Annotated in this window: 52 protein-coding genes (1 of these 52 running past the window's edge); 30 read left to right on the top strand and 22 right to left on the bottom strand. The window is 72.0% G+C overall.

Annotated elements, in window-relative coordinates; translation table 11 throughout:
- Positions 1-253 precede the first annotated feature (253 nt).
- The 5 genes from ACIBP6_RS45880 to coaA form a co-directional block, all read right to left on the bottom strand.
- The gene (locus ACIBP6_RS45880; RefSeq protein WP_132622007.1) at positions 254-1,171 is read right to left on the bottom strand and encodes an ABC transporter ATP-binding protein; all 918 of its coding nucleotides are present in this window, start codon (positions 1,169-1,171) and stop codon (positions 254-256) included.
- Positions 1,168-2,025: an ABC transporter permease gene (locus ACIBP6_RS45875; protein ID WP_397061461.1), complete on the bottom strand. Its 858-nt coding sequence runs from the start codon at positions 2,023-2,025 to the stop codon at positions 1,168-1,170. Before ACIBP6_RS45875 ends, ACIBP6_RS45880 begins: the two co-directional genes overlap by 4 nt.
- Positions 2,018-2,929 (bottom strand): ABC transporter ATP-binding protein, encoded by a 912-nt coding sequence (locus ACIBP6_RS45870; RefSeq protein WP_397061459.1) that lies wholly within the window; start codon positions 2,927-2,929, stop codon positions 2,018-2,020. Before ACIBP6_RS45870 ends, ACIBP6_RS45875 begins: the two co-directional genes overlap by 8 nt.
- 40 nt (positions 2,930-2,969) lie before the next feature.
- Positions 2,970-3,896, bottom strand: coding sequence for a DUF389 domain-containing protein (locus tag ACIBP6_RS45865; RefSeq protein WP_397061457.1), 927 nt, complete (start codon positions 3,894-3,896; stop codon positions 2,970-2,972).
- Positions 3,897-4,065: 169 nt separating this feature from the next.
- Positions 4,066-4,968, bottom strand: coding sequence for a type I pantothenate kinase (coaA, locus tag ACIBP6_RS45860; protein WP_223190878.1), 903 nt, complete (start codon positions 4,966-4,968; stop codon positions 4,066-4,068).
- A 148-nt stretch (positions 4,969-5,116) separates the two neighbouring features.
- Here coaA and ACIBP6_RS45855 point away from each other — a divergent pair, with 148 nt between their 5' ends.
- The 11 genes from ACIBP6_RS45855 to tsaD all read left to right on the top strand — a co-directional run bounded on the left by ACIBP6_RS45855 (position 5,117) and on the right by tsaD (position 14,186).
- Positions 5,117-5,467 carry a holo-ACP synthase gene (locus ACIBP6_RS45855; RefSeq protein ID WP_397061455.1) on the top strand — a complete coding sequence of 117 codons (351 nt, stop codon included), beginning with the start codon at positions 5,117-5,119 and terminating at the stop codon, positions 5,465-5,467.
- A 9-nt stretch (positions 5,468-5,476) separates the two neighbouring features.
- The gene (locus ACIBP6_RS45850; RefSeq protein ID WP_397061453.1) at positions 5,477-6,952 is read left to right on the top strand and encodes an NAD(P)H-hydrate dehydratase; all 1,476 of its coding nucleotides are present in this window, start codon (positions 5,477-5,479) and stop codon (positions 6,950-6,952) included.
- 42 nt (positions 6,953-6,994) lie between these two features.
- Complete coding sequence (gene alr, locus ACIBP6_RS45845; protein ID WP_397061452.1) at positions 6,995-8,140, top strand: alanine racemase; 1,146 nt, start codon at positions 6,995-6,997, stop codon at positions 8,138-8,140.
- 43 nt (positions 8,141-8,183) lie between these two features.
- Positions 8,184-9,236: an alpha/beta fold hydrolase gene (locus tag ACIBP6_RS45840; protein ID WP_397061451.1), complete on the top strand. Its 1,053-nt coding sequence runs from the start codon at positions 8,184-8,186 to the stop codon at positions 9,234-9,236.
- Positions 9,233-9,694: a tRNA (adenosine(37)-N6)-threonylcarbamoyltransferase complex ATPase subunit type 1 TsaE gene (gene tsaE, locus ACIBP6_RS45835; protein ID WP_397061449.1), complete on the top strand. Its 462-nt coding sequence runs from the start codon at positions 9,233-9,235 to the stop codon at positions 9,692-9,694. Before ACIBP6_RS45840 ends, tsaE begins: the two co-directional genes overlap by 4 nt.
- Positions 9,695-9,862: 168 nt before the next feature.
- Complete coding sequence (locus tag ACIBP6_RS45830; RefSeq protein WP_397061447.1) at positions 9,863-10,564, top strand: hypothetical protein; 702 nt, start codon at positions 9,863-9,865, stop codon at positions 10,562-10,564.
- A gap of 3 nt (positions 10,565-10,567) precedes the next feature.
- Positions 10,568-11,107, top strand: a complete 540-nt coding sequence (locus tag ACIBP6_RS45825) for a class F sortase (protein WP_397061445.1) — start codon at positions 10,568-10,570, stop codon at positions 11,105-11,107.
- Between the two features lie 10 nt (positions 11,108-11,117).
- Positions 11,118-12,044, top strand: a complete 927-nt coding sequence (locus ACIBP6_RS45820; RefSeq protein ID WP_397061444.1) for an aminoglycoside phosphotransferase family protein — start codon at positions 11,118-11,120, stop codon at positions 12,042-12,044.
- A gap of 27 nt (positions 12,045-12,071) precedes the next feature.
- Entirely contained in the window at positions 12,072-12,719 is a 648-nt protein-coding gene (tsaB, locus tag ACIBP6_RS45815; RefSeq protein ID WP_397061442.1) for a tRNA (adenosine(37)-N6)-threonylcarbamoyltransferase complex dimerization subunit type 1 TsaB, read from the top strand.
- Between the two features lie 11 nt (positions 12,720-12,730).
- Positions 12,731-13,162, top strand: a complete 432-nt coding sequence (gene rimI, locus ACIBP6_RS45810) for a ribosomal protein S18-alanine N-acetyltransferase (RefSeq protein ID WP_397061500.1) — start codon at positions 12,731-12,733, stop codon at positions 13,160-13,162.
- On the top strand, positions 13,155-14,186 hold the full coding sequence (gene tsaD / locus ACIBP6_RS45805; protein WP_132622560.1) for a tRNA (adenosine(37)-N6)-threonylcarbamoyltransferase complex transferase subunit TsaD: 1,032 nt from the start codon (positions 13,155-13,157) through the stop codon (positions 14,184-14,186). The genes rimI and tsaD overlap by 8 nt, the downstream gene beginning before the upstream one ends.
- Here the strand turns inward: tsaD and ACIBP6_RS45800 are convergent.
- The 5 genes from ACIBP6_RS45800 to ACIBP6_RS45780 form a co-directional block, all read right to left on the bottom strand.
- Entirely contained in the window at positions 14,167-15,489 is a 1,323-nt protein-coding gene (locus tag ACIBP6_RS45800) for an acyltransferase (protein WP_397061440.1), read from the bottom strand. The two genes, tsaD and ACIBP6_RS45800, sit on opposite strands and share 20 nt — an antisense overlap.
- Before the next feature lie 10 nt (positions 15,490-15,499).
- Positions 15,500-16,405 carry an NAD-dependent epimerase/dehydratase family protein gene (locus ACIBP6_RS45795; protein ID WP_397061438.1) on the bottom strand — a complete coding sequence of 302 codons (906 nt, stop codon included), beginning with the start codon at positions 16,403-16,405 and terminating at the stop codon, positions 15,500-15,502.
- The gene (locus ACIBP6_RS45790; RefSeq protein WP_132622049.1) at positions 16,402-16,761 is read right to left on the bottom strand and encodes a hypothetical protein; all 360 of its coding nucleotides are present in this window, start codon (positions 16,759-16,761) and stop codon (positions 16,402-16,404) included. Before ACIBP6_RS45790 ends, ACIBP6_RS45795 begins: the two co-directional genes overlap by 4 nt.
- A gap of 56 nt (positions 16,762-16,817) precedes the next feature.
- On the bottom strand, positions 16,818-18,527 hold the full coding sequence (locus ACIBP6_RS45785) for a hypothetical protein (RefSeq protein ID WP_397061436.1): 1,710 nt from the start codon (positions 18,525-18,527) through the stop codon (positions 16,818-16,820).
- A 165-nt stretch (positions 18,528-18,692) separates the two neighbouring features.
- Positions 18,693-19,901 (bottom strand): class I SAM-dependent methyltransferase, encoded by a 1,209-nt coding sequence (locus ACIBP6_RS45780; RefSeq protein ID WP_397061434.1) that lies wholly within the window; start codon positions 19,899-19,901, stop codon positions 18,693-18,695.
- 299 nt (positions 19,902-20,200) lie between these two features.
- On the opposite strand from ACIBP6_RS45780, the gene groES reads away from it, so the two are divergent.
- The 3 genes from groES (at position 20,201) to ACIBP6_RS45765 (ending at position 23,025) form a co-directional block, all read left to right on the top strand.
- On the top strand, positions 20,201-20,512 hold the full coding sequence (gene groES, locus ACIBP6_RS45775; protein ID WP_043623565.1) for a co-chaperone GroES: 312 nt from the start codon (positions 20,201-20,203) through the stop codon (positions 20,510-20,512).
- 72 nt (positions 20,513-20,584) lie between these two features.
- A complete protein-coding gene (gene groL / locus ACIBP6_RS45770; RefSeq protein ID WP_132622055.1) occupies positions 20,585-22,204 on the top strand; it encodes a chaperonin GroEL in 1,620 nt (539 codons plus the stop codon).
- 227 nt (positions 22,205-22,431) lie between these two features.
- On the top strand, positions 22,432-23,025 hold the full coding sequence (locus ACIBP6_RS45765) for a DUF7711 family protein (RefSeq protein ID WP_397061432.1): 594 nt from the start codon (positions 22,432-22,434) through the stop codon (positions 23,023-23,025).
- A 69-nt stretch (positions 23,026-23,094) separates the two neighbouring features.
- Here ACIBP6_RS45765 and ACIBP6_RS45760 read toward each other — a convergent pair whose 3' ends face one another.
- The 3 genes from ACIBP6_RS45760 to ACIBP6_RS45750 all read right to left on the bottom strand — a co-directional run bounded on the left by ACIBP6_RS45760 (position 23,095) and on the right by ACIBP6_RS45750 (position 24,634).
- Complete coding sequence (locus ACIBP6_RS45760; RefSeq protein WP_397061430.1) at positions 23,095-23,535, bottom strand: iron chaperone; 441 nt, start codon at positions 23,533-23,535, stop codon at positions 23,095-23,097.
- A 60-nt stretch (positions 23,536-23,595) separates the two neighbouring features.
- Positions 23,596-24,207, bottom strand: coding sequence for a glyoxalase (locus tag ACIBP6_RS45755; RefSeq protein ID WP_397061428.1), 612 nt, complete (start codon positions 24,205-24,207; stop codon positions 23,596-23,598).
- Between the two features lie 70 nt (positions 24,208-24,277).
- On the bottom strand, positions 24,278-24,634 hold the full coding sequence (locus ACIBP6_RS45750) for a VOC family protein (protein ID WP_132622063.1): 357 nt from the start codon (positions 24,632-24,634) through the stop codon (positions 24,278-24,280).
- Positions 24,635-24,836: 202 nt separating this feature from the next.
- On the opposite strand from ACIBP6_RS45750, the gene ACIBP6_RS45745 reads away from it, so the two are divergent.
- Both ACIBP6_RS45745 and ACIBP6_RS45740 read left to right on the top strand, forming a co-directional pair.
- Complete coding sequence (locus tag ACIBP6_RS45745; protein ID WP_397061426.1) at positions 24,837-27,632, top strand: ATP-binding protein; 2,796 nt, start codon at positions 24,837-24,839, stop codon at positions 27,630-27,632.
- A 340-nt stretch (positions 27,633-27,972) separates the two neighbouring features.
- A complete protein-coding gene (locus ACIBP6_RS45740; protein WP_132622496.1) occupies positions 27,973-28,608 on the top strand; it encodes a sigma-70 family RNA polymerase sigma factor in 636 nt (211 codons plus the stop codon).
- A 109-nt stretch (positions 28,609-28,717) separates the two neighbouring features.
- Here the strand turns inward: ACIBP6_RS45740 and ACIBP6_RS45735 are convergent, their stop codons facing one another.
- Together ACIBP6_RS45735 and ACIBP6_RS45730 are read right to left on the bottom strand one after the other, a co-directional pair.
- Positions 28,718-29,095 (bottom strand): DUF5319 domain-containing protein, encoded by a 378-nt coding sequence (locus tag ACIBP6_RS45735; protein WP_111184766.1) that lies wholly within the window; start codon positions 29,093-29,095, stop codon positions 28,718-28,720.
- A gap of 39 nt (positions 29,096-29,134) precedes the next feature.
- Positions 29,135-30,145, bottom strand: a complete 1,011-nt coding sequence (locus ACIBP6_RS45730) for a helix-turn-helix transcriptional regulator (protein ID WP_397061424.1) — start codon at positions 30,143-30,145, stop codon at positions 29,135-29,137.
- Between the two features lie 512 nt (positions 30,146-30,657).
- Here ACIBP6_RS45730 and guaB point away from each other — a divergent pair.
- The 6 genes from guaB (at position 30,658) to ACIBP6_RS45700 (ending at position 36,139) form a co-directional block, all read left to right on the top strand.
- Positions 30,658-32,139: an IMP dehydrogenase gene (gene guaB / locus ACIBP6_RS45725; protein WP_132622484.1), complete on the top strand. Its 1,482-nt coding sequence runs from the start codon at positions 30,658-30,660 to the stop codon at positions 32,137-32,139.
- A 4-nt stretch (positions 32,140-32,143) separates the two neighbouring features.
- Complete coding sequence (locus ACIBP6_RS45720) at positions 32,144-33,265, top strand: GuaB3 family IMP dehydrogenase-related protein (RefSeq protein WP_397061422.1); 1,122 nt, start codon at positions 32,144-32,146, stop codon at positions 33,263-33,265.
- A 69-nt stretch (positions 33,266-33,334) separates the two neighbouring features.
- Positions 33,335-33,583 (top strand): hypothetical protein, encoded by a 249-nt coding sequence (locus ACIBP6_RS45715; protein WP_397061420.1) that lies wholly within the window; start codon positions 33,335-33,337, stop codon positions 33,581-33,583.
- 44 nt (positions 33,584-33,627) lie between these two features.
- Complete coding sequence (locus ACIBP6_RS45710; RefSeq protein ID WP_397061418.1) at positions 33,628-34,959, top strand: RNA polymerase sigma factor; 1,332 nt, start codon at positions 33,628-33,630, stop codon at positions 34,957-34,959.
- The gene (locus ACIBP6_RS45705) at positions 34,929-35,708 is read left to right on the top strand and encodes a phosphotransferase family protein (RefSeq protein ID WP_397061416.1); all 780 of its coding nucleotides are present in this window, start codon (positions 34,929-34,931) and stop codon (positions 35,706-35,708) included. Before ACIBP6_RS45710 ends, ACIBP6_RS45705 begins: the two co-directional genes overlap by 31 nt.
- A complete protein-coding gene (locus tag ACIBP6_RS45700) occupies positions 35,705-36,139 on the top strand; it encodes a GNAT family N-acetyltransferase (RefSeq protein ID WP_397061415.1) in 435 nt (144 codons plus the stop codon). The genes ACIBP6_RS45705 and ACIBP6_RS45700 overlap by 4 nt, the downstream gene beginning before the upstream one ends.
- On the opposite strand, the gene ACIBP6_RS45695 is transcribed toward ACIBP6_RS45700, so the two are convergent.
- From ACIBP6_RS45695 to ACIBP6_RS45680, 4 genes are read right to left on the bottom strand one after another with little or no spacing between them, the layout of a single operon-like run.
- Positions 36,129-36,953, bottom strand: coding sequence for a ketose-bisphosphate aldolase (locus ACIBP6_RS45695; protein WP_397061413.1), 825 nt, complete (start codon positions 36,951-36,953; stop codon positions 36,129-36,131). The two genes, ACIBP6_RS45700 and ACIBP6_RS45695, sit on opposite strands and share 11 nt — an antisense overlap.
- A 9-nt stretch (positions 36,954-36,962) precedes the next feature.
- Complete coding sequence (locus tag ACIBP6_RS45690; RefSeq protein WP_397061411.1) at positions 36,963-37,979, bottom strand: 1-phosphofructokinase family hexose kinase; 1,017 nt, start codon at positions 37,977-37,979, stop codon at positions 36,963-36,965.
- Positions 37,979-39,112, bottom strand: a complete 1,134-nt coding sequence (gene nagA, locus ACIBP6_RS45685; protein WP_397061409.1) for an N-acetylglucosamine-6-phosphate deacetylase — start codon at positions 39,110-39,112, stop codon at positions 37,979-37,981. The genes ACIBP6_RS45690 and nagA overlap by 1 nt, the downstream gene beginning before the upstream one ends.
- Entirely contained in the window at positions 39,109-39,981 is an 873-nt protein-coding gene (locus ACIBP6_RS45680; protein ID WP_397061407.1) for an SIS domain-containing protein, read from the bottom strand. The genes nagA and ACIBP6_RS45680 overlap by 4 nt, the downstream gene beginning before the upstream one ends.
- A gap of 128 nt (positions 39,982-40,109) precedes the next feature.
- Between ACIBP6_RS45680 and ACIBP6_RS45675 the strand changes: the two genes are divergently transcribed.
- Both ACIBP6_RS45675 and ACIBP6_RS45670 read left to right on the top strand, forming a co-directional pair.
- The gene (locus ACIBP6_RS45675; protein ID WP_397061405.1) at positions 40,110-40,880 is read left to right on the top strand and encodes a DeoR/GlpR family DNA-binding transcription regulator; all 771 of its coding nucleotides are present in this window, start codon (positions 40,110-40,112) and stop codon (positions 40,878-40,880) included.
- Positions 40,881-40,958: 78 nt separating this feature from the next.
- Positions 40,959-42,695 carry a glycerol-3-phosphate dehydrogenase/oxidase gene (locus ACIBP6_RS45670; protein WP_397061403.1) on the top strand — a complete coding sequence of 579 codons (1,737 nt, stop codon included), beginning with the start codon at positions 40,959-40,961 and terminating at the stop codon, positions 42,693-42,695.
- Between the two features lie 71 nt (positions 42,696-42,766).
- Here ACIBP6_RS45670 and ACIBP6_RS45665 read toward each other — a convergent pair whose 3' ends face one another.
- Together ACIBP6_RS45665 and ACIBP6_RS45660 are read right to left on the bottom strand one after the other, a co-directional pair.
- Positions 42,767-44,017: a S8 family serine peptidase gene (locus ACIBP6_RS45665; RefSeq protein ID WP_397061401.1), complete on the bottom strand. Its 1,251-nt coding sequence runs from the start codon at positions 44,015-44,017 to the stop codon at positions 42,767-42,769.
- 138 nt (positions 44,018-44,155) lie between these two features.
- The gene (locus tag ACIBP6_RS45660) at positions 44,156-46,381 is read right to left on the bottom strand and encodes a beta-propeller domain-containing protein (protein ID WP_397061399.1); all 2,226 of its coding nucleotides are present in this window, start codon (positions 46,379-46,381) and stop codon (positions 44,156-44,158) included.
- 80 nt (positions 46,382-46,461) lie between these two features.
- Here ACIBP6_RS45660 and ACIBP6_RS45655 point away from each other — a divergent pair, with 80 nt between their 5' ends.
- From ACIBP6_RS45655 to ACIBP6_RS45635, 5 genes are all read left to right on the top strand, one after another.
- On the top strand, positions 46,462-48,141 hold the full coding sequence (locus ACIBP6_RS45655) for an FAD-dependent oxidoreductase (RefSeq protein WP_397061397.1): 1,680 nt from the start codon (positions 46,462-46,464) through the stop codon (positions 48,139-48,141).
- Positions 48,142-48,162: 21 nt separating this feature from the next.
- Positions 48,163-48,903, top strand: coding sequence for an MBL fold metallo-hydrolase (locus ACIBP6_RS45650; RefSeq protein WP_397061395.1), 741 nt, complete (start codon positions 48,163-48,165; stop codon positions 48,901-48,903).
- Positions 48,904-48,994: 91 nt separating this feature from the next.
- Positions 48,995-50,284 (top strand): MFS transporter, encoded by a 1,290-nt coding sequence (locus ACIBP6_RS45645; RefSeq protein ID WP_223190579.1) that lies wholly within the window; start codon positions 48,995-48,997, stop codon positions 50,282-50,284.
- Entirely contained in the window at positions 50,281-51,786 is a 1,506-nt protein-coding gene (locus ACIBP6_RS45640) for a sulfatase (RefSeq protein ID WP_397061393.1), read from the top strand. Before ACIBP6_RS45645 ends, ACIBP6_RS45640 begins: the two co-directional genes overlap by 4 nt.
- A 57-nt stretch (positions 51,787-51,843) precedes the next feature.
- Positions 51,844-52,035, top strand: coding sequence for a hypothetical protein (locus tag ACIBP6_RS45635; RefSeq protein WP_397061391.1), 192 nt, complete (start codon positions 51,844-51,846; stop codon positions 52,033-52,035).
- Positions 52,036-52,128: 93 nt separating this feature from the next.
- Here ACIBP6_RS45635 and ACIBP6_RS45630 read toward each other — a convergent pair whose 3' ends face one another.
- Positions 52,129-52,872, bottom strand: a complete 744-nt coding sequence (locus ACIBP6_RS45630; protein ID WP_165969998.1) for an N-acetyltransferase — start codon at positions 52,870-52,872, stop codon at positions 52,129-52,131.
- Between the two features lie 97 nt (positions 52,873-52,969).
- Between ACIBP6_RS45630 and ACIBP6_RS45625 the strand changes: the two genes are divergently transcribed.
- Positions 52,970-53,834, top strand: the 5' portion of a protein-coding gene (locus ACIBP6_RS45625; RefSeq protein ID WP_397061389.1) for a DUF885 family protein. Its footprint extends 629 nt past the window's final position; 865 of the gene's 1,494 nt are visible here — the first part of the coding sequence; its start codon is at positions 52,970-52,972; its stop codon lies beyond the right edge, outside the window.

Raw genomic sequence — 53,834 nt, 5'->3', positions numbered from 1 at the left:
CACTCCGTTCGGCGGCTCGGTCGCTTCGATGCCGTAGCCTTCCTCCGCTGTGGTCGCTGCGCTCCCGCCGCTCCTCCAGGCGACGGCGCTCCCTCGCGTGTTCACTGCCTCACTCCGTTCGGCGGCTCGGTCGCTTCGATGCCGTAGCCTTCCTCCGCTGTGGTCGCTGCGCTCCCGCCGCTCCTCCAGGCGACGGCGCTCCCTCGGGTGTTCACTGCCTCACTCCGTTCGGCGGGCCCGGTCGCGTGCGGGTTCACGAGCCGCTCCGGTTGATCAGGTACGAGAAGACGCTCTCCAGATCCTCGTCGGCGGGGGAGACCTGGTGGAGGCGTACGCCCTCGTCGCGGGCGACCTGGGGCAGCAGCTTGGCGAAGCGGCGGAACTCGGTGGCCTGGACCTCCAGGCCGTCGGGGCGCAGCGTGATGCCGCCGGTCGACGGGTCGCGGACGAGGGCGGCGGCGAGCCGGCGGTCGTCGCTGGAGCGGATCATGAACAGGTGGGGCCTGTCGGTCATCAGCCGGCGGATCTCGCGGAAGTTGCCGGAGGCCGCGTGCCGGCCCGCGACCAGCACCTCGATGTGCTGGGCCACGCGTTCGACCTCCTCCAGGATGTGGGAGCTGAACAGGATCGTCTTGCCGGCGGTGCCCATGGCGCGGATGAGGTCCATCAGGTGCAGGCGCTGGCGCGGGTCCATGCCGTTGAACGGCTCGTCGAGCAGCAGCACCGCCGGGTCGTGGACGAGCGCCGCGGCGACCTTCACGCGCTGGCGCATGCCCTTGGAGTACGTCTCGACCCGCCGGTCTTTCGGCTCCTCCATCTCCACGGTGGCCAGGGCCTTGCGGGCGGCCTCCTCGGGGTTGCCCAGGCCGTGCAGGCGGGCGGCCGAGAGCACGAACTGCCAGCCGGTCAGGAAGCCGTACACGCCTTCCTTCTCCGGAACTAGGCCGATATTTCGGTAAATGCGGTGGTTCTTCCATACCGGGGCGCCGTCCAGCGCGACCGTGCCGCTCGACGGGGCCAGGAAGCCGGCCATCATGTGCAGCAGCGTCGACTTGCCCGCGCCGTTCGGCCCGAGCAGGCCGGTGACGCCGGGGCCGATGGTCATGGTGACGTCGTTGACCGCCACCACGTTGCCGTACCAGCGGGAGACCTGTGACAGCTCGACCTTCACCGCGCGGCCGCCTTCCTGTAGCGCAGCATGAGGGCGCCCAGGCCGATCCCGACCAGCGCCACGAGGAACACCGCCGAGGCCGGGCCGCTGGGGTAGCCGCCCTCGATGGAGTGCGGCGGCGTGCCGAACAACCACGACTGCACGGAGTCGACCAGCCAGAACGGGTTCAGCAGCCAGGCCCACGAGGCCGCCTCGTCGTGGCCGGTCGACTCCAGCGCGCCGTAGACCAGCGGGATGGACGCGAACGACAGCAGGTACACGGTGATCACCGAGGCGACCCCGAGCCCGCGCCGCGGCGTGAACGACGCCAGCGCCAGACCGAACGCCGACAGCAGCAACGCCAGGGCCAGCGCCATGACGACGCTGCCGAAGAACTCCCCGGTGGCCGGCGGCCCCGGCATGTCGACGACCAGCTCGCCCAGGTACATCACCGTCAGCGGCACCGCCACCAGCGCGAACACCGCCACGGTCATCGCCGCCACCTTGGCGCCGACGTACGAGGCGATCGTGACCGGGCGTGACAGGTAGAGCGGCAGCACGCGGTGGCGCAGGTCGGGCGCGACGAGGGTCGGGGCCTGGGAGGCCAGGAAGATCGCCACCACGGCCTGCATGATGACCGCGTAGCCGCTGTACTGGATGACGCGCTGCTGGATGAGGGCCATCGTGGCGACGTTCACGATGGCGGGCAGCAGCATGATGGCGGCCAGCGAGAACGGCGTGAGCTTGCTGCGCGCCGGGCGGCCGAGGCCGAAGACGCCGCGCAGGCTGTGGACGGCCAGCGCCCGGGTGGCGTAGCCGCGGCCGAGCCGGGGACCGTCGTAATGGCGGTAGCCGATGTCGTAGATCTCAGACATGCGCCCTCACCTCGTCGCGGAAGACGTCCTCGATGCGGTGACGGTTCTGCTCCAGGCGGATGAGGCACAGGCCGAGGTCGGCCGCGGCGTCGCGCACGGCGTCGTACGTCTCGGGGCCGAGCACCTTGACCACCAGCATGCGGCCCTGCGGTGAGACGGCCTGCCCCTCGGCGGCCAGCCGGGCGGCCAGCTCGTCGAGGCCCTCGTCGACCTCGACCGTCACGGCCTGCGTGGCCTGGGTGAACTCGCCGATCGCCGAGGAACGCAGCAGCCGCCCGCCGTCGATGACGATCACGTGGTCGCAGATGCGCTCCAGCTCGCCGAGCAGGTGGGAGGTGACGAGCACGCTGATGCCGAACTCGGTGCCGATGCGCCTGACGAGCGTCAGCATCTCGTCGCGGCCGCGCGGGTCGAGGCCGTTGGTGGGCTCGTCCAAGAAAATCAGTTTGGGGTCGTGGACCAGGGCCTGGGCCAGCTTGACCCGTTGTTTCATGCCGGTGGAGTAGCCGCCGACGGGCCGGTAACGCTCTTCGGCGAGGCCGACGTGGCGCAGCACGTCGGCGGCGCGCTCGCGAGCGGCGGTGCGCGGCAGGCCGGACATGCGGGCCAGGTGGACCACTAACTCGGTGGCGGAGACGTCGGGCGGCAGGCATTCGTGCTCGGGCATGTAGCCGACGAGCCGGCGGATCTCGGCGCCCCGGGAGGTGGCGTCGAGGCCGAGCACGTCGGCCCGGCCGCCGGTGGGCGGCAGCAGGCCGAGCAGGATCTTGATCAGGGTGGACTTGCCCGCGCCGTTCGCGCCGACCAGGCCGGTGACGCCGGGCCCCACGGTGACCGTGAGCTGGTCGATCGCGGTGACGGTGGGGAAGCGTTTGGTCAGCCCCTCGGTGGCGAGGATGTGCATGTGCCGGACACTACCGGCAGGTCCGGGGCCGTGGCCTCGTTCATCCGGATGAACGGCGTCCTACTTGAGGCCAGAATCTGCGCTGGACCATGAGGGTGGCGGTGCCCGCGACGACCATGCCGAGGACGTTGACGGCCAGTTGCAGGGCCGAGAAGCCGACCTCCGACCATTCGCCCAGCGCCAGCGCGACCGCCGCGTAACCGGCGGCGGGCACCGTGGTGACCGAGATGAAGACGCCGATCAGGGCCGAGGACTTGCCCGCCGTGATCGACAGCACGCCCGCCGCGCCCGCGAGCAGCGCGACGATGAACGACCAGCGGTCGGGCTTGACGATGAACTCGACCTCGTGGTTGGAGGTGAGGTCGACGATGTCGATCCAGCCCAGCAACGAGGAGACGTACGCGCAGGCGAACGTGATCGCGATGGCTACCGCGAAGCCGGCGAACAGTGTCCTGAACGCCGTGCCGATCAGGGTCCACCTGCGATGCAGCAGGCCGAAGCAGACGGCCGCGACAGCACCGAACTCAGGGCCGAGGACCATCGCGCCGACGATCAGGATGAGGGAGTCCTGCACCACGCCGATGCCCGCGAGCTGGGTGGCGATGGCCAGGAACGTGAGGTACGCCCAGGTGATGCGGGAGTCGGTGGAGACCCTCTGGGCGAGCTCCTCCCAGACCACCGCGTCGTCGGGATCTCCGGGAGCCTCCTCGATCGCCTCGGTCGCGGCCCGCGACAGCGACAGGTCGATCTGCTCGGCGGCGATCGAGCCCTCGGTCTCCAGCCAGTCGAGCCGCCCGAGCACCTCGTTGGCCGACTCTCTGGCCGCGTCGCACAGGACGAGGTCGCCTGCTGGCTCGCGGGCCGCTCCGCGCAGGACGACGATGTTGGTGACGCCTGGGGCGTCCTCCAACACCGCCGTCGCCTCGCCGGTGCGCGCCGGGGGGACGATCAGTCGCAGATGCAGCACGCGGCCATTGTCGTCGATCGGACGTTGACGTGGTGTTGACCCGAATACGCGAGGCTCCCTCACATGATCAGGTTCACGTGCCACGACCACGGTGAGGAGTGCTGGTTCGCCGCCATCGACGACCAGGAGTGCCGGGGCAGGTTCGCCCGGTTCCTGGTCGAGGAGGCGTTCAGGTCTGGCGGAGCCGAACCTTGCGCACCGAGTGGTCGGCGCCCTTCTTGAGGACGAGGTCGGCGCGGCCCCTGGTGGGGGCGATGTTCTCGACGAGGTTGCGTTCGTTGATGTCGCGCCAGACGTTGACCGCGAACTTCGTGGCCTCGTCGTAGGACATGTCGGCGATGTGGCGGAAGTACGACTTCGGGTCCTCGAAGGCGGTGCGGCGGAGCTTGTGGAAACGTTCGACGTACCAGGTGCGGATGTCCTCGACCCTGGCGTCGACGTAGATGGAGAAGTCGAAGTAGTCGTTGACGGCGAGGGAGGTGGGCGGGGCGGGCTGGAGGACGTTGAGCCCTTCCAGAATGAGGATGTCTGGATTTTTTACGACTTGAGCAGCGCCGGGGACGATGTCGTACTCAAGATGGCTGTAGACGGGCGCGCACGCTTCCGCGGCCCCCGCCTTGACCTCCGCCACGAACCTGACCAGCGCGCGCCGGTCGTAGCTCTCGGGGAAGCCCTTGCGGTGCATGATCTTCTTGGACTCGAGCACGGCGTTGGGGTAGAGGAAGCTGTCGGTGGTGACCAGCTCCACGTGCGGGTGTTCGGGCCAGCGAGCCAGAAGGGTGTGCAACAGCCGCGCCGTCGTCGACTTGCCGACCGCGACGCTGCCGGCCAGGCCCAGCACGTACGGCACGCGCCGCTCGGATTTGCCGAGGAACGCGCTCAGCACGCTGCTGCGCTGCTTGGACCCGGTGAAGTGCAGGTTGAGCAGCCGGGTCAGTGGGAGGTAGATGTCGGTGACTTCGGTGAGATCCATGGGGTCGTCGACACCGCGCAGCTCTTCCAGCTCGTCTGCGGTGAGAGTCAAGGGCGTGTTCTTGCGGAGCTCGCTCCACTGCTCCCTGCTCAGTTCCACGTAGCCGTTGTTCACCTTGGCAGCGTAGCGATGTGCGACAAACCGGATGTCGGTCGGGGTCCCGTTCGTCCACAGCCTGTGGACAAAGACATGGGATTACCGAGAGCCAGTTCGGGGTAAAGGGCCGCCGCCTGAGTACGCTGAGACGATGATCCTCGGCATCGGCGTTGACGTCGTCGACATCGCCCGCTTCGAGACCGCGCTGGAGCGCACCCCGGGGCTCAGAGACCGCCTGTTCACCGAGGCGGAGCGGCCGCTGCCGGTGCACTCGCTGGCCGCCAGGTTCGCCGCCAAGGAGGCCGTGGCCAAGGCGCTCGGCGCGCCCCGCGGCCTCGGGCACCGCGAGGCCGAGGTGTGCCGCGACGAGCTGGGCAGGCCAGAGCTGCGCGTGTCGGGCCGGGCCGCCGAGGTCGCCGACGAGCTGGGGGTCAAGCGCTGGCACGTCTCGCTCAGCCATGACGCGGGCGTCGCCGTGGCCTACGTGATCGCGGAGGGATAGCGTCGAACCATGCGTACCGCCTACACCGCCGACCAGATCCGCGGCGCCGAGCGCACGCTCATGGCCCGGCTGCCGGAGGGCACGCTCATGCAGCGCGCCGCAGCCGGGCTCGCCGCCGTCTGCGCCGACCTGCTGGGCCACGTGTACGGCAGACGCGTCGTGCTCCTCGTCGGCAGCGGTGACAACGGCGGCGACGCGCTCTACGCCGGTCAGCGGCTGGCCCGGCGCGGGGCCCGGGTGGGCGCCGTCCTGGCCGGGTCGAAGACGCACGAGGCGGGGCTGCCGGCGCTGCTGAAGGCGGGCGGGCGGGTCGTGGAGGCCGCCGAGATCGACGCGGCCGACCTGATCCTTGACGGGCTCGTCGGGATCGGGGCGTCGGGGGCGCTGCGGGAGCCGTACGCGCGGCTGGCGGAGGCGGCCAACGCGGCGCCGGGCCGGGTCGTGGCCGTCGACGTGCCGAGCGGGGTCGACGCGAGCAGCGGCCGGGCCGAGGGGGCGGCCGTGCGCGCCGCGGTGACCGTGACCATGGGGGCGTACAAGACGGGGCTGCTGGTCGATCCGGGGGCGGAGTTCGCGGGCCGGGTCGAGCTGGTGGACATCGGGCTGGGGGCGTACGTGCCCGATCCCGACGTGGTCGCGCTCGGCCACGACGACGTGGCGCGGTTGCTGCCCCGGCCGGGCACCGAGTCCGACAAGTACCGCAGAGGGGTGCTCGGCGTCGCGGCCGGGAGCCACCTGTTCACCGGCGCGGCCGTGCTGGCCGTGGGCGGCGCGCTGCGCGCCGGCGCCGGCATGGTGCGCTACGCCGGCACCGAGGAGCCGGTCGCGCAGGTGCGGGCGCACTGGCCGGAAGCGGTGATCACGGTGCTGGACCGGCCCTCGATCGACGGCGTGGGACGGGTGCAGGCGTGGGTGCTCGGTCCGGGCCTCGGCACGGACGAGCGGGCGCACGAGCTCGCGGCCTCCGTGCTCGCCTCCGACGTGCCCGTGCTGATCGACGCCGACGGGCTGACGATCGTGGCGAAAGACCGCGAGCTGCTGCGGCGTACGGCGCCGGTGCTGCTCACGCCGCACGCCGGGGAGCTGGCCCGGCTGACCGGCGCCGAGCGCGCCGACATCGAGGCCGCCCGGCTGGAGCACGTCCGCGCGGCGGCGGCCGGGCTGGGCGTGACCGTGCTGCTCAAGGGCTCCACCACGCTCATCGCCGAGCCGTCAGGGCAGGCGCGGGTCAACGTCACCGGCAGCTCCTGGCTGGCCACCGGCGGCACCGGCGACGTGTTGTCGGGCGTCGCGGGCGCCCTGCTCGCCCAGGGGCTGAGCTGCTACGACGCCGCCGCGTGCGGCTCGTACGTGCACGGGCTGGCCGGGCGGCTGGCCGCCGACGGCGCACCCCTGGCGGCGGCCGACGTCGCCACCGCCGTGCCGGCCGCCATCCGTGCCGTGACCAGCGGCTCGGCGTCCGGTGAAAAACCCGGCGAGCGGTGAGAAGCGCGCTCGACCACGTGCGCCAGCTGCCACACTAGAAGGATGTACTCCTCGATCGCCACGCCCGCGCAGGCACGAGTCGACCTGGCCGCCATCAGGCACAACGTGGCCCAGCTCAAAGAGCGGGCCGGCGGCGCGGAGCTCATGGGCGCCGTCAAGGCCGACGCCTACGGCCACGGCCTGCTGCCCACCACCGAGGCGATGCTTCAGGGCGGGGCCGGCCGGCTCGGCACCGCGGTCATCAGCGAGGCCCTGGAGCTGCGCGCGGGCGGGGTGACCGCGCCGATCCTGTCCTGGCTGATCACCCCGGGAGAGGCGCTCGACGAGGCGCTGGCCCGCGACATCGAGCTGTCGGCCTCCGACGTGCGGCTGCTCGACGAGATCGCCGAGGCCGCGCGCCGCACCGGCATCACCGCGAAGACCCACCTGGAGGCCGACACCGGCATGAGCAGGGGCGGCTCGCCGCCGGCCGACTGGCCGGGGCTGCTGTCCAGGGCCATGGAGCTGCAGGCCGAGGGCGTCATCGACATCACCGGCATCTGGACACACTTCGCCTGCGCCGACATCCCCGGCCACCCCTCGATCCGGCGGCAGCTGGAGACGTACGAGGCGGCGCTGAAGCTGGCCGAGCAGGCCGGCGCGGCCGGCTCCCACGTGATCAGGCACATCGCCAACTCCGCCGCCCTCATGACGCTGCCCGAGGCCCGCTTCGACATGGTCAGGTCCGGCATCGCGATGTACGGCCTGAGCCCCATCCCCGAGCTGGGCGACTTCGGCCTGCGCCAGGCGATGACGCTGGTCGGCCGGGTCGCGCTGGTCAAGCGCGTGCCCGAGGGGTCCGGCGTCTCCTACGGCCACCTCTACGTCTGCGAGCGCGAGACCACGATCGCCGTCGTCCCGCTCGGCTACGCCGACGGCATCCTGCGCCACGCGGGCGACCGGGCCGAGGTCCTGGCGGGCGGGCGCCGCCGGCGGATCACCGGCCGGGTGTGCATGGACCAGTTCATGATCGACCTCGGTGACGACGAGCTGTCGGCCGGCGACGAGGTGGTGCTGTTCGGGCCCGGTGACGGGGGCGAGCCGACCGCCCAGGAGTGGGCCGATAGCCTCGGCACGATCACGCATGAGATCGTGACCAGGATCGGCTCGCGCGTGCCGCGGGTCTACGAGAGAAGGAGCACGGAGTGACGGCGAGCGCGCGGCGGCCATGAGCGGGAAAAGGATCGGGGAGATGACGACGACGACCACTCGGCGCAGGGTGGGCATCGCCGGCGCGCTCGTCGGCGCGGCTTCGGCCGGTGTCGCGGCGGCGGCGCTGGCCAAGCGGTACGCGGTCGGCCGCATCCGGCTGCGCCACGACCCGGAGGCCAGCGAGCCCTTCGGCGAGCTGCGCGGCAGGCAGCGCACGCTCATCACCTCCGACGGCAAGGCGCTGCACGTCGAGGTCGACGGCCCCGAGGACGCCCCGCTGACCATCGTGTTCTGCCACGGCTACTGCCTCAGCCTGGAGTCGTGGCACTACCAGCGCAAAGACCTGCGCGAGAACTACCGCGTCGTGCTGTGGGACCAGCGCTCCCACGGCCGCTCGCAGCGCGCCGGCGCCGACGACAGCACGATCGACCGGCTCGGCGAGGACCTCGCCGAGGTGATCGAGGAGTTCGTGCCTGGGCCGTGCGTGCTCGTCGGCCACTCCATGGGCGGCATGACGATCATGGCGCTGGCCGACCGCCACCCCCACCTGTTCGGCGACAAGATCCGCGCGGTGGCGCTCATCTCCACCTCGGCGGGCAAGCTGGCCGAGCTGACGCTGGGCCTGCCCGCGATGCTCTCCAAGGTCGTGCACAAGCTCGCCCCCACCACGGTCTCGATGCTGGGCAAGCGGGGCTCGCTGATCGACAAGACCCGTAACGCCGGCAGCGACATCGCCTTCCTCTTCACCCGCTACTTCGGCTTCGGCGACTCCGGCAACGTCAGCCCCACCGTGGTCGACTTCGCCGAATCGATGATCAGGCAGACGCCGACCGAGGTGGTCGCCGATTTCTACCCCGCGCTGATGAACCACGACAAGCTCTCCGCGCTGCACGTGCTCGACCCGGTGCCCACCGCGATCCTGGTCGGCGACAGCGACTGGCTCACCCCGCCCGACCACAGCAAGGCCATCGCCTCCGCGCTGCCCAAGGCTCAGCTCACCGAGGTGCCCGACACCTCCCACCTGATCCAGCTGGAGCGGCCGGGCGTCGTCAACGACGCGCTGCGCGACCTGGTGAAGAGGGTGGAGCTGTGACGAGACTCGCGACCGCCGACGACATGCGCGCCTACGGCGCCCGCCTGGCCGCCCGGCTGCGGCCCGGAGACCTGGTGATCCTGTCGGGCCCGCTCGGCGCGGGCAAGACCACGCTCGTGCAGGGCATCGCCGAAGGGCTCAAAGTACGCGGCCCGATCACCTCGCCCACGTTCGTGATCGCCCGGGTGCACCCGTCGCTGCACCAGGGCCCGCCGCTCGTCCACGTCGACGCCTACCGGCTGGGCGGCGGCCTGGAGGTCGACGACCTCGACCTCGACGCCTCGCTGGAGGAGTCGGTGACCGTCGTCGAGTGGGGCGAGGGGCTGGTCGAGGGCCTGGCGGAAGACCGGTTGGAGATCCACATCGACCGCGAGGACGGCGACGACGCCCGCGTCGTGACGCTGCGCGGCGTGGGCGCGCGGTGGGCCGACACGCCGTCTGATCCGCTGCAAGATTAATCGGCGGGTAAAGCATTGGTACGCCTGGCACCCTTGACGTAACCGCCCGGCGATCTGAAACATGATCGTTGGTCAGGGATTCGCCCAGATTTTCTGGGTATCACGAGGGGCGACATCCACAGATCCGGTGGATGCTGGGTTGTACGACGGCAGAGTGGGGTGCGGCCGGTGCTCAGGGTCAGGCGAGTCGCGTACGCGGGAGCCATCGTCATGGTCGGTCTGACCGGCTGCACAGCCTCGGCCGAGACCGATCCGACGGCCACCCCCACCCCCACCGCGAGCGGCACAGCCGCCCCCACCGCGACCGCGACCGCCACCGGGAGCCCCAGCCCGACGACCACCAGGCCGACCATCTCGGTGCAGCTCAACCCCGACCGCGTCAACGCCGGCGAGACGACCGGCGTGTGGATCTTAGCCAACTGCCCGGTGCCGACCGGCGGTCCCGCCCACACCGGCACGGCCACGTCCAGGGCGTTCGTCAGCGGCGTCACGCTCAACCCGGTGCCCGCGGCCTCCGTCACCCCCACCGCGACCTCCTCGCCGGCCGCCGCCTCGCCGTGGGTGCGCGGCGAGGCCCAGGTCTCCGGCACGATCCGGCGCGGCAGCTACCGGGTCGACGTCAAGTGCGACGGCACCAACGACATGGGCCGCGCCACCCTCCGCGTCGTGGCGCCGCCCGCCGACGAGAGCGAGGACGACGACGTGCCCACCGGCCTGCCCAGCCGGGCGCCCCGGGCGGGCGGCGGCGGCACGTACGCGCAGGAGGCCGCCGACGAGTCGTCCATCCCGCTCGGCCCCGCCGGCGTGCTCATCGGCCTCGCCCTGGCGGCCGGCGTCGGCATCGCGATCAAGCGTCGGTCCAAGGCGTAGCCGATGGCCCGTCCAGGACGGGTCGTGCTGGCCGGCGCGGTGACGGGCTTGGTGCTCGCCGCGTTCGGCAGCAACCTGCGGACCCAGAACACCACTCCGGCGAAGGCGGTCGTGCCCGAGAGCATCGACATCCCGTCGATCGACGTGGAGGCCCCGCTGATGAAGCTCGGCCTGCTCAAGAACGGCGAGGTCGAGCTGCCTCCGTACGAGAAGCCCAAGATGGCCGGGTGGTACGCCCGCAGCGCGGTGCCCGGCGAGAAGGGCGCCTCGGTGATCATCGGGCACGTCGACACCAAGACGGCGCCCGCCGTCTTCTACCGCCTGCGCCAGTTGCGCAAGGGCGAGACCGTCAAGGTGGAGCGCAGCGACGGCAAGGTGGTGACGTACAAGGTCGACTCCGTCGAACAGGTGCACAAAGACCGTTTCCCCACCAAGCGCGTCTACGTGGAGGACGGGCTCAAGCTGGTGACGTGCGGCGGAAAATTCGATTACGCCAACGGCGAGTACCTCGATAACGTCATCGTGTACGCCTCACCAGTCTGAGAGGGCGGCGATGAGCGGCGACAACCCGCCTGCGTCCGGCGTCCGCGTGCCGTGGCACGACGTGCATCCGGGCGTGCGCGCCGCGGTGGCGGAGTTCCTCGGCGGGCCGGTGGTCGAGGCCGTCACCCAGCCGGGCGGTTTCTCCCCGGCCTGTGCCGCCCGCCTGCGCGCCGGCAACGGCAGGCGCGCGTTCGTCAAGGCCGTCGGGCCCGAGCCCAACCCGAAGACCGTCGAGCTCTACCAGGCCGAGCTGAAGGTCGCGGCGGCGCTGCCCGCGTCCGTGCCCGCTCCCAGGCTGCTGACCGGCTTCGAGCTGGAAGGCTGGGTCGCGCTGGTCTTCGAGGACGTCGAGGGCGAGCACCCGGCGCTGCCGTGGCGGCGCGAGCAGCTCGACGTGGTGCTCGCGGCGATCGAGCGGATGGCGGTGGAGCTCACCCCGTCGCCGGTCCGGGTGCCCACCGTCGGCGCGGCGTTCGGCGAGGCCTTCCGCGGCTGGCGCCGGCTGCTCGGCGAGGACACCACCGGCCTCGACCCGTGGGCGGTGCGCCACCTCGGTGAGCTGGCCGAGCTGGAGTCGGGGTGGGCCGCGGCGGCGGCCGGCGACAGCCTGGTCCACGGTGACCTGCGGGCCGACAACATCCTGCTCGCCGGCGATCGGGTCTACCTCGTCGACTGGCCGTACGCGTGCCTCGGGGCGCCCTGGTTCGACCGGCTGGCCATGCTGCCGTCGGTCAGGATGCAGGGCGGGCCGCCGCCCGACGAGCTGTGCACCGACCCCGATCCGGCCATCACGGTGGTGGTGGCCGCGTTCGCCGGCTACCTGCTGCGGCAGTCTCTCCAGCCCGATCCCCCCGGTCTGCCCACTTTGCGGGCGTTCCAGCGGGCCCAGGGCGTGGTGGCCCTCGACTGGCTGAAGCGGCGTACCGGCTGGGTGTGACCCCGGCGGCGGGTAGGCTTGAGAGTCGTGCTGGTCCTGGCCTTTGACACCGCGACACCTGCCGTCACCGCCGCGCTCCACGACGGGGAGCGGGTGCTCGCCGAGCGTACGACGATCGACGCCCGGCGCCATGGTGAGCTGCTCGTCCCCACCGTCGAGCAGGTCCTCCAGGAGGCCGCCGTCCCGCTGCGCGAGGTGACGGCCATCGTGGCCGGCAGCGGCCCCGGCCCCTACACCGGCCTGCGCGTCGGGCTGATGACCGCGCAGGGCCTCGCCGGCACGCTCGGCGTCCCGGCGTACGGCATCTGCACACTCGACGCGGTCGCCTACGGCAGCGGGCTCGCCGAGCCGTTCCTGGCGGCCACCGACGCGCGGCGCAAAGAGGTGTTCTGGGCGCGCTATTCCGACATGCGCACCCGGGTCGACGGGCCGTTCGTCGACCGTCCCGCCGACGTGCCCGTGAACGGGCTGCCGGTGGTGGGCGCGGCCGCCACGCTCTACCCCGACGTCCTCGGCGACGGCGGCGGCGCGCCGCCCTACCCCTACGCGGGGGCCCTCGCCGCCCTGGCCGCCGAGCGGCTGGCGGCGGGCGTTCCGCTCGATCCGCCGCGTCCGATCTACCTGCGCAGGCCCGACGCCGTGGTGCCCGGCGCGCCGAAGAGGGTGACGGCGTGAAACTCCGGCCGATGACCGAGGACGACCTGCCGGCGGTCATGGCCATCGAGCGCACCACGTTCCCGCTCGACGCGTGGAGCGAGGGCATGATGCGCGGCGAGCTGGCCGACATGCCCCGCACCCGCCACTACGTGGTGGCGCTGGTCGACGACGAGATCGTCGGCTACGCGGGGCTCGCCGCCGCGGCCGACCAGGCCGACGTGCAGACCATCGCGGTGCTGGAGAAACACCGCGGCACCGGCATCGGCAGCGCGATGCTCACCGCGCTGCTCGCCGAGGCCGGCCGCCGGGGCGCGCGCGAGATCTTCCTGGAAGTACGCTCCGACAATCCGCGCGCGCAGACGGTCTACCGGCATTTCGGGTTCGAGGAGATCGGCATCCGCCGCCGCTACTACGACGACGGCACCGACGCGATCATGATGAGAAGGAAGCTGGATGGCTGACGCACCTCTGGTCCTGGGCATCGAGACGTCCTGCGACGAGACCGGCATCGGCATCGTCAGGGGCCACACACTGCTGGCCAACACCATCGCCTCCAGCATGGACGAACACGCGCGCTTCGGCGGCGTCGTGCCCGAGGTCGCCTCGCGCGCCCACCTGGAGGCCATGACGCCCACCGTGGACGCGGCGCTGACCGCGGCCGGGCTGAAGTTCTCCGACATCGACGCCATCGCCGTGACGGCCGGTCCGGGCCTCGCCGGGGCGCTGCTGGTCGGCGTGGCCGCCGCCAAGTCGTACGCGCTGGGCCTCGGCGTGCCGCTCTACGGCGTCAACCACCTGGCCGCCCACGTCGCGGTCGACCAGCTGGAGCACGGGCCGCTGCCCAAGCCGTGCGTGGCGCTGCTGGTCTCCGGTGGTCACTCGTCGCTGCTGCTCGTGCCCGACGTGGCCGAAGACGTGATCTCGCTCGGCTCCACCGTCGACGACGCGGCCGGTGAGGCGTTCGACAAGGTGGCGAGGGTGCTCGGGCTGCCGTTCCCCGGCGGCCCGCACATCGACCGGGCAGCCCGCGACGGTTCCGGCGCGGCGATCGCGTTCCCGCGCGGCAAGATCGACGACGGCACGCTCGACTTCTCCTTCTCGGGCCTCAAGACGGCCGTGGCGCGCTGGGTCGAGGCCCGCGAGGCGGCGGGCGAGTCGATCCACGTGCCCGACGTCGCCGCGTCCTTCCAGGAGGCGGTGGTCGACGTGCTGACCCGCAAGGCGCTGCAGGCGTGCAAGAAGTACGACGTGCACGACCTGCTGATCGGCGGCGGCGTGGCGGCCAACTCCCGGCTGCGCGCGCTGGCCCAGGAACGTTGCGACGCGGCCGGCGTACGCCTGCGGGTGCCCCGCCCGGGCCTGTGCACCGACAACGGCGCCATGGTGGCCGCGCTCGGCTCCGACCTGGTGGCGGCCGGTGTCAGGCCCTCGACGCTGCAGATCCCGGCCGACTCCTCGCTGCCGATCACGACGGTGCACGTCTGAACCGGGCGCGGGTGAGACGCAGCGTCGCGGCGCCGGCGAAATAGCCGGCCAGGGCCGCCGGCGACATGCCGGTCAGCCCGTGGTCTCCAGGCCCGGCCATCGCGATGGCGAGGATCGCGGCCAGTACGGCGAGCATCCCGGCGCACGTCAGCACGCCCGCCGCCGCCCCGGCCCTGGCTCCCGCGGCGGGAGCGGGACCGGAGCGCCGTTCCACCGGCCCGAACACCGCCACGAGCACCAGGAGGATCACGGCCAGCGCGGCCAGCCAGGGCAGCCGCAGCACGAGCCAGAGCGTCGTGTCCGGCGGCGGGTCCGGCAGCAGCCCGGTCGGGTACAACGCCAGCGCGCCCAGCACGGCGGCGGTCATGTGCCACAGGAAGAGCGTCATGATCACCGAGTTGACCGCCACGACGACCATCCACGGACGCAGCCGCCGCAGCCAGCGGGAGGACGGGCCCTGCGAGGCCAGCGCCAGCCCCGTCTGCGTGAGGGCCAGCGCCAGCATCGCCAGGGTGGGCGGCGAGGTGTTCTGCCCCACCATGCCGAGCGGGTACGGGCCCGGCACGGTCAGCAGCAGCAGCGCGGCCAGCCCCACCGCCGCCAGGGGCCAGCCCACCTTCGGCCGGCCTGGCAGGCGGCCGTCCTGCCAGGCGAAGCCGAGCTGGTGCACGGCGAGCCAGGCGAACAGGAAGTTCCCCTCGCCCAGCGCGGGCGCCCAGCCGAGCATCCGCGCCGCGTCCCCCGCGCCGACCAGGACGGTCAGCACGACCGGCACCGCCAGACCGTAGCGGCGGTGCAGCGCGTGCGTCGCCGGCGTGAGCACCACCACGGCCAGGTACGCCACGAGGAACCACAGCGGGATCGCCGCCATCCACACCCCGATGCCCACCAGCTCGCCGTCCGCGCCGAGCGCGCGCGCCACCAGGGCCGTCGCCGCCAGCACGGCCAGCAGCGCCGTGGTCGGGCGCAGCAGCCGGTCGGTACGGCGCAACGCCCAGGCGGCCGAGTCGCCGCCGCGCCGGCGGTGGGAGGTCAGCGAGGCGGCGTTGGCGTACCCGCCGACCAGGAAGAACACCGGCATGACCTGGAACAGCCAGGTCAGCGGCACCGCCCAGGACACCAGGTCCAGCACGTTGCCGCCGCTCAGCCCGCCGTCGTACGTGACGTGCACCGCCAGCCAGTGACCGATGACCACGGCGCCGATCGCGATGGCGCGCAACAGGTCGACATGGCGGTCCCGATGCGCCGGCGTCTCTTCGGCCAGCCGCCGCATCTCCCGCAGAGCACCAGCCGTCAGCGACACGCTCCGGCGTCTACCCAGGACACAGCCGGCGTATCCCGTCACGCAGAGTCGGGTACGCGGGCGTCCAGCCGAGCTCACGCTCGGCCTTCTCCGTGCTCAGCCGGATACGCGTGCGCACCAGCATCGCGTACGCGTACGGCGCCGCCCGCAGCGGCCACGAGGGCACCGTGTACGGCTCCGGCGCGCCCGCCGCCCGGGCCAGAGCCCGCACGTAAACGCCGAACGACACGGCCTCGTCCCCCGCGATGTTGTACGCCCCCTGCCCCCGCTCCAGCGCGGCCACGGCCGCGGAGGCGGCGTCGTGCACGTGGACCGGTGTGATCAGGCCCGACGGGCGGAAGACCGGCAGCAGGCGCCGCCGGGCCAGGTGCATCAGCCGCCGGGTGGCCGGCTCCGGGCCGTAGAACATGCCGTAGCGCAACGCCACGCCCTCGATGCCCGGCGTTTCGAGGGCCAGCCGCTCGTTGCGGCGCATCGCCCGCATGTGGACCTCGAAGGGGCCGGTGCCGGGCCGGGCGAAGGGGTGGTCCTCGGTCACGGGGTCGGGGCCGTGGTCGTGGTAGCCGTACCCGAGGAAGAACGACTGCGTCACGAAGCGGCGCGCGCCCATGCGGCGGGCGGCCTCGACGAGGGTGGCGGTGCCGTGTTCGCGCAGGGCGTCGGTCGCGTACAGGTGGCGGTGGAACAGCGGGACACCCGAGATCGCCGTCGCCTGGTGCACCACCGCGTCGGCCTCGTGGCCCTCGACCGCGGCCAGCACCGCGTCGCGGTCCGTCAGGTCGGCGACCACCGGCGTCACGCCCGCGAGTCTGCCGGGCGACCGCGTCAGGGCGAGCACCTCGTGGCCGGCCGCGAGCAGCCGCGCGACCAGCTCCGTGCCGACCACGCCGGTGGCGCCGGCCAGGAGCACCCTCATGGCCGCAGCGCCCGCAGCCGCACGACCAGCGCCGCCGCGGCGAGCACCGACAGCAGGCCCAGCTGCCACCAGTCGGAGTCGCGGCCGCCGAGGTGGCGATCCAGCAGGTGGTTGACCGCGTGGAACGTGTTGGTGAACACGAACCCGGCCAGCACGACCGCGATCACGTCCCGCCACCGGAGCGCGCACACCATCATCAGGCCGATGCCGATCTGGAAGACACCGGCGTCATGCAGGAAGTGGACGTGAAGGGGCCAGCCCGCCCACGCCGCGAAGCCGGCCGGGTCGACGCGCATCCACACGCCGGCCACCAGCATCGTGGCCGCGGCCACCACCACCGTGATCTTGACGAACATCCGTCGCTCTCCTTTCCCTCAGAGCAACGGACGTTCCAGACCCCGCGAACGTGACGTCAGTCTTTCGTACGCGCCGGGCGCAGGAGGGCCTCCGCCAGGGCCAGCATCGTCTCCTCCAGCGCGCCCAGCCGCTTGGTCAGATCGTCGGTGGCCGGCTGGACGACGCCCGTGACCGTCTCGGCGAGCTCGTCGCGGTCGGGACGCGATCTGACCAGCTCGCCGAGCGCGTCGGCGGCCGCGGTCAGCCGCTCGGCCTGCTCACCGGAGTGGGACCGGATCAGCTCGGGCAGCGTGGCGGGCAGCTCGCCGACGGACCGGCTGACGGCCTGGAGCCGGTCGTCGACCGCCTCCAGGTGTTCGCCGGCCTGCTCGGCGCGGGTGGCCAGGCCGCTCATGTGGGTGTCGAGGCCGTTGAAGCGGCTGTCGATCGTGTCGAAGCGGTTGGCGAGGTGCTCTTCGGCCTCGGTCAGCCGCTCGTCGATGGCGTCCATGTGGCTGTCGAGCTTGTTGAAGCGGCCCTCGTTGCGCGTGGCGCCGTCGCCGAGGCGCTGGTCGGTGGCGTTGAGGCGCTCGTCGATCATGCCGAAGCGGGTGTCGACGCGGACGTCGAGCGCGTCGAAGCGGTCGTCGTGGCGGCCCAGGTGGCCGTCGAGGGTGCCGAGCCGCCGGTCGACCCCGCCGAGACGTTCGTCCATGGACGTGAGCCGCTTGTCGACCCCGCCCAGCCGGGTGTCGATCTCGGCCAGGCACTCGTCGGCGGACTCGAGCCTGCCGTCGAACCCGGTGAGCCGGCCCTCGGCCCGCTCGAGCCGGGCGTCCACGCTGCTGAGCCGGGCCGTCAGCCGCTGCTCGCTCTCCCCGAGCTGGACGGCGAGGTGGCGGTCGGTCTCGTCGAGCCGGGCCGTCAGGCGCTGCTCGGTGCTCGCCACGCGGCCGGCGAACTGCTCGTCGGCCTCCTTGAGCCGGCAGACGAGCCGCTCGTCGGCCTCGACCAGGGCCGTGGCGAGCCGCTGGTCGGTCTCGTCGAGCCGGGCGGTGACGCGCCGGTCGCTCTCGTCGAGGCGGGCGGTCAGCCGCTGGTCGGTCTCCTCCAGGCGGGCGGTGAAGCGCTGCTCGGCGGCCCCGACCGTGCCGGCGACCGCGTCGGCCACCTGCTCGCCGATGCCCTGCGACAGCTCGGTGACGACGCCCTCCACCCGGTCGGTACGGGAGGCCAGCTCCGCCACCGACTTGTCGAGCCGGGTGAAGCGGCCGGCGGCGGCCTCCATGCTGGAGCCGAGCACGGACAGCTTGGCCGCGAAGTCGGCGGTGGTGTCGAGCACCGACTGCAGGCGGTTGAGCGCCTCCTCCACGCTCTCGCCCACCGCGCCCAGATCGGCCCGCACGCCCGGCAGCTCGCCGACCGGGGCCACCCGGGCGTCGACCTCGCCCACCTTGTCGCCCACGGCGTCCACGTGGTCGCGTACGGCCTCGACGTGCTGGGCCAGCCCCTCGGCCCACATCGGCGGCTTGACGGAGATCTCGTCGAGCCGCCCGCTGACCGACTCGAGGGTGCCGCTGAGCCCGCCCAGCTCCCGCTCGCGCACCTCGCGCAACAGCCATTCCATGCCTTCGAGCCGCTGGCGGATCTCGTCGAGGACGGCCCCCTGTGTGCGCTGCTCGTACACATGGTCTTGCGCGGCGCGCGCGAGCAGGTCTCGCATCCTCTCGGAGATGGCGGAATGTCCGCCTGCCTGGAGAAGGGCGGTGTGGTTGGAATGGTCCACCGAAAGCTCCTTCGCTCGCCGACGGTCTGCCGCGCAGCGGTGGGGTAGGTCCGGTTTGCAGATGAAAGAGCGAGAACGCGAGTAACCGCATTAGGGGGAGAACTCCCGCCCGCCCACCTTAGCCGCTGGATCAAGGTCCGGCGGACGCGAATCGAGAGATCGCGGTTAACGCGTTGATTGCCCGTTTCCGCTGGTTCGGGCAGGTGAGAGCGGGCGGCAGATCAGCACCGAAGGTTTGTCGGCGATCCTGGTCAGGAAGACCACCGCCGAATTGTCGCCGCCAAGTCGCAGATCGGTGCGCAGGCGTTCGATGTCGACGGCGGAGCCGCGCTTTTTGATGGTGACATTGCCGATGTGCCGCTCACGGAGTGCGGCGCGGAGTTTTTTCAGAGAAAACGGAAGAACGTCTTCTACTTCATATCTTGTCGCCCATGGGGTCTCCGCCGGGTCGTCCGCGGTGATGTAGGCGATCATGGGGTCGAGCAGGCGTCCGCCCACCAGCTCGGCGACCTCGCCGATCAGGTGGGCGCGGACGGCCGCACCGTCGGGCTCGTACACGTAGCGCCCCGGCGGGCCGGCCGGGGCCTCGGCGCCCGTGGCGGTCAGGGTGTGCCCGCCGGGCAGCAGCGTGGCCCGCCGGCCGCCGCTCTCCCCGCTCCACAGGGTGGCCTCCTTGACCTCGCCCTTGTACGACACCCACTCGGCCTGCGCGCCCTCCGGGATGTAGGAGTACGGGATGCCGGGGGCGACCTTCAGGCACGCCAGGCGGGCCCTGGCGACCAGGTCGAGCACCACCGGCCACGGCGGCGAGTAGGCCATGGGGTCGAACGTGCGCCCCTTGCCCGTGCGCCGGGCCGGGTCGGCGAACAGCACGTCGTAGTCCTCGGGCCGCACCCCGGCAGCGTCGGCGACCGTCACCGTCACCCGGTCGCCCAGCCCGAACGCCTCGGCGTTGGCCCGCGCCACGGCGACCGTCAGCGGGTCGGTGTCGACGGCGTCCACCGCGCAGCCGGCGCGGGCGAGCGCGAGCAGGTCGCCGCCGATGCCGCAGCAGGCGTCCACGACGCGCGGAGGGGCCCCGTCATGGCGCAGGTCGAGCAGGCGGCGGGCGCGGTGGGCGGCGACCTCCGCCCGCGTGGACTGCTCCAGGCCGTGCGGCGTGAAGTACATCAGCGCGGCCTCGGCGCCGAACTTGGCCTTGGCCCGCTCCCTGAGCCCGGCCTGCGTGAGCGCGGCGGAGGTGAGCGCGGCGTCGTACGACCTGCGCAGGGTCGTGGCGGCGGCGACCGGGTCGGCGCCGGCGAGCTCCCCGGCCTCCGCGAGCGCCCGCTGCCCGCGCGGAGTCAGCAACTCGGTGAAGGCGTCGAGGTCCACGCCACCCGACGTTAGCGCCACCAGCGGCCCGCCCGGGCCCCGGCCTCTTCCCGTACGTCGTGTCGCTCCTTCCGGCGCCGGAAACCCGGGCATCGTCGCTGATCCGGGCGCGGATCCCCACCCTGATCGCTCTGAGCGGACGCGTTCGTGTTGACTGTCAAGCCCCTCTTGCATATGTTTCGTGTTGGCACTCTCACCATGAGAGTGCCAACGTGCGACGAGGCAGGTCTGACACCCGCGACGGCAGGCCCAGCTGGTCGCCTCTTCTGATCATTCAAATCTGAAGGGGAGGTCCGATCGTGACGACCGCCACCAAGGTTCCCGTTAAGCCGCTCGGCGACCGCATTGTGGTCCAGCCGCTTGAGGCCGAGCAGACCACCGCTTCCGGCCTTGTCATCCCGGACACCGCCAAGGAGAAGCCGCAAGAGGGCAAGGTCCTCGCGGTGGGCCCCGGCAACTGGGACGAGGACGGCGACAAGCGGATTCCGCTCGACGTCTCCGAGGGCGACATCGTCCTCTACAGCAAGTACGGCGGCACCGAGGTCAAGTACGGCGGCGAGGAGTACCTCGTGCTCTCCGCCCGTGACGTTCTCGCGATCATCGAGAAGTAGGCCGGATGTGTCGAGCCCCGGGCGCTCTTGAGGGCGGCCGGGGCTTTCGACGCTAGGAGAGGACTTTCAGCAATGGCGAAGATCCTGGAGTTCGACGAGGACGCCCGCCGCGCGCTCGAGCGCGGTGTGAACGCCCTCGCGGACGCCGTGAAGGTAACCCTGGGCCCGCGTGGCCGCAACGTCGTCATCGACAAGAAGTTCGGTGCTCCGACGATCACCAACGACGGCGTCACCATCGCCCGTGAGGTCGAGCTGGAAGAGCGCTACGAGAACCTCGGCGCCCAGCTCGCCAAGGAAGTGGCGACCAAGACCAACGACATCGCGGGCGACGGCACCACCACCGCGACCGTCCTGGCCCAGGCCATGGTCCGCGAGGGCCTGCGCAACGTGGCGGCCGGCGCCTCGCCGCTGTCGCTCAAGCGCGGCATCGACAAGGCCGCCAAGGAGGTCAGCGAGCGCCTTCTGTCGAGCGCCCGTGAGGTCGACGACAAGAAGGAGATCGCCAACGTCGCCACGATCTCCGCTCAGGACGCCCAGATCGGCGGCCTGATCGCCGAGGCGTTCGACAAGGTGGGCAAGGACGGTGTCCTCACCGTCGAAGAGTCCAACGCCATGGGCATGGAGCTCGAGTTCACCGAGGGCATGCAGTTCGACAAGGGATACCTGTCGGCCTACATGGTGACCGACCCCGAGCGGATGGAGTCCGTCCTCGAGGACGCCTACATCCTGCTCACCCAGGGCAAGATCTCCTCCATCGCGGACTTCCTGCCGCTGCTGGAGCAGATCGCCCAGACGAAGAAGCCGCTGCTCGTGGTCGCCGAGGACGTCGAGGGCGAGGCCCTGGCCGTCCTGGTCACCAACAAGATCCGCGGCACCTTCACCTCCGTGGCCGTCAAGGCCCCGGGCTTCGGCGACCGCCGCAAGGCGATGCTGCAGGACATGGCCATCCTCACCGGCGGCCAGGTCGTCAGCGAGGAGGTCGGCCTCAAGCTGGAGCACGTCGGCCTCGAGGTGCTCGGCACGGCCCGCCGCGTCGTGGTCACCAAGGACGCCACGACCATCGTCGACGGCGCCGGCGACGCCACGGCCATCGAGGACCGCGTCAAGGAGATCAAGATTGCCATCGAGCAGTCCGACTCCGACTGGGACCGCGAGAAGCTGCAGGAGCGCCTGGCCAAGCTCGCCGGCGGTGTGTGCGTGCTGCGTGTCGGCGCCGCCACCGAGGTGGAGCTGAAGGAGAAGAAGCACCGCCTCGAGGACGCGATCTCCGCGACGCGCGCCGCGATCGAGGAGGGCATCGTCTCCGGCGGTGGCTCCGCGCTCATCCACGTCTCCAAGGAGCTCGACGACCTCGGCCTGACGGGCGACGAGGCCACCGGTGTCGGCATCGTGCGCCGCTCCCTGGTCGAGCCGGCCCGCTGGATCGCCGAGAACGCCGGTCTCGAGGGCTACGTGGTGACCCACAAGATCGCCGAGCTGTCCGCGGGTCACGGCCTCAACGCCGCGACCGGCGAGTACGGCGACCTGATCGCCCAGGGCGTCATCGACCCGGTGAAGGTCACCCGCTCGGCCGTGCAGAACGCGGCGTCGATCGCGGGCATGCTGCTCACCACCGAGGTGCTCGTGGTGGACAAGCCCGAGGAGGAGGCCCCGGCCAACGGCCAGGGCCACGGTCACGGCCACGGCCACTGACCCGTCCTTCACAACCGCGACGGCCCGCGCCCCCTAGGGTGCGGGCCGTCCGGCGTTCCCAGGGGCTTCCAGAACGCGGACGCAGGTCGTCCGTCTGTCGGCGCCGACCCCCGGGACGTGCGCGTAGGCGTGCCAGGTGACGCATGTGAAGGTGCTCGCCCCGCGGGGTTCGGGATCAGGTCGTACGCTGGGCGCTGGGCGCGCTGGTCATGGGCGGGAGGTGGGCGGTGCGGTATCGGCGGGCGGTGCAGCGGCTGCGGATGCTGGCCCGGGCGTGTGAGCAGACCCGGCGTGTGCCGGTGGACGAGCCGTTCCTGCGCGCGGCGTACGTCTTCGGGGGTCTGGTGGAGGGGGCCGATCCGGTCGAGCAGGTCGAGGTCGTCTTCGTGCTGAACCTGCCGCCGGAGGAGGTCGCCTGGGGGACGCAGCCGCCCGGCACCGCGTGGCTGGTCGACTTCCTGGAGCTGGACAAGGGCGGGGTGGCGTACCGGTGGCGGTCCCGTCATGACGCGGTGGCGAACCACCGCATCTCTGAGCCGGTGCGGTTCTGGTCGCTGGACGGGATCGACGAGAGCGTGCTGGACGCGCTGGAAGGCCGCCGGTTCGAGCTGCTGAGTCAGGGGGACCCGGCGGCCGGGACGGAGCGCGCGGACGTCACGGAGGAGCTGAGGGCGGCCCTGGAGCATCTGCGGGCCGTCCACGAGGCGTACTGGGACCGGAAGTGGCGGCGCGAGCACCGCGGCCTGAGCCGCCAACCCGAGCACCATCTGTGGGAGGCCGTCGGCGGCTACCTGGAACTGCTCGACCTGCGTGACGAATGACCACCGCCCCGGCGGCGCAGGCCCAGAGGGTCGGTGCCCGGCCTGCGCGGTCCACGGGCCGGCGGCGCCTCAGCTCACCGCCTGCTTCACCAGCGCGCCGATCCGCGCCTCCACCTCGGCCGTCACCTCGGTCAGAGCGAAAGCGGCGGCCCACATCGTGCCGTCGTCGAGGTTCGCCTGGTCGCTGAACCCGAGCGTCGCGTAGCGGGACTTGAACTTCGCCGCACTCTGGAAGTGGCAGACGATTTTGCCGTCCAGCGCGTAGGCGGGCATTCCGTACCACAGCTTCGGCGTGAGGTCCGGGGCGACGGCGGTGATGACGGCATGGACCCGCTCGGCCATGATCCGGTCCGATTCCTGCATCTCGGCGATCTTCGCGAGTACGTCGCGCTGGTCCTGCGCCGCCTTGTCCGCACGCGAGCTGCGGCGCGCCGCCTTCTTCTGCTCCTGGGCGTGGTCCTTCATCGCGGCCCGCTCCTCGGCCGTGAATCCCTGGTAGTTGTCGCTCATAGCGGGTTGTCTCCTTGAGAGTCTTGATTTCGGAATCTTGAGAAGGATCTGCCGTGCGCCTCAGGCGGAGGCCGCCTCCCAGACGAACCCGTCCGGGTCGGTGAAGGGCCCGGCGTCGCCGCCGAACACGATGCGGTGCGATCCGGTGCCCTCCTGGGAGAGGCCGGTGTCCTTGGCGAGGGCGCGGCGCGGGTAGAGGGCCAGGGTGACGGCCGACGACGGGGTGTCGAACTCGACGTACTTGCCGCCGAAGCTCTTGGCCACGGTCAGGCCGCGCTCGACGTAGAACCGCTTGCTCGCCTTGACGTCCGCCACTCCCAGCAGGAGCGCGACCTGGTCGACGTGCCGGGAGGCGGGGCCGGTGTCCTTCTTCTTCGAGGTCGCGATCTTGCAGATCGTCCCGTCCGGCGCGCGTACGACGCCGCCGTAGCCCCAGAACCCCTTCGTGGCCGGCTTCAGCGTCGTGGCGCCGGCGTCGAGGGCCGCATCGATGAGGGCGTCGACGTCGCCCGGCTGGGAGACCACGAGTGACAGCGCGAACCCACGAAAGCCGGTCGTCGGCGCGTCCGAGGCGCGTACGTTCACGTAGGAGCCCAGGCCGAGGGCTTTGTGGAAGGCCGCCACGGCCGTGGGGTCGGGAACTTCCAGGGTGACGGATGCGAAGGGGGTCATGGCAGGTCCTTGGGGTTCGTCGTCTTGTCGGCGGTCGCTACACGGCGGGCAGGGCGGGGCAGGTCGGCGCTCACCGGTCCTGGATCAGCCCGAGGACGTTGCCGTCGGGGTCGGTGACCGTGGCCACCAGCCGGCCGCCGCCGACCTCGTGCGCGGCCTCCTTCACGGTGGCTCCCGCGGCGGTGACCTCGGCCAGCTTCGCCTCGATGTCCTCCACGTGCCAGTAGGCCACCGGGGAGGTCATGCCCTGCGGTCCGCCGTCCGGCACCAGTCCGATGTGCTGGCCCTCGGCCTCGAAGCCGACGTAGTAGGGCGAGTCGGTCTGCGGCGAGATACCGAGCAGGGCCGCGTACACGGCTTTGGCCTTCGCCAGATCCGACACGGGGTGCAGCACGGTCTTGATTCCCTGGGTGGCAGAGCCGGTCATGATCACTCCTGTGGTCGTGGGTCACATCGACCCGCTGTGTTGGTAGGCACAGCTTTTCTCCCGGCCTGGGCGGTCCGCATCCGTGGTGACCACGGATTCCGACCACGGACCGACGGCACGGATCGACGGCACGGACCGCGCACGGTCGCCGTTGCGGATGGGACGCGGAGAGATGCGGCAAACTGGGGCAATGGTGACAGGCGTGGAGATCTCGCCTCGGGAAGCCGAGGTGCTGGAACTGCTCGGGGCCCATCTCAGCAACGCCGAAATCGCGGCACGACTGTGCATCTCGGTGCGCACCGTGGAAAGTCACGTCTCTTCGCTGCTGCGGAAGCTGGAGGTGCCGGATCGGCGGGCGCTCGCCCAGCGCGCGCCCGAGTCGGCCGGCGCCGCCCCGTCGCATCCGGCGCCGCTGCCGGCCCCGCTGACCTCGTTCGTCGGCCGGGTGGGCGAGCGGGCGGAGCTGGCCGCGATGATCAGGGGACATCGTCAGGTGACCGCGGTCGGTCCCGGCGGAGTGGGCAAGACCCGGCTGGCGTTGGCGGTGGCCGCGGAAGCAGCCGGCGAGTACGCCGACGGGGTGTGGTTCGCCGACCTGGTGCCGGTCACCGATGCGGGCATGATCGCGACGGCGGTCGCCGGCGCGCTCGGCCTCGGTGAGCAGCCCGGCCGCGACATGACCGAGTCCGTGGTCGCCGCGCTGGCCGACCGTCATGCGCTGCTGGTGCTGGACAATTGCGAGCAAGTGGTGGACGGGGTGGCGCTGTTTCTCGAGCGGCTGCTGGCGACGTGCCCTCGGGTGACCGTGCTGGCGACCAGCCGGGCACGGCTGATGGTGCCGTTCGAACGGGTGTATCCGGTCCCACCGCTGTCGCTGCCCGTCGACGGTGAGTCCGACGCGGTCGCGTTGTTCACGGAGCGGGCGGCGGCGGTGGGCCGGTCGCCGGACCCCGCACTGCGCGACCAGATCGCCTCGATCTGCGAGCGGCTGGACGGGATGGCGCTGGCGATCGAGCTGGCCGCCGCCCGGTATCCCACGCTCGGGCTGGACGGCATCCACGCCGCCCTGTCCCACCCGCTGCGGATGCTGACCGGCGGCTCCCGTGCCGATGAGCGGCACCGTTCGGTGCGGGGGGCTCTGGACTGGAGCCATGCTCTGCTGGAACCGGCCGACCGGGCACTGCTGCGCCAGGTGTCGGTGTTCGTGGCACCGTTCACCGCCGCCGCGGCGGCGGAGATGGCCGGGTCCGAGGAAGGCGTCGTCGCCGAGGGACTGGCCCGGCTGGCCGAGCAGAGCCTGCTGGTGGTGACGGCGTCCCCCGGCGGGACCCGGTACCGGGCGCTGGAGACCATCCGCCAGTACGGGACGGAGCGGCTGGCGGAGGCCGGTGAGCTGGTCGACGCTCGATCCCGCCACGTCCGCTGGTGCCTGGCCAAGGCCGCCGAGCTGGCGGTGGTAGGAGCGGACTGGCGGGCCAGGTTCGACGCGGTGGCGGACGATCTGCGCGCCGCCCTGGCGTGGGCGGCCGACCAGCCGGAACAGCGCACGGACGCGTACCGCCTCGCCCGGTTCATGGCGGAACTGACCTTCACCCGGCACCTGATCGGCGAGTCCCAGGGGCGTTATGAGCAGGCCGCCGCGCTCGCCGACGACCCCGCCGCCGGCGCGTCGATGCTCCGGCAGGCCGCGGCGGTGGCCGGCTGCCGGATGCATGGCGACGACATGTACCGCCTGCGCCGCGCGGCCGCGGATGCCGCCCGCCGGTCCGGCGACAGCGCCGGCGCCGCCTGTGACCTGGCGACCGCCGCCGCCAACGCCTACCGGTTCTCCGGCAAGTTCGTACGGAATCTGCCACAGGAAGAGGCGGTCGCGCTCATCACTCAGGCACGGGAGCTGGCCGGCGACGACCCGGCCGCCCAGAGCGCGGTGGCGCTGGCCGAGGCCGGGCGGGCGCTCACCGAGATCGGTGCCGCACCGGGCCTGGCCGACACCGGGGTTCCCATGACGATCGCCTACGCCGAACGAGCGGTCGACCTCGCCCACCGCACGGGTGACCCGCTCGCCGAGTCCGCCGCGCTCGACACGCTCACCTGCGCCCAGAGCTGGGCCGGTGACACGTTCGCGGCCGCCGACACGGCCCGGCGCCGGATCATGTCGCTCTCGTCCACACCGGACACCCCGGCCGCCATCCACGAGCTGATCGAGGCGCTCGGCGAGGTCACCGAGGCCAGTCTCGGCACCGGCGACCTGTCCGGTGCCCGCCGGTGGGCCCGGCAGCTCGCGGATCATCCCTTGCTGGCGGAGGTAGGCCACCGTGCCACAGGCTGGCTCCTGGTGGCCGACGCGTTGGCGGGCGACATCGAGGAGACGCTCACCGGCAGCATCCGGTTCCTCGACGCGTGGCAGCGGGCGGACGGTCCCGCCAGGTCCGTCCTCGGTCCGCCGGCGGCGGCGGTGGCGATGATCCACGGCCTGCGCGGCGACCAGGACGCCTGGCGCGAATGGAGCGCGCTGCTGAATCAGCTCGACCCCTCACCCCGGAACACCTGCGGCTACGGTGCGGTCTTCGACGCGATGCTGCTGCTCCACCGTGGGCGGGCACCGCAGGCGGTGGAGCGGCTGGCGCCTGAGCCCGGCGAGGTGTGGCAATGGGTGACCTGGATCTGGCTTCACTGGTACGTGGCGCTGCGCGCCGAGGCCGCCGTGCTCGCCGGGAGCTCCGATGCCGGCGACCGTCTCGCCGAGGCCCGGACCGTCGTGGCCGGCAACCCGGTCGCCACCGCCCTCGTGGAGCGGGCCCACGCGCTGCTCGACAATGACCAGGAGCGGTTGCTCGCCACGGCGGACGCGTTCGACACGGCCGGCTGTCGCTACCAGTCGGCGCGCACCCTGGTGCTCGCCGGCGGCGAGCACGCCACCCGCGGCGCGGCCGCGCTGGCCGATCTCGGCTTCGCCGCGATGGCCCATGCCTCGGCATCCACGATGACCTCGCAGTGATGCGCCGCGCGGTGAACACGGGCCCTGCGGTGACCGCGGCTTCGGCGGTGACCGCGGCGCCGGTGGGAGGCGAGCCCGGGAGGGGCTGAGGGGATGGGGCGGGATTTGGCGTGAAGGTGGGTGGATATGGGGGAAAAGGTGGATTAATGGGAGTAAACCGGGATCGGGCGATAAGCGTCTGAGCGCTGACAAATGTCGTGCATTCCGGGGAAACGGATGAAACATTATGTCAGGGCATAAGGCTTAGTGTGTCTGTCCGATTACTCCTGGTTATCGTCGCGTCAATGTGACCAATCCGTAGCCGTTCGCTATGACGACAGGCCGGATCAGTGCGGGCATCATGCCTATCGTGAGCGAGGGAAGCGTCGCCGACGCCAAAACCGGGGTAAGGCTCGCGTCGAGACTTCCGGCACGGACGGATGACTCCGACCTAAGGGAACTGACGAGCCTCGCCGTACAGGGAGATCGCGGTGCGATCGAATCCCTGATCGGTGAGTTGCGTCCGATGGTGGTGCGCTATTGCCGCGCCAGGCTGGGCAGGGTTTCGGGGCAATATCACATTGCCGACGACGTCGCCCAGGAGGTGTGCATCGCGGTGCTGTCCGCGCTGCCGCGATACCGCGACATGGGCCGGCCCTTCGCGTCGTTCGTGTTCGGGATCGCCTCGCACAAGGTGGCCGACGCGTTGCGCAGCTCCGTGCGCTCGGCCGTACCGACTCAGGATCTGCCCGACGGGCCGGACGACGGGCCGGGGCCCGAGGAGACAGTGGTCCGCTACATCGAGGTGGAGCACGCCCGCCGGCTGCTGGCCAGGCTGCCCGACAACCAGCGGGAGTTGCTGTTGTTGCGGGTGGTGTCGGGGCTGTCCGCCGAGGAGACCGGTAATGTACTCGGCATGTCACCGGGTGCGGTTCGCGTCGCCCAGCATCGGGCGTTGGCGAGGTTGCGGCAGATGGCCGAGCTGGAGTCGGCTTGACGCCTGAGGAAGAGACCGACGCGCTGCTCGACGCGCTCGGGCGTGGTGAGAGGCCAGATCACGGCGATCCGGCCGTGCGGTTGCTGGTCGCGTTGCTCGACGAGGTGGATCAGCGGCGTTCTTCTGTGTCGATGACCCCGTCGACGTAGCCTCTGGCGTAGTCCCAGCTCACGTAGTCTGCCGGGTCGGGATGGAAGGCCGGCTCGTGGACCTGCGGCTGGCCCTTCTCGATCATCTGTTTGAGGTTGCCGCGCAGCAGCTCCCAGTCGAAGAAGTGCTGCTCGCCGCATTCGGGGCAGTCGAGTACGAGCCCCAGCACCCCTTGCGGTTCGAGCAGCGAACGGAACACCTCGACGTCGGCGAGATCCGTGATGGCCTCGTCGCGCTCGGCCGCGGTGAGCGGCTCGGCGTCGTCGAGGTCGCCCATCGCCGAGGAAGGGTCGTTAGGGTCGTCCGCGAATGGATCGCGGGGGACGTCTTCCAGCACCTTCCCACCATATGACCGAAGCGGCCCGCGCGGTGGCTATTACCTGAGCCATCCGCGACGGGCGGCCTCCGCGCCCGCGTGGAAGCGTGATTGGGCCCCCAACTCGGTCATCGCGTCGGCGAACCTGCCGCGGACGGTGCGTACCGACACGCCCAGCTGGCGGGCGATCGACTCGTCGCTCATGCCCTGCGCGGCCAGGCGCAGCACCTGCATCATCCCCTCGCCCCTGCGCCCCAGCAGGAGCGGTACGGCGCGCGACCACAGCTCGTCGAAGAGCGTCCGCAGCACGCCCACGATGACGGGAGTGCGGACGAGATAGAAATTGTAGGCGTGGTCGGGCAGGTTGCCGCCCCAGAGCGCGGGCAGGCCGGCCACCTCGTCGCCGGCGGTCATGAACCAGCTCGGCACCCGGTCGAGCGTGCGCACCCGGCCGCCGGTCTCCACCAGGCGGGTCAGCTGGTCGCGTACGCCGGGCAGCACGACCGTGGAGACGGGGACGATCACCTGGACGCGGAGCAGTTCGCGCTTCTGCGCATCAATCCACGGATCAGCGAATTTCCGCACAAAATCGGTCATGGTGCGCTCGTCCGGAACCGCGGTGGCCAATTGCATCGGCGGCGCCTGCACGGCTATGCCGAGCACGCTTTCGTACAGCACGTCCGCCCCGCTCGCCATCTCCACCGTGAAAGGGCCGCTGCGATAGTCGCGTCCGGCGTCGTAGTCGCGGATCAGATGGCGGATCGAGCCGAGCGCGGAGTCGATCCTGCGGCTCTCCTCGGCCAGCCGGTCGAGCCGCCGGGCGATCAGCCGGCCGAGCGCGGCGGCGGGATGCCGGGGCAGGTAGTGGCCGGACTGCTCGTCGACGACCCCGAGCCTGACGAGGTCGTCGAGCTGCCGGCCGACCGTCTCGACGGACCCGTCCATGGCCTGCGCCAGATCGGTGCGCGTGGCCCTGTGCAGACGCAGGACCGCCGTGTAGAGCGAGGTCTGTGCCGGATCGAGACCGAGGGTCTCGAAGGGATCGGGCACGGTGTGCGGCTCGTCGCGCATGCGGGCGGCTCCGTCGGGGGGATACGGGCGTGCGGCGAGGATAACCCCGCCACCCGCCGCTGTCCCCTTGTTTCGCGGACTCGTTCGACTCACCTTCCACTCGCCTTCGACTCTTCCACGGCTCATTCCGGCGGGCGTCTCGGGCAGGGCGTGCAGCTTCGTGCAATTGCACGTTTGCACCTTGTCCATATGTCGTTGAGTAACGCAGGCTTTACCTAGCGTCGGCAGTCCGTCAGGGCGCGGCAGCGCGGTCCATCCGGACGCGGAGGGGGGTTCGGTGGTGCTTTGCGCCGCCACGCCCGGATGCCGGTGGCCGGGGGAGGGGACAGATCATCGACTGTCCCGTCCCCCGGCGCTTTTCGCGTGCCGGGAGTACGTCGGACCGTGGGGGTCGTCGTGCTCCCGGCACCCCGAACGCCCGCGCGGCGAGCCATGAGCGGCCCGGCCAACTCGTTTTGGAGCCAGGCCCTAGACTTAGCTCAATCAGCGCAACGGCAGGAGGGGGCCGCAGCATGTCCAAGTTCACCGAGATGGGTTTGACCTTCGACGATGTGCTGCTTGTGCCGGGCTATTCCGACCTGCAGCCAGGCGAGGCCGACACCCGTTCCCGGTTGTCGAGGGGCATCACGCTGGCCATCCCGCTGATCTCCGCCGCGATGGACACCGTGACCGAGGCCCGCATGGCGGTCGCCATGGCGCGCCAGGGCGGCATCGGCATCCTGCACCGCAACCTGTCGATCGAGGAGCAGGCCCAGCAGGTCGACCTCGTCAAGCGGTCCGAGGCCGGCATGGTGACCAACCCGGTGACCTGCAGCCCCGACGACACGCTGGCCGACGTCGAGCGGCTGTGCGCGACGTACCGGATCTCCGGGGTGCCCGTGACCGACGCGTCCGGCACGCTGCTCGGCATCGTCACCAACCGCGACATGCGCTTCGAGACCGACCAGACGCGGCCCGTGCGCGAGGTCATGACGTCGATGCCGCTGGTCACCGCGCAGGTCGGGGTCTCGCGTGAGGACGCGTTCGCCCTGCTGCGGAAGAACAAGATCGAGAAGCTGCCCCTGGTCGACGGCGACGGCAGGCTGCGCGGCCTGATCACGGTCAAGGACTTCACCAAGAGCGAGCAGTACCCGCTGGCCACGAAAGACGCCGACGGCCGGCTCACCGTCGGGGCGGCCGTGGGCGTCGGCGGCGACGCCGAGCTGCGCGCCAAGACGCTGATCGAGGCCGGGGTCGACGTGGTGGTGGTCGATGTCGCCCACGGCCACTCCAAGGGCCTGGCCGACATGATCGCCAAGATCAAGGCCAACAGCAAGGCCGACGTCATCGGCGGCAACATCGCCACCAGGGCCGGCGCCCAGATGCTGGTCGACGCGGGCGCCGACGCCGTCAAGGTGGGCGTCGGGCCGGGCTCGATCTGCACCACCAGGGTCGTGGCCGGGGTCGGCGCGCCGCAGGTGACCGCCATCTACGAGGCCTCGAAGGCGTGCGCGCCCGCCGGGGTGCCGGTGATCGGCGACGGCGGCCTGCAGTACTCCGGCGACATCGTCAAGGCCATCGCGGCCGGCGCCGACACCGTGATGCTCGGCTCGCTGCTGGCCGGCTGCGAGGAGTCGCCCGGCGAGCTCATCTTCATCAACGGCAAGCAGTTCAAGTCCTACCGGGGCATGGGGTCGCTCGGCGCCGTACGCAACCGCGAGCGCGGCGGCACCTCCTTCAGCAAGGACCGTTACGCCCAGGCCGACGTCGGCGGCGACGACAAGTACATCCCCGAGGGCATCGAGGGTCAGGTGCCCTACCGCGGCCCGGTGTCGGCCGTGGCCCACCAGCTCATCGGCGGTCTGCGCCAGGGCATGTGGTACGCGGGCTGCCGCACGATCGAGCAGATGCACACCGACTGCGAGCTCATGCCGATCACGATGGCAGGCCTCAAGGAGAGTCACCCCCACGACATCCAGATGACCGTGGAAGCTCCGAACTATCACAGAAGGTAAGTCCATGACTCAGCAGGTGGAGATCGGCCGGGGGAAGACCGGGCGGCGGGCGTACTCGCTTGACGAGATCGGTCTGGTGCCCTCGCGGCGCACCCGTGACCCGGAGGAGGTCTCGATCACCTGGCAGATCGACGCCTACCGGTTCGAGCTGCCCGTGGTCGTCGCTCCCATGGACAGCGTGGTCTCGCCGGCCACCGCCATCGAGATCGGCCGGCTCGGCGGTCTGGCGCCGCTCGACCTCGAGGGCCTGTGGACCCGCTACGAAGACCCGCGCCCGCTGCTGGAGGAGTGCGCCGCGCTCGACCAGGAGGCGGCCACCAAGCGGCTCCAGGAGATCTACGCCGCCCCGATCCAGGAAGACCTGATCGGCCGGCGCATCGAGGAGATCCGGGCCTCCGGCGTGACCACCGCGGTGCGCCTGTCGCCGCAGCGTACGGTCCAGTACCACAAGGCCGTGATCGACGCGGGCGTCGACATCTTCGTCATCCGCGGCACGACCGTCTCCGCCGAGCACGTCTCGGGGCGGGCCGAGCCGCTCAACCTCAAGCAGTTCATCTACGAGCTCGACGTGCCGGTCATCGTGGGCGGGTGCGCCACCTACACCGCGGCGCTGCACCTCATGCGCACGGGCGCGGCCGGGGTGCTGGTGGGCTTCGGCGGCGGCGCCTCCCACACGACCCGTAACGTCCTGGGCGTGGCGGTGCCGATGGCGACCGCGATCTCCGACGTCGCCGCGGCGCGGCGCGACTACATGGACGAGTCCGGCGGGCGCTACGTCCATGTGATCGCCGACGGCGGCATGGGCACGTCCGGCGACATCGCCAAGGCGATCGCCTGCGGCGCCGACGCCGTGATGGTGGGCTCGCCGCTGGCCCGCGCGGTGGAGGCTCCCGGGCACGGGTTCCACTGGGGTTCGGAGGCTCACCACCCCGATCTGCCGCGGGGGCGGCGGGTCGAGTTCGGCACCGTCGGCACGCTGGAGCAGATCCTGCACGGGCCGTCGAGTGTGGCCGACGGGTCGATGAACCTCATGGGCGCGCTCAAGCGCACCATGGCCTCGACCGGCTACTCCGACATCAAGGAGTTCCAGCGCGTCGAGGTCGTCGTCGCGCCGATCCAGCGCTGACTTCCACTCCGGCCGCCGTCCGACGACTTGCTCGGGCGGCGGCCGCGGCATGTGACGTAGGGTTTCGGGATGGATTCCCTTGAAGAGAGGATGGCCCGGCTGGAGCAGCAGGTCGCCATGCTGCAGCGCCGTCTCGGCATCGACCCCGCGCTTCCCGAGCCCCGTCCCGGCACGCCGGCCCTGCCCGCCGAGTTCTACCGGGCGCTGGAGAACGGGAAGACGATCAAGGCCATCAAGATCTACCGCGAGTCCACCGGCGCCTCGCTGCTCGCCGCCAAGAACGCCGTCGAGGCCATGGAACGCGGCGGCAGACCCTGAGCACGGGGTTGCCTTTCCCGGCGTGACGGGCGGGGTGGTGTGTGGTGAGCGCGGTTGAGCGGGTGTTCCGCGAGGAGTACGGGCGGGCGGTGGCCGTGCTCGTGCGGGCGTTCGGGGACATCGATCTCGCTGAGGAGGCGGTGCAGGAGGCGTTCGCGGTGGCCGTGCGGCAGTGGCCCGACGCCGGGATGCCGCCGAGTCCGGCGGGCTGGATCATCACGACGGCGCGCAACCGGGCGATCGACCGGCTGCGGAGGGAGTCGAGCCGGCACGAGCGGCATGTGCGGGCCGTGCAGCTGTACGACGCCGACGAGCCGCTCGCCGAGGACGGGCCCGTTCGTGACGATCGGCTGCGTCTGATCTTCACCTGCTGCCATCCCGCGCTCGCCGTGCACGCGCAGGTGGCGCTCACGTTGCGGCTGCTCGGCGGGCTCACGACCGCGGAGATCGCCCGCGCGTTCCTCGTGCCCGAGCCGACCATGGCGCAGCGGCTGGTCAGGGCCAAGAGCAAGATCCGGCGGGCGCGCGTCCCGTACCGGGTGCCGGGGGAGGCGGAGCTGCCCGAGCGGCTGCGGGCGGTGCTGGCCGTGGTCTATCTGATCTTCAACGAGGGGTACGCGGCCAGCTCGGGCGACCGGCTGGTCCGCGAGGACCTGTGCGCGGAGGCGATCAGGCTGGGGCGGCTGCTGGCCGCGCTCATGCCGGACGAGCCCGAGGTCAAGGGGCTGCTCGCGCTCATGCTGCTCGTCGAGGCGCGCCGCCCGGCCCGTACCGGACAGGACGGCGGGCTGGTGCCGCTGGCCGAGCAGGACCGCGCGCTGTGGGACCGGGCGCTGATCGAGGAGGGGCAGGACATCGTCCGGTGGTGCCTGCGGCGCGACACGCCGGGGCCGTACCAGGTGCAGGCGGCGATCAACGCGGTGCACGGTGACGCGCCGAGCGCGCGGGAGACCGACTGGCGGCAGATCCTGCGGCTGTACGACCTGCTGCTGGCGCTCGACCCGACCTCCGTGGTCGCGTTGAACCGGGCGGTGGCCGTGGCCGAGGTCGAAGGGCCGGAAGCGGCGTTGCGGCTGGTGGACGGCCTCGACGCGGACGGTTACCACCTCTTCCACGCCGTACGGGCCGACCTGCTGCGGCGGCTGGGCCGCGCGACGGAGGCGGCGCAGCGTACGAGGCCGCGATCGCGCGGGCGGGCAACGACGTCGAGCGGGAGTTCCTGCGCGCGGCCGCCCAGCGGCTGTAGGTCATCAGGACTGCTCCGACGCCGGACGTCCGGGTGCCGGTCAGGCTGCACATGGTGGGCGACGCCGCAGGCTCGTGCCCGCTGCCCTAGCATGCGGAAATGGCTGATCTTCAGCACAAGCACGACCTGACGTACGAGGGCGAGCTGGTCGTCAAGCGGTACACGGACGGCGATCCCGGCGCCGCCGAGCGGGAGTGGCTGGCGCTGAAGCTGCTGGCCGAGCACGCCCCCGGGCTGGCGCCCGAGCCGGTCGCGTTCGAGGGCGGCGCGGTGACCATGTCGCGCATCGCCGGAGTGCCGCTGCGCGGCCTGGCCACGCGTACGGCGGCGCAGCTGTCGGCCGTGGCCGAGGCCGTGACCGTGTTGCACGCCGCGGTGCCGGCTCACGTGCTGCGGAGCGTTCCCGTGCGGCCGTGGCAGGTCGAGGTGCTGGTCGAGTGGGTGCGGAAGCGGGCGGCGGGGTGGCGGCCGCGGGAGCCCCTGGCCGACCGGGCCGTGCGGGAGGGCCTGCGGTGGCTGGAGAGCTGGTCGCCGGGCGACCAGGGTGTCACGCCGGTGTTCGGGGCCGGTGACGGCAACCTCGCGAACTTCCTGTGGGACGGCGCCCGCGTCCGCGTCGTCGACTTCGAGGACTCCGGGCGCAGCGACCGGGCGTTCGAGCTGGCGGAGCTGGCCGAGCACGTGTCGATGTGGGTGGACGGCGAGGTGGACATCGCGGGCCGCTTCGAGCTGGACCCGTACGAGAGCCGGCGCCTGCGCGAGTGCCGCACGTTGCAGGCGCTGGTCTGGCTGTTCCTGCTCTCCCATGAAGGGCCGCGCAACCCGCCTGGGACCTTCCGGCGGCAGGCCGAACGTGTCCTCGCTACCCTGGGCGCGTGAGACTCGCAGGACCGGCCGACCAGGCGGCCGTCGAGCAGCTCGTCCACGACGCCTACACGCCGTGGATCGAGGCCGTCGGCGCGCGGCCGCTGCCGCTGGAGGCCGACTACGGCGCGCTCATCGCGGGCGGCCGGGTGCACGTGACCGACCCGCTCGACGGGTTGGTCGTGCTCGTCCCTGAGGACGACGCGCTGCTGGTGGAGAACGTCGCCGTACGGCCGGACATGCACGGCAGGGGCATCGGGCGGGCGCTGCTCGCCTACGCCGAGGACGAGGCGCGCCGGCTCGGGCTGCCCGCGCTGCGCCTCTACACCAACGTCAAGATGACGTCGAACATCCGGTTGTACGCGTCGCTCGGCTACGTCGAGACCGGGCGTGCGGGCATCGAGGGCCGCCAGGCCGTGCTGATGCGCAAGTCGCTCAGCCCGTGAGCACGCCCAGCAGGTGGGTGACCTCGCGGGCCACCGCGTCACGCCCGGACCTGACGTACTTGCGCGGGTCGACCACGCGCTCGTCGCGGCCCAGGTGGTCGCGGATCGCGCCGGTGAACGCCTTGTTCAGGTGGGTCGCGATGTTGATCTTCTTCATGCCCCGGCGGACGGCCTCGCGCAGCACGTCGTCGGGGACGCCCGAGGAGCCGTGCAGCACCAGCGGCACCGGCACGGCCGCGCGCAGCTCGGCGATGAGGTCGAGGTCGAGCACGGCGTCCTTGGTCGTCATCGCGTGTGACGTGCCGACGGCGACGGCGAGGGCGTCCACGCCGGTCCTGGCCACGTAGTCGACCGCCTCGTGCGGTTTGGTGCGGGCGCCGGGGGCGTGCACGCCGTCCTTGCCGCCGACCTCGCCCAGCTCGGCCTCGACCCACACGCCGCGCTCGTGGCAGAAGGCGGCCACCTCGGCGGTCGCGCGGACGTTGTCCTCGTCGGGCAGGGCCGAGGCGTCGTACATGACCGAGCCCAGGCCCAGCGCCACCGCCTCCTCCACCAGCGCGCGGTCGGTGGCGTGGTCGAGGTGGACCGCGACCGGCACCCGCGCCCGGCGGGCGATCGCGAGGCAGGCCAGCGCGAGGGGCTCCAGCGCGCCGTGGTAGCGCACGCAGTTCTCGCTGATCTGCAGGACGACCGGCTGCCCGGCGGCCTCGGCGCCGGCCACGACGGCGGTGGCGTGCTCCAGCTGGATCACGTTGAACGCGCCCACTCCCGAGGGGGACCGGTGGACGATGTCGCCGATGGGAGCGAGGGGCATGAGGGCTCCTTAGGAGAGGCTGATCAGGGGGTGGATGGCGGCGTACACGGCAGGGTCGAACTCCCCGGCCACGGGCGTGGCCACGGCCGCCGCGCCGAGCGCCGCGGCGCGTCTGAGCCGGTCGGGCCACGGGGTCCGCTCGACCAGGCCCAGCGCCAGCCCGGCCACCAGCGCGTCGCCCGCGCCCGTGGGGTTGCCCGGCACGGTGTACGGCATCCGCGCCCGGAACGTCCCCTCGCCGGTGACCGCCAGCAGGCCGTCGGCGCCCATGGACACCACGACCGCCCCTGCGCCCCTTGCGCGCAACGCCTCGGCGCCCTCGGCCGGGGTGCCGCCGGGGACGGCTCTGGCCAGCTCGTCCGCGTTGGGCTTGACGACGGCGGGGCGGCCCTCGGGGGCATGGCGCAGGGGCTCGCCGTCGGCGTCCACGATCGCCGGGACGCCCTGGCCGGCGGCGAGGGCGGCCAGGGTGGCGTAGACGTCGGCGGGGACGCCGCGCGGCAGGCTGCCCGCGATGACCACGGCGTCGGCGTGGCCCAGGAGCTCGGTGTAGCGCCGCGTGAACGCGGCCAGCTCGTCGGCCGTCACCTCGGGGCCGGGTTCGTTGAACAGGGCAGTCCGCCCCCCACCGGACGCCTCCGGGGCGGCCGGCACCCCCAGGGCGGGTGTCCCCAGGGCGGGGGGAGGTGTGCTGAGGGTGGTTCGAGAGGTTCCGGGGGTCGCCGGGGTGGCGGGTGGAGGTTCGGTGATGGTCAGGGTGGTGCGGGAGTCGGCGGTGATGGGGGTCAGGGCGGTGGGGAGGCGGGCGGCGCGCAGGTCGTCCTCGATCGACCGGCCCGTCGGGCCGCCCGCCAGGCCCGTCACCAGGACGTCGCGACCGAGCGCCGTCAGCACCCTGGCCACGTTGACGCCCTTGCCGCCCGCGCGCCGGTGCACCGCGCCGACGCGGTTGACGCCGTTCCAGTCGACGTGCGGCACCTCGTACGTCACGTCGAGGGCGAGGTTGAGCGTCACCGTGAGGATCATCAGGGCTCCGTGATCCAGACGCCGTCCTTCATCACGCCGTCGGCCTCCAGAGCGCCGGAGAGCACCACCAGGTCGGCCGCCTTGCCGACGGCGATCGAGCCGATCCGGTCGGCCAGGCCCAGCACCCGCGCCGGCGTCAGCGAGGCGACCTGCACGGCGTCGGGCAGCGACATGCCGACCTCGCGCACGCTGCGCCGGAACGCGACGTCCATCGTCAGCGTGGAGCCCGCGATCGAACCGCCTTCGACCAGCCGCGCCACGCCGTCGTCCACGCGCACCCGCATGGAGCCGAGCAGGTAGTCGCCGTCGCCCAGCCCGGTGGCCGACATGGCGTCGGTGATCAGCACCGTACGGCCCGGCCCGGCCACCTCGTACGCCAGCCGCAGCATGGCCGGATGCACGTGCACGCCGTCGTTGATCAGCTCGACCGTCACCCGCTCGTCGTCCAGCAGCGCCGCCACCGGGCCCGGCGCGCGGTGGCCGAGCGGCGGCATCGCGTTGTAGAGGTGGGTGGCCACGCTCGCGCCGGCCTCGATGCCGGCGATGGTCTGCTCGTAGTCGGCGTCGCTGTGGCCGATGGCCGCGATGACGCCCTCGGCCACGGCCATGCGGATCGTGTCGAGCGCCCCGGGCAGCTCGGCCGCGATCGTCACCATGCGCACGTGCCCCCGCCCGGCCTTGAGCAGCTCGGCGAGCTCCCGCGGCGACGGCTCCCGCAGCAGTGTCGGGTCGTGCGCGCCGCAGCGGGCCTTGGCGATGTACGGGCCCTCGAAGTGGATGCCCGCCAGCAGCCCCTCATCGCACAGCTCGGCCAGCGCCGAGGCCGCCCTGCTCAGGCTGTCGACCGGATCGGTCACCAAGCTGGCCACCGTGGTGGTGGTGCCGTGCCGCCGGTGCAGCGCCACGGCGTCACGCGCCTTGTCGAGGTCACCGGTGGGAAAGGAGCCGCCCGCGCCGCCGTGGTTGTGGATGTCGACGAACCCCGGCACGACGTACCGGCCGCCCAGGCTGAGGCCGGGACCCGGGGCGGATCCGTGGCCGACGTGGGTGATGCGGCCGTCTTCTATGGTCAGCCACCCTTCGTGCACTCCGGCGGGGGTCACGATCCGGGCGTCGGCAAGTGTGAGGCTCATGAAGAAAGGATCACAGATCGCGTGAGGTGCAGGGGCTCGTCGGGGTCGAGACCGCGGGCGAAGGCGCGGGCGACGGCCACCCGCTGGGCGCGGATCAGCTCGGCCATCGGGTCGAGCCCCGACTCCACGAACGTCGCGCCGGTCTGTTCCACCTGCGCGCGCAGGCCCTCGGGGGCGGCGCCGAGCATCCAGGTGACCCGGCCGGGGGCGGCGATGCTGATGGGGCCGTGGCGGTACTCCATCGCCGGGTACGCCTCCGTCCACGAGCGGGACGCCTCGCGCATCTTCAGCGCGGCCTCCTGGGCCAGGCCGACCGACCAGCCGGTGCCGAGGAAGCTGAACTGCTCGGCGTTCACCAGTTCCTCGGGGAGGGGCTCGGCGACGGCCCGCTCGGCGTCGGCGACGGCCTGCGTGAGGTCCTCGCCGAGGCTGGCGCGCAGCAGGGCGAGCTGCGTGGTGGCGAAGCGGGTCTGCACGACCGAGCGCTCGTCGGCGTAGTCGAGGACGACGACCTCGTCCGCGGCGGACATGATCGGCGTGTCGGGGTCGGCGGTGATGGCCGTGGTGGCGGTCGCCGTCCTGGACAGCAGCTCCAGCACCTCCGTCGTGGTACCCGAGCGCGACAGGGCCAGCACGCGGTCGTACGCTCGCCCGGCGGGGAACTCCGAGGCGGCGAAGGCGTCGGTCTCGCCGTGCCCGGCCTGCTCGCGCAGCGCGGCGTACGCCATCGCGATGAACCAGGACGTGCCGCAGCCGACGACGGCGACCCGCTCGCCGGGGCGGGGCAGCGCGTCGGCGGGTACGCCGTCGACGGCGCGCCGCCAGCACGACGGCTGGGACGCGATCTCGGCCTCGGTGTGGGTGGTCACCGCTTACCTCCGCATGATTGATTGTTTCTGCTGGCTTTATACCAAAAAAGAGCAGAAATGGGCAGTGTTCGCCTGGCGTCCTGGGGTGTGCCACCCTTGCTCTGACCTCGTCCCCTAGGGAGGCTCTCGTGTCCCGCTACGACCGCTGGAACGCCATCCTGGAGCTGCTGGCCCGGGAGGGCAGGCTGTCGGTGGAGGAGGCCGCGCGGGCGCTCGACGTGTCCACGGCGACGATCCGGCGGGATTTCGACCAGCTCGCCCAGCAGCAGATGCTCATGCGCACGCGGGGCGGCGCGGTCGCCCAGAGCGTCAGCTACGATCTGCCGCTGCGCTACAAGACCGCCAGGCACGCCGACGAGAAACACCGCATCGCGGCCGCCGCGGCCGACCTGGTCACGCCCGGCGCGGTGGTGGGGCTCAACGGCGGCACCACGACGTCCGAGCTGGCGCGCGCCCTCGCCACGCTGTCGACGCTGGAGAGCGGCTTCACGATCGTCACGAACGCGCTCAACATCGCCGCCGAGCTGACCGTCCGGCAGCACGTCAAGATCGTGGTGACCGGCGGGGTGGCCAGGCAGCAGTCGTACGAGCTCATCGGGCCGCTGGCGAACGGCGTGCTGGAGCAGGTGACGCTGGACGTGGCGTTCCTGGGTGTGGACGCGCTCGACGTCGAGCTGGGCGCCTTCGCCCACCACGAGGGTGAGGCCAGCGTCAACCACCTGCTGATCGGCCGCGCCGCGCACGTCGTGGTGGTGGCCGACTCCTCCAAGGTGGGGCGGCGGGCGTTCTCCCGCATCTGCCCGATCGGCGAGATCGACACGCTGGTCACCGACGCCCGGCTCCCCGACGAACTCGCGGGCCGATTCACCGATGCGGGCGTCAAGGTCGTACGCGCCTAGCTGATCCGGACGTATCGGGCGTTACGTGGCATGGGCCCGAAGGGTAGGTATCGGGGGGTAGACGACATTGGGGGAGCTATGACGTCGGGAAGGGGCGCGGCCCGTCTCGGGCCCGCGGAGCGCGCCGAGGCGCTGGAGCGCATGGTCGCGCAGGAGCTCGACGTGGTCGTGGTGGGCGGCGGCGTGGTGGGCGCGGGGATCGCGCTCGACGCCGCGACCCGCGGCCTCGACGTGGGGCTGGTCGAGGCGCGCGACTTCGCCTCCGGCACGTCCTCGCGCTCGTCCAAGCTGATCCACGGCGGGCTGCGCTATCTCGAACAGCTCAACTTCGAGCTGGTACGCGAGGCGCTCCAGGAACGCGCCCTGCTGCTGCAGCGGATCGCGCCGCACCTGGTCAGGCCGGTGCCGTTCCTGTTCCCGCTGACCCACTTCGCCTGGGAGCGCCCGTACGTCGGCGCCGGCGTCGCCCTCTACGACACGCTCGGCTTCGCCACCGGGCTCACCCGCGGCGTGCCCGGACACCGGCACCTGTCGAGGTCGCGGGCGCTGCGGCTGGCCCCCGCGCTGAAGAAGACCTCCTTCACCGGCGCCGTCCAGTACTGGGACGCCCAGGTCGACGACGCCCGCTACGTGATGATGCTGCTGCGCACGGCCGCCACGTACGGCGCCCATGTCGCGCCGAGGGCGCAGGTCGTCGGGTTCCTGCGCGAGGGCGAGCGGGTCACCGGCGTGCGCGTGCGCGACCTGGAGGCCGGCGAGGAGGTCGAGATCCGCGCCCGGCAGGTCGTCAACGCCACCGGCGTCTGGACCGACGACATCCAGGAGCTCGTCGGCGGCCGGGGCGTGATCCACGTACGCTCCTCCAAGGGCATCCACCTGGTGGTGCCGCGCGACCGGATCCACTCGCTGACCGGGATCATCCTGCGTACAGAGAAGTCGGTGCTTTTCGTGATCCCGTGGGGCCGCCACTGGATCATCGGCACCACCGACACCGAGTGGACGCTCGACAAGAGCCACCCCGCGGCCTCCCGGGCGGACATCGACTACCTGCTCGACCACGTCAACGCCGTGCTGTCGGTGCCGCTGACGCGCGACGACGTGGAGGGCGTCTACGCCGGGCTGCGGCCGCTGCTGTCGGGCGAGTCCGACGACACCTCCAAGCTGTCCAGGGAGCACGTGGTGGCGCACCCCGTGCCGGGCCTGGTGATGATCGCCGGCGGGAAGTACACGACGTACCGGGTCATGGCGAAGGACGCCGTGGACGCGGTCGCCCACGGGCTCGACCAGCGGGTGCCGGCCTCGTGCACCGACCGCGTCCCGCTCGTGGGGGCCGAGGGCTACCAGGCGCTGTGGAACTCCCGTCACCGCCTGGCCCAGAGCTCAGGGCTGCACGTGGCCAGGATCGAGCACCTGCTCCAGCGGCACGGCTCGCTGATCGACGAGGTGCTGGGGCTGATCGAGCGCGACCCGTCGCTGGGCCGCCCGCTGCCGGGGGCCGACGACTACCTGCGGGCGGAGATCGTCTACGCCGCCACCCACGAGGGGGCCAGGCACCTCAACGACGTGCTGACCCGGCGTACGCGCATCTCCATCGAGACCTTCCACCGCGGGCTCGCGGTCGCGCAGGAGGTCGCCGAGCTGATGGCCGAGCCGCTCGGCTGGGACGGCGAGCAGGTCAAGCGCGAGGTCGAGTACTACGCCAAGCGCGTGGAGTCCGAGCGCCGCTCGCAGGAGCAGGACTCCGACCAGGAGGCCGACGCCATCAGGCTGGGCGCGCCGGAGATCGTCCCCGTGGTCGCGCCCGAGGACTCCTGACGCGGCAGGGCTTGGGGCGGCCCGCGGCGCTGCGGGAACCGCGGACCGCCCGTTCCTGGATGGCTCTCAGGTCACGTCGCCGGCGGGAAGAGCGTGGCGTCGTGCACGTCGAGCAGCGGCTCCTTGACGCCGTCGCCCGAGTCGTCGGTCCAGTTCGCGTTGCCGCTCGCGGTCAGGGCGCCGCGCACCGCCAGCGAGCCTTCCCGCGTCGTCGGCTTGCGGGCGCCCGAGGTGAGGATGCCTGCCGCGCCGGCCACGTGGGGGCTGGCCATCGAGGTGCCGCTGCTCGTTCCGTAGCCGCCGTTGCGCCAGGTCGAGTAGACGCAGGTGCCCGGCGCGGTGATCTCCACGGTGGAGCCGTAGTTGGAGTAGAAGGCCGCGGTGTCGTCGCGGTCGGTCTCGCTGCGGCACGAGAGCGTGCTGCCCCCGGCGCCGCCGGGCAAACCGTCGTTGTCGGTCATCGCCGAGACCGTGATCACGTCAGGGTGGTTGGCGGGGAAGAAGGAGGCGGTGTTCGCGGAGCTGTTGCCCGCGGCCACCACGACGACGATGCCGGCGTTCACCGCGTTCGTGATCGCCCGGCTGATCGCGCTGCTGGAGCAGCCGTCGCAGCCGAGGCTCAGGTTCACGACCTCGATGGTGGAGGCGCGCGCCACCACCCAGTCGATGCCGGCGGCGATGGCCGACAGGCTTCCTGAGCCGGCCGCGTTCAGCACCTTCACGCCGTGTATGCGGGCGCCGGGCGCGACGCCGACCGGGCCGATGGCGTTGTCGAGTGCGCCGACGGTGCCGGCGACGTGCGTGCCGTGGCCGTTGTCGTCGGTGCCGGAGTCGTTGCGGCAGACGCCGTTCTGGCAGTTGGCCCGGGCGACCACGTCGAGGTCGGGGTGGGTGTGGTCGACGCCGCTGTCCACGACGGCGACGTCCACGTCGATCCGCACGTCGTCGGTGCCGTCGATGTCCAGGTTGGGGTTGTCGGGGCCGAAGATCCGCCGTACCCCTGAGGGCACGGTCTGGGCGAACGCGGTGACCTCGGCGTCGGGCTCTACGGTGAGCACGTTCGGGTTGCGCTTGAGCTGCTCGGCGGCGGTGGCGCTCATGCGGGCGGTGTAGCCCTTGAAGGCGTGCTCGTAGACGCCGACGACCTGGCCGCCGAGACGGGTCACCTGGTCCTCGGCGGCGCCGCGGGGCGCGCGCGTCGAGGGGTCGAGCTGCACGATGTACGTGCCTTCCGGGGCGGCGGCCGCCGAGGACGGAAGCGGTGTCAGGGGTAACGCGAGTGCGCCGGCGAGCAATGCGAGCAGGGGGGTGAGTGATCGCATGGCAGCGTGCTCCCTTTCCGGAGGGGGACCGAGGAGGCCTGATCCCGACTGACGCTTGTCAGTAAAGCTTTCACCGCTTGTCGGGAAATGTCCATAAAAAAGGTGCCGATTCGCTACGAATCGGCACCTCTTGATCGCTCAGCGCAGCGGGATCCACGCCTCCCGTTCGAGCGTGGTCAGGTCGTTGACCTGTGCGCCCTCGGGGGAGAGCGTCCACAGCGCGTCGCCGATGACCAGCGAGCGCTGGATCCCGGGCTGGTAACGCAGCCTGCCCTGCTCCCGCGCGGGGTGGGAGATCCTGCCGAGCTCCGTCACGCCCGCGTCGTCGATCCGCAGCGCGAGCGCGCCCGAGTCGTCCTGCGTGGTCAGCGGGATCACCGACAGGCCGGTCTTCGGCCAGTACAGGAACGCGTGCGGGTCCCACTCCGCGCCCGAGCCGGAGTCCTTCTGGAACAGCTGCGACAGGCGGCGCGGAGCGGCCGGGTCGCTGACGTCGAAGAGCGAGACCTGCGTGCCGAGCGTCCTGCCCTGCTCGCTCGCCTCCTGGCCGATGCCGATCAGGCGCCCCTCGCCCGCCGGGTGCAGGTACGCCGAATAGCCGGTGATCTTCAGCTCGCCGGTCACCTTGGGAGCCGCCGGGTCGCGCAGGTCGAGGGTGTAGAGCGGGTCCACCTGGCGGAACGTCACGCAGTAGCCCACCGGGCCGATGAACCGCACCGAGTAGATGCGCTCGCCCTTGCCGAGGCCGCCGACCTCGCCCACCTGGGCCATGGTGTCGGCCCGCAGCACGTGGACGGAGCTGGAGCTGGTGCGGTCGTCGGCGGAGTTCAGCGTGGTGGCGACGCGGAGGTGGCCGTCGTGCTCCGACAACGCGTACTGGTTCAGCAGGCGCCCGGGCACCTTGCCCGAGGCCGCGTACGCGGGGGCGCCGGGGGCGGTGAGGTCGAACCGGTGGATCTCGGTCTCCTCCGGCGGCTGCTCGGGCTCCGGCAGCAGGCTGGGCTGGCGCGGATCCGGCGTCACCGGGGGTTCGGACGCCGACAGGGTGATGGTCGCCGTGGGGGAGAGCGCGGTGCTGACGACGGGCCGGCCGAGGGCGGGGTCGAGCGTGGGCTCGGCGGGGGTGGGCTCCTCCGCGGGCGCGGCGCCATCACCCGAGGGCACCGGGCGCGCGGGGCCTCCCGGGGTGGCCGGCGCCGGCTTCGTCGTGGCGGGGGCATCCGGAGTGGCGGGGGCATCGGAAGTGGCGGGGGCCCCAGAGGTGGCGGGGATCTCAGACGTGGCGGGGGTATCCGGCGTGGCGGGGGTGTCCGACGTCGCGGGGACGTCGTCGATGGGGAGCGGGCGGACGATCGGGAGCCACCAGCGCGGGTTGCTGGCCACGTACAGGCTGCGGCCGGTGCCGTAGACGATGTCGCCGTCGGCGGCCAGCGCGATCGGGTCGGTGCCCGTGTCCGTGAGGCCCCTGGCCAGGTCGATGGTGTGCACCGTCAGCATCGAGGTGCCGGTGTAGTCGGCCGGGTGGCTCACCCGCTCGCACGGCACCGACTCCTTCCTGACCGCCCCGGCCGCGTCCGTGATCTCGACCGTCGGCAGCCACGCCTCGGCCGGGGCCCGGCGTACCGCGTCCTGGTTCTGCTTGATCCGCTCGGTCTCCGTGGCGTCCGGGCCGGGGTCGGGGAAGGTGACGGCGGGCTGGTCGCGGGTCACGAGGCGGACCGTGGAGCCGACCATCCTGGCGTCCACGTACGAGCCGCCGGTCCTGACCGTGTTCAGCACCTTCGGCGTCCCGGCCAGGTCGACCAGCACGTACAGGGTGTCGCCGGGCGGCCTGGCGTCCACGGACTTGTACATGATGTCCCCGCCGCGCAGCAGCACCAGCGCGCGGTCGCCCGACACCAGCAGGTCCCCGGGGACGCCGGGCGCGTCGCCCTCGGTCAGCTTGAGCGAGGAGATGACCTTCCTGGTGGCCGTGTCGATGACCCGCAGGGTGCCGTCGGTGACCGTGAGGACCCGGTCGCCGTCGGTCTTGACCATGTCGGGCTCGTCCACGCCCTCCTCGTGCACGTTGGTCGTGGAGTGCTCGGGCGCGCCGGAGTACGCCTTGCTCTCCACGGCGGCGTCCGCCCGCGCGGCCACCGGGGAGAGGGGCATGACGCCGCCGAACCCGTACGCGCCGACGTTGCGGGCCGCCCGCTCGCGCAGGCCCGCGAGCAGCTCGTCGCAGCTGTCGTAGGCCACCAGGCGGACGGCGCCGAGCGGGGACGCCGGCGGGCTCGCGCCGCCGCCCGCCGAAGAGGTGCAGCCGGCCACCGCCGTCGCCAGCGCCACGGCGGACACGGCCGCGCGGATGGGGGTCTTCATGCCCCCATGACGGCTGCGCGCTCCGGATGGTTCACCACCCCGGTGACCGAGGCGGCATGCCATGGGATGATCCTGGTCCTATGTCCACTCCCGGCAGCGCCAAGCGGCCCGCGACGGGCTTCGACGTGATCGTCGTCGGATCGGGGTTCGGCGGGAGCGTCGCCGCGCTCCGGCTGGCCGAGAAGGGGTACCGGGTCGGCGTGCTGGAGGCGGGCCGCCGCTTCGACGCCGCCACGCTGCCCGCCACGTCGTGGCGGCTGCGTGACTTCCTGTGGGCGCCGGGGCTCGGGCTGAAGGGCATCCAGCGCATCCACGTGCTGCGCGGCGAGCGCGGCACCCGTGTCATGGTGCTGGCCGGCGCCGGGGTCGGCGGCGGCTCCCTCGTGTACGCCAACACGCTCTACGAGCCGCTCGACCCGTTCTTCGCCGATCCCCAGTGGTCCGGCATCACCGACTGGAAGGCCGAGCTCGCGCCCCACTACGACCAGGCCAGGCGCATGCTGGGCGCGGTCGTCAACCCCACCTTCACCCGGGCCGACGAGATCATGCGGGAGATCGCGGCGCGCATGGGCGTGGCCGAGACGTTCCGCCTGGCGCCCGTGGGCGTCTACTTCGGCGAGGACGGCGTCGACCCGTACTTCGGCGGCGCCGGCCCGGCCCGGAGCGGCTGCGTCGAATGCGGTGCCTGCATGACCGGCTGCCGGTACGGCGCCAAGAACATGCTCACCGAGAACTACCTGTACCTCGCCGAGCGGGCGGGCGCCCAGGTCTACGCCGAGTGCACGGTCACCACGGTGCGTCCCCTGCCGTCCGGCGGCTACCAGGTGATCGCCGGCAGGACCGGCTCCCCGCACCGGCGCCGCACGTTCACCGCCGCGCAGGTGGTCTTCGCGGCCGGCACGTACGGCACCCAGCGGCTGCTGCACAAGCTGCGCGACGACGGCACCCTGCCCCGCCTTTCGCCCCGCCTGGGCGCGCTGACCCGGACCAACTCCGAGGCCCTGGTCGGCTTCGAACGCTCCTCGGTCGGCGGCGACAAGCTCAACGCCGGCCTGGCGATCACTTCCTCCTTCCACCCCGACGCCGAGACCCACGTCGAGCCGGTCCGCTACGGCGACGGCTCCAACGCGATGGGCCTGCTGCGCACCCTGCTGGTCGACGGCGGCGGGTCGCGCCTGCGCGGGTTCGCCCGCGAGCTGGCCCGGCAGCGCCTGCGGGCGCTTCGGGTCCTGGACCTGCGCCGCTGGTCGGAGCGGAGCCTCATCGCCCTGGTCATGCAGGCCAAGGACAACTCGATCACCGTACGCCGCACCCGATGGGGGCTGCGGGCCTCGCGCGGTCACGGCGAGCCCAACCCCACCTGGATCCCCGCCGCGCACGAGGCCGTGCGTCACGGGGCGGAGCTGATCGGCGGCGTGGCCGCAGGGTCGTGGCTCGACCTGTTCGACATCCCGGCCACGGCCCACTTCCTCGGCGGCTGCGCCATCGGCGACTCACCGGAGACCGGCGTGATCGACCCCTACCACCGCGTGTACGGCCACGAGGGCCTGCACGTCGTGGACGGCTCCGCCGTGTCGGCGAACCTGGGCGTGAACCCGTCGCTGACCATCACCGCGCAGGCGGAGCGGGCGATGGCGTTCTGGCCCAACGCGGGTGACCCGGACCCGCGCCCCGCTCTCGGCTCGCCGTACGTACGGCTGGCGCGGATCGTACCGCGCAGCCCCGCCGTACCCGAGGAGGCGCCCGCCGCGCTGCGGTGACCGGTGGATATCGTGCCGCACATGGAGATTCGTTACGTGGGCGGCCCCACGGCGGTCCTGGAGATCGGCGGGGTGCGGCTGTTGACCGACCCGACGTTCGACGCGCCCGGCGACTACCCGATCGGTGACAGGGCGCTGTCCAAGACCGCGGGGCCCGCGTTCGGGCCGGACGAGGCAGGGCCGGTCGACGCCGTGCTGCTCTCGCACGACCAGCACCCCGACAACCTCGACCGCGCCGGGCGGGCGTACCTGGCGTCCGTGCCGCTGGTGCTGTCCACCCGCTCGGCGGCCGAGCGCATCGGCGAGCCGGTGCGGGCCCTGCCCGACGGCGAGTCTGTCGAGGTCGGCGCCGTACGGGTGACCGGCGTGCCCGCCCAGCACGGGCCCGACGGCACTGAGCATCTCGTGGGTGAGGTGACCGGGTTCGTGCTCTCGGGAGAGGGCCTGCCGACGGTGTACGTGAGCGGCGACAACGTCTCCCTCGACGTCGTACGCGCGGTGGCGGCGCGGTTCGGGCCGGTGGACGTGGCCGTGCTGTTCGCGGGCGGGGCGAGGACGCCGCTGGTCGACGGCTTCCTGACGCTGACGAGCGAGGACGCGGTCACCGCCGCCGGGATCCTTCAGGCCAGGTACGTGGTGCCGCTGCACTTCGAGCACTGGGCGCACTTCACCCAGGGCAGGGACACGGTGGAGAGGTCCTTCGCCGGCTTCGGCGACCGCCTCCGGCTCCTGGCCCCCGGGGAGAGCACCCACTTGTCCTGACAAAAACCGATGTTTGGTTCCTTCGTGATGTGTCGAGAAATGGGGCAGTGCGCGGAAAACTGTTTGATCACTCCCTTCCCCCGGAGCGCCCATGGCCAGTCCCCCTGCGGTCACCCGTCAGCAATGGAAGTGGACGGCGCTCGCCGGCATGGCGTCCTACCTGGACGCGGGTTCCATCTCCGCGGTGAGCACCGGCCTGACGCTCTTCCGTGAGGAGTTCGGGCTGAGCCAGAGCATGGTCGGCCTGCTGGCCGCGCTCGGCCCGAACGCCATCGGCTGCGGCATCGGGGCCTTCGTCGGCGGCCGGCTGGGCGACAAGCTCGGCCGCAAACGCATCTACAAATGGGACCTGCTCGTCTTCGCCGCCGGCATGCTCTGCGTGGCGCTGGCGGTCAATCCGCCGATGCTGATGATCGGCACCTTCGTCGCCGGTCTCGCCGTCGGCGCCGACGTGCCGACCTCGCTCGCGCTCGTCGGTGAGCTGGCCCCGGCCAAGGCCAGGGGCAAGCTGCTCGGGCTCACGCAGATCGCCTGGGTGCTCGGCCCCTCCGTGGTGCTCCTCCTGGCGTACCTGCTCGATCCGCTCGGGCTGCTCGGGGTGCGCATCGTCTTCCTGCACCTCGTGCTCGCGGCGTTGATCACGTGGGCGATGCGCCGCGGGATGGCCGAGTCGGCCGTGTGGCGTACGGCCGCCGAGACCGCCGTCACCTCGGCCAGGCGGGTGCGTGCGCTGCTCAGCGGGCCGAACCTGCGGGCGCTCGCCTACACCGGGATCTTCTACACGTTCTGGAACCTGGCCGCCGGCACGATCGGGTCGTTCACGCCCTATCTGGTGGAGACGCTCGGCGCGGGAGGGCGGGACGTGAGCATCCTGACCACGCTGATCGGGCTGCTCTTCGGCGTGCCGACGCTGCTGGTCGTCATGCGGTTCATCGACCGCGGCACCTCCGCGCGCAAGTGGATGATGGGCATCGGCGCGGTGCTGGGGGTCGTCTCGTACGGGATGTTCCTGATCACCCCGTACGGCCTGATCGCGGCGCAGCTCAGCATCGTCCTGTGGGCCATCAGCTCCAAGCTGGCCGGCGAGCTGAGCTACAAGACCTTCAGCCAGGAGCTGTTCCCGACGATGTTGCGCGGCACCGCGCAGGGCCTCACGTTCGGCGTCTCGCGCGTCCTGCTCGGACTGTGGAGCTTCGTCGTCCCCGTCATCGCAAGTGGCGGGATCACCGGCGTCGCGACGGCGCTGACGGTGTTCGTGGCGATCTCGGGCGTGGTCGGGTTCTTCTTCATGCCGGACACCGCCGGCAGACCGCTCGAGGAGATCGAGGCGGAGCGCTCCGGCGTGCCGCCCCAGCAGCCACAGCAAAGGAGCCAGGCTTGAGCAGGCCCAACATCTTGTTGATCACCAGCGACCAACAGCACTGGACCACCCTCGGCGTGGTCAACCCGGAGATCAGCACGCCGAACCTGGACCGGCTGGCGGCCGAGGGGACCCGGTTCACCCGGGCGTACTGCCCGAACCCCACCTGCACCCCGACGCGCGCGTCGATGATCACCGGGCAGTTCCCCAGCCAGCACGGCGCCTGGAGCCTGGGCACCAGCCTGCCCGAGTCGGCGCCGACCGTCGGCGACCGGCTCCAGGGCCTCGGCTACCGCACCGCCCTGGTGGGCAAGGCGCACTTCCAGCCGCTGGCGAGCACCGAGCGGTACCGGTCGCTGGAGGCGTACCCGCTGCTGCAGGACCTCGCGTTCTGGAAGCGCTTCCACGGCCCCTACTACGGCTTCCAGCACGTCGAGCTGGCGCGCAACCACACCAACGAGTCGCACGTCGGCCAGCACTACGCGCTGTGGATGGAGGAACGCGGCTTCACCGGGTGGCGCGAGCACTTCCTGCCGCCGACCGGGACCATGGACCCCGCCGCCGAGTTCACCTGGTCGATCCCGGAGGAGTTCCACTACAACGCCTGGATCGCCGAGCGGAGCAACCGGCTGCTCGACGAGTACGCGGCGGCCGAGGAGCCGTTCTTCCTGTGGGCGAGCTTCTTCGACCCGCACCCGCCGTATCTCGCGCCGGAGCCGTGGGACACCATGTACGACCCGGACCGGCTCGCCATCCCGGAAGCGGCGTCGGGCGAACACGAGCGCAACCCGCCGCATTTCCGCATGACACAGCTGGAGGATCCCGACTTCGGCCCGCCCGAGTCGGGCCAGATCACCCACGGCTTCCACTCGCATCGGCGTGGTGAGGCCGACCGCCGGAAGCTCGTGGCCACCTATTACGGCATGGTCAGCCTGCTCGACAAGTACGTCGGGCGCATCCTCGACCGCCTGGAGGCCCTCGGCCTCGCCGACGACACGATCGTGGTGTTCACCACCGACCACGGGCACTTCTTCGGCCAGCACGGGCTGCAGGCCAAGGGGCCCTTCCACTACGAGGACCTGATCAGGGTGCCGCTCGTCGTCCGGTATCCGGGACGGGTGCCCGCCGGGCGGGTCAGCGACGCGATCCAGTCCACCGCCGACCTCACGCCCACGTTCCTCGGCTTCCTCGGCGAGCCCGTCCCCGGGTTCATGACCGGGGTGGATCAGCACGCCGTGTGGGAGGGCGCCCGGCCGGCCGCGCGGGACCACACGCTCGTGGAGTTCCACCACCAGCCGACCACGCTCAACCTCAGGACGTACGTGGACGACCGATACAAGATCACCGTCTACCAGGGCCAGGAGTACGGCGAGCTCTTCGACCTCCAGGAGGACCCGGGCGAGCTCCGCAACCTCTGGGACGCCCCCGAGCACGCCGGCCTCAGGAGCCGCCTGCTGCTGCGCTGCCTGTGGGCCGAGCTGGCGAAGGAGCCGATGTGGATGCCGCGCATCGCGATCGCGTGATCGGCTCGTGGTGAACGGCGACGCACTGACCCGCCCCCTCGTGCCGGGCCGGCCGGCATGAGGGGGACGGAGCGGGCTCTCGGCGTGCCGGCGGCAGGCACGCCCACGCCGCTGGTCGACCTCCCGGTGCGCGAGCGCGCTGCCGACCGGCGCCTCACCACGGTCCACGCCTGGGCGACCGAACGCGGCCTCGACCCGGCCCGGCACACGAGCCGCCCGCGCGAGGCGTTCGGCCCGGTGGGCGGCTGAGCGACGCACGCGTCCCCGTCGGCGTGGCCGAGGAGGACCGCCCCGTGCGGAGGAGACGTCGACGCGGGCGCGGCGACGTCCGCGGTCCGCGGGTCAGGTCAGGTCGTGGCTGACCCAGACGTTCGGTTCCACGTAGACGGCGTGGTCGTGGGTCACGTCGCTGTGCACAGGGGTGAGCGCGCCCGGCACCTCGATCGGGCCCGTGCGGTCGAACGGCAGGCCCGTCCACGCGCGCCACTCGTCCAGCGTGCCCGACACCGTCATGGACCGCGGCGCCACTTTGACGATCTTGCCGCCCGCCCGTACGTGCACCCGTAGCCAGGCGTCGTGCGGCAGGCCGTCCTCGCGGGTGCGCCAGGCGTACTCCGCCATGGGGGTGTGCGGTTCGAGGTGCTTGCCGTTGGGGCGTACGGGGGCGACCAGCTCGCGGAATCCGAGCCCCGCGGCATGCCGTCGCATGGCGGCCAGCATCCGTCCGGACAGCCCGGTGCCGAGCAGGTCGCGGCGGACGGTGATCTCCAGCGCGGAGATCGCGTCCGGCTTGTCGCCGCGCTCGCGGGCCAGCCAGCCGGAGCGGATCACCGCGTCCCACCCGTCGTCGGGCAGCTCGTCGCCCTTCACCACGTACGGCATCATGCAGGCCCGCGCGACCATCCGGCCGGGTTCGGCGTCGTCGTCGGCGACCAGCACGTAGTCGGCGTACGTCGTGGTGGCGATCGCGTAGAACAGGTCGGCCACGGGGTCGTTCAGCACGAACTCGTGCCACGTGTGGTCCATGTCCCATAACGCGGGCGCGAAGCCGGGGCGCTCGGCGAGCGTCGTGATCTGGAGGGCCATGTCGATCATCCTGCCCGCCTCCCGCCCAGAAAGAGCCGCATTTATCAGCAAATTTCGAGACTTAAAGGTCGGCATCCGGTGCGCTAGCGTCGGCGGCATGACAGAACTTGACGCCAGGCTGCGAGCCATCCTCGACCTGGGCGTGGCCGAGGCGCGCGAAGGAGCGGGCAGGCACGAGTACGACGGCGAGATCCAGGACCTGTCGCCCGACGGCGTACGCGCCGGGCTGGCCCGGCTCGGCGAGGGCGACCTGCCCGCGGACCCGCACGACGCCAGGCACCTCCAGGTGTTCGAGGCGAGTCTGCGCCACGAGTACGGCGAGCTCGAACTGCACCGCAAGAACCCCCTGATCCACCTGTCCAACCTCGACCTCGCCTGCTACGACCGCGACTACGCCCCGGCCGAGGAGCGCGCCGCGGCCAAGGCCGCCCACCTCGCCCGCTGGCCCGAGGCCGTCGACCAGGCCGTCGCCGCGCTCGACCAGGTGCCCGCCCCGGTCGCGCGGTCCCTGATCGGCGCGGTCAAGGGCCTGGCGGCCGGCGTCACCGACGAGACCGCGCTGACGGCGCACGCCCGGTTGGTCGCGCACGTCGAGCGCGCCACGACCGAGGGCGACCCCGACGCCGCGCTCGGCGGCCAGGCGCTGGCCACGCTGATGGGCACCGCGGAGGGGCTGCCGGTCGACCTCGGCAGGCTGGCCGAGCGCGCCGACGCCGAGCGCGACCGCCTCATGGGCCTGCTCGCCGAGTCCTGCGCCAAGCTGGGGGAGAAGGACCGCGCGCCGCTCGACGTCGTACGCGAGCTGGTCAAGGACCACCCCGACGCCGACGGCGTGATCGAGGCGGCCCGCGTCGGCACGGAGAAGGCCATCGCGTTCACCCGCGAGAAGGACCTGGTGCCGTACCACGACGGCGAGTGCCTGGTCGGCCCCGCGCCCGAGTCGCGCCGCTGGGCGATGGCCA

This window comes from Nonomuraea terrae (assembly GCF_044465245.1).
Taxonomy (GTDB): domain Bacteria; phylum Actinomycetota; class Actinomycetes; order Streptosporangiales; family Streptosporangiaceae; genus Nonomuraea; species Nonomuraea terrae.
The sequence above is the reverse complement of the archived record's forward strand: the minus strand, read 5'-3'. Positions and strand labels throughout refer to the sequence as shown.

What these genes read in the sequence shown, in the direction of transcription:
- ACIBP6_RS45875 (WP_397061461.1), bottom strand. Translation starts at nt 2,025, where the DNA reads ATGTCTGAGATCTACGACATCGGCTACCGCCATTACGACGGTCCCCGG.
- ACIBP6_RS45870 (WP_397061459.1), bottom strand. Translation starts at nt 2,929, where the DNA reads ATGCACATCCTCGCCACCGAGGGGCTGACCAAACGCTTCCCCACCGTC.
- ACIBP6_RS45855 (WP_397061455.1), top strand. Translation starts at nt 5,117, where the DNA reads ATGATCCTCGGCATCGGCGTTGACGTCGTCGACATCGCCCGCTTCGAG.
- ACIBP6_RS45850 (WP_397061453.1), top strand. Translation starts at nt 5,477, where the DNA reads ATGCGTACCGCCTACACCGCCGACCAGATCCGCGGCGCCGAGCGCACG.
- alr (WP_397061452.1), top strand. Translation starts at nt 6,995, where the DNA reads ATGTACTCCTCGATCGCCACGCCCGCGCAGGCACGAGTCGACCTGGCC.
- ACIBP6_RS45840 (WP_397061451.1), top strand. Translation starts at nt 8,184, where the DNA reads ATGACGACGACGACCACTCGGCGCAGGGTGGGCATCGCCGGCGCGCTC.
- ACIBP6_RS45825 (WP_397061445.1), top strand. Translation starts at nt 10,568, where the DNA reads ATGGCCCGTCCAGGACGGGTCGTGCTGGCCGGCGCGGTGACGGGCTTG.
- ACIBP6_RS45820 (WP_397061444.1), top strand. Translation starts at nt 11,118, where the DNA reads ATGAGCGGCGACAACCCGCCTGCGTCCGGCGTCCGCGTGCCGTGGCAC.
- rimI (WP_397061500.1), top strand. Translation starts at nt 12,731, where the DNA reads ATGACCGAGGACGACCTGCCGGCGGTCATGGCCATCGAGCGCACCACG.
- tsaD (WP_132622560.1), top strand. Translation starts at nt 13,155, where the DNA reads ATGGCTGACGCACCTCTGGTCCTGGGCATCGAGACGTCCTGCGACGAG.
- ACIBP6_RS45795 (WP_397061438.1), bottom strand. Translation starts at nt 16,405, where the DNA reads ATGAGGGTGCTCCTGGCCGGCGCCACCGGCGTGGTCGGCACGGAGCTG.
- ACIBP6_RS45790 (WP_132622049.1), bottom strand. Translation starts at nt 16,761, where the DNA reads ATGTTCGTCAAGATCACGGTGGTGGTGGCCGCGGCCACGATGCTGGTG.
- groL (WP_132622055.1), top strand. Translation starts at nt 20,585, where the DNA reads ATGGCGAAGATCCTGGAGTTCGACGAGGACGCCCGCCGCGCGCTCGAG.
- ACIBP6_RS45760 (WP_397061430.1), bottom strand. Translation starts at nt 23,535, where the DNA reads ATGAGCGACAACTACCAGGGATTCACGGCCGAGGAGCGGGCCGCGATG.
- ACIBP6_RS45755 (WP_397061428.1), bottom strand. Translation starts at nt 24,207, where the DNA reads ATGACCCCCTTCGCATCCGTCACCCTGGAAGTTCCCGACCCCACGGCC.
- ACIBP6_RS45750 (WP_132622063.1), bottom strand. Translation starts at nt 24,634, where the DNA reads ATGACCGGCTCTGCCACCCAGGGAATCAAGACCGTGCTGCACCCCGTG.
- ACIBP6_RS45740 (WP_132622496.1), top strand. Translation starts at nt 27,973, where the DNA reads ATGCCTATCGTGAGCGAGGGAAGCGTCGCCGACGCCAAAACCGGGGTA.
- ACIBP6_RS45730 (WP_397061424.1), bottom strand. Translation starts at nt 30,145, where the DNA reads ATGCGCGACGAGCCGCACACCGTGCCCGATCCCTTCGAGACCCTCGGT.
- guaB (WP_132622484.1), top strand. Translation starts at nt 30,658, where the DNA reads ATGTCCAAGTTCACCGAGATGGGTTTGACCTTCGACGATGTGCTGCTT.
- ACIBP6_RS45720 (WP_397061422.1), top strand. Translation starts at nt 32,144, where the DNA reads ATGACTCAGCAGGTGGAGATCGGCCGGGGGAAGACCGGGCGGCGGGCG.
- ACIBP6_RS45715 (WP_397061420.1), top strand. Translation starts at nt 33,335, where the DNA reads ATGGATTCCCTTGAAGAGAGGATGGCCCGGCTGGAGCAGCAGGTCGCC.
- ACIBP6_RS45705 (WP_397061416.1), top strand. Translation starts at nt 34,929, where the DNA reads ATGGCTGATCTTCAGCACAAGCACGACCTGACGTACGAGGGCGAGCTG.
- ACIBP6_RS45695 (WP_397061413.1), bottom strand. Translation starts at nt 36,953, where the DNA reads ATGCCCCTCGCTCCCATCGGCGACATCGTCCACCGGTCCCCCTCGGGA.
- ACIBP6_RS45690 (WP_397061411.1), bottom strand. Translation starts at nt 37,979, where the DNA reads ATGATCCTCACGGTGACGCTCAACCTCGCCCTCGACGTGACGTACGAG.
- nagA (WP_397061409.1), bottom strand. Translation starts at nt 39,112, where the DNA reads ATGAGCCTCACACTTGCCGACGCCCGGATCGTGACCCCCGCCGGAGTG.
- ACIBP6_RS45670 (WP_397061403.1), top strand. Translation starts at nt 40,959, where the DNA reads ATGACGTCGGGAAGGGGCGCGGCCCGTCTCGGGCCCGCGGAGCGCGCC.
- ACIBP6_RS45665 (WP_397061401.1), bottom strand. Translation starts at nt 44,017, where the DNA reads ATGCGATCACTCACCCCCCTGCTCGCATTGCTCGCCGGCGCACTCGCG.
- ACIBP6_RS45660 (WP_397061399.1), bottom strand. Translation starts at nt 46,381, where the DNA reads ATGAAGACCCCCATCCGCGCGGCCGTGTCCGCCGTGGCGCTGGCGACG.
- ACIBP6_RS45655 (WP_397061397.1), top strand. Translation starts at nt 46,462, where the DNA reads ATGTCCACTCCCGGCAGCGCCAAGCGGCCCGCGACGGGCTTCGACGTG.
- ACIBP6_RS45650 (WP_397061395.1), top strand. Translation starts at nt 48,163, where the DNA reads ATGGAGATTCGTTACGTGGGCGGCCCCACGGCGGTCCTGGAGATCGGC.
- ACIBP6_RS45645 (WP_223190579.1), top strand. Translation starts at nt 48,995, where the DNA reads ATGGCCAGTCCCCCTGCGGTCACCCGTCAGCAATGGAAGTGGACGGCG.
- ACIBP6_RS45635 (WP_397061391.1), top strand. Translation starts at nt 51,844, where the DNA reads ATGAGGGGGACGGAGCGGGCTCTCGGCGTGCCGGCGGCAGGCACGCCC.
- ACIBP6_RS45630 (WP_165969998.1), bottom strand. Translation starts at nt 52,872, where the DNA reads ATGGCCCTCCAGATCACGACGCTCGCCGAGCGCCCCGGCTTCGCGCCC.